Origin of the sequence: Klebsiella sp. CB_Kp196 (assembly GCF_040061575.1) — a bacterium.
Lineage (GTDB): Bacteria > Pseudomonadota > Gammaproteobacteria > Enterobacterales > Enterobacteriaceae > Klebsiella > Klebsiella michiganensis.
This window is the reverse complement of the sequence record NZ_JBEAFH010000062.1, coordinates 1-54,845: the sequence shown is the minus strand read 5'-3', so window position 1 is coordinate 54,845 and position 54,845 is coordinate 1. Positions and strand designations below refer to the sequence as shown.

General features: G+C 58.8%; 55 protein-coding genes, 1 tRNA gene and 1 pseudogene (1 of these 57 running past the window's edge). 27 read left to right on the top strand and 30 right to left on the bottom strand.

Going from position 1 to position 54,845, the window contains the following annotated elements; all coding sequences use genetic code 11:
- Both ABLU87_RS22970 and tisB read right to left on the bottom strand, forming a co-directional pair.
- A protein-coding gene (locus tag ABLU87_RS22970) for a GNAT family N-acetyltransferase (RefSeq protein WP_004855646.1) crosses the window boundary here: on the bottom strand, positions 1-315 show its 5' portion. It extends 132 nt beyond the left edge of the window; only the first 315 of its 447 coding nucleotides appear in the window; it begins with the start codon at positions 313-315; its stop codon lies off the left edge, out of view.
- A 71-nt stretch (positions 316-386) separates the two neighbouring features.
- Positions 387-476, bottom strand: a complete 90-nt coding sequence (tisB, locus tag ABLU87_RS22965; protein WP_004107126.1) for a type I toxin-antitoxin system toxin TisB — start codon at positions 474-476, stop codon at positions 387-389.
- Between the two features lie 582 nt (positions 477-1,058).
- Here tisB and ivbL point away from each other — a divergent pair.
- The 8 genes from ivbL (at position 1,059) to ABLU87_RS22925 (ending at position 9,010) form a co-directional block, all read left to right on the top strand.
- On the top strand, positions 1,059-1,154 hold the full coding sequence (gene ivbL / locus ABLU87_RS22960) for an ilvB operon leader peptide IvbL (protein ID WP_004107123.1): 96 nt from the start codon (positions 1,059-1,061) through the stop codon (positions 1,152-1,154).
- A gap of 102 nt (positions 1,155-1,256) precedes the next feature.
- Positions 1,257-2,945, top strand: a complete 1,689-nt coding sequence (gene ilvB, locus ABLU87_RS22955; protein ID WP_088168033.1) for an acetolactate synthase large subunit — start codon at positions 1,257-1,259, stop codon at positions 2,943-2,945.
- Between the two features lie 3 nt (positions 2,946-2,948).
- Positions 2,949-3,239, top strand: a complete 291-nt coding sequence (gene ilvN / locus ABLU87_RS22950; protein ID WP_004855635.1) for an acetolactate synthase small subunit — start codon at positions 2,949-2,951, stop codon at positions 3,237-3,239.
- A gap of 182 nt (positions 3,240-3,421) precedes the next feature.
- Positions 3,422-4,015: a transcriptional regulator UhpA gene (gene uhpA / locus ABLU87_RS22945; protein WP_004107112.1), complete on the top strand. Its 594-nt coding sequence runs from the start codon at positions 3,422-3,424 to the stop codon at positions 4,013-4,015.
- A gap of 17 nt (positions 4,016-4,032) precedes the next feature.
- A complete protein-coding gene (gene uhpB, locus ABLU87_RS22940) occupies positions 4,033-5,514 on the top strand; it encodes a signal transduction histidine-protein kinase/phosphatase UhpB (RefSeq protein WP_162557350.1) in 1,482 nt (493 codons plus the stop codon).
- 9 nt (positions 5,515-5,523) lie between these two features.
- Entirely contained in the window at positions 5,524-6,843 is a 1,320-nt protein-coding gene (locus tag ABLU87_RS22935; RefSeq protein WP_014227316.1) for an MFS transporter, read from the top strand.
- 145 nt (positions 6,844-6,988) lie between these two features.
- Positions 6,989-8,380 carry a hexose-6-phosphate:phosphate antiporter gene (gene uhpT, locus ABLU87_RS22930; protein WP_004126843.1) on the top strand — a complete coding sequence of 464 codons (1,392 nt, stop codon included), beginning with the start codon at positions 6,989-6,991 and terminating at the stop codon, positions 8,378-8,380.
- Positions 8,381-8,557: 177 nt separating this feature from the next.
- Positions 8,558-9,010: a DUF1198 domain-containing protein gene (locus tag ABLU87_RS22925; RefSeq protein ID WP_025107571.1), complete on the top strand. Its 453-nt coding sequence runs from the start codon at positions 8,558-8,560 to the stop codon at positions 9,008-9,010.
- A gap of 82 nt (positions 9,011-9,092) precedes the next feature.
- On the opposite strand, the gene ABLU87_RS22920 is transcribed toward ABLU87_RS22925, so the two are convergent.
- Positions 9,093-9,416 carry a DNA-binding transcriptional regulator gene (locus ABLU87_RS22920; protein WP_004126838.1) on the bottom strand — a complete coding sequence of 108 codons (324 nt, stop codon included), beginning with the start codon at positions 9,414-9,416 and terminating at the stop codon, positions 9,093-9,095.
- Entirely contained in the window at positions 9,400-9,759 is a 360-nt protein-coding gene (locus tag ABLU87_RS22915) for a type II toxin-antitoxin system RelE/ParE family toxin (RefSeq protein ID WP_025107572.1), read from the bottom strand. The genes ABLU87_RS22920 and ABLU87_RS22915 overlap by 17 nt, the downstream gene beginning before the upstream one ends.
- A 212-nt stretch (positions 9,760-9,971) precedes the next feature.
- Here ABLU87_RS22915 and nepI point away from each other — a divergent pair, with 212 nt between their 5' ends.
- Positions 9,972-11,153 carry a purine ribonucleoside efflux pump NepI gene (nepI, locus tag ABLU87_RS22910; RefSeq protein ID WP_122117435.1) on the top strand — a complete coding sequence of 394 codons (1,182 nt, stop codon included), beginning with the start codon at positions 9,972-9,974 and terminating at the stop codon, positions 11,151-11,153.
- A 32-nt stretch (positions 11,154-11,185) separates the two neighbouring features.
- On the opposite strand, the gene phnX is transcribed toward nepI, so the two are convergent.
- Both phnX and phnW read right to left on the bottom strand, forming a co-directional pair.
- Positions 11,186-11,995: a phosphonoacetaldehyde hydrolase gene (gene phnX / locus ABLU87_RS22905; RefSeq protein ID WP_064357593.1), complete on the bottom strand. Its 810-nt coding sequence runs from the start codon at positions 11,993-11,995 to the stop codon at positions 11,186-11,188.
- 9 nt (positions 11,996-12,004) lie between these two features.
- Positions 12,005-13,108, bottom strand: coding sequence for a 2-aminoethylphosphonate--pyruvate transaminase (gene phnW, locus ABLU87_RS22900; RefSeq protein WP_025107574.1), 1,104 nt, complete (start codon positions 13,106-13,108; stop codon positions 12,005-12,007).
- Positions 13,109-13,248: 140 nt separating this feature from the next.
- Between phnW and phnR the strand changes: the two genes are divergently transcribed.
- From phnR to phnV, 5 genes are all read left to right on the top strand, one after another.
- On the top strand, positions 13,249-13,968 hold the full coding sequence (gene phnR, locus ABLU87_RS22895) for a phosphonate utilization transcriptional regulator PhnR (protein WP_009653851.1): 720 nt from the start codon (positions 13,249-13,251) through the stop codon (positions 13,966-13,968).
- Between the two features lie 247 nt (positions 13,969-14,215).
- Positions 14,216-15,229: a 2-aminoethylphosphonate ABC transporter substrate-binding protein gene (gene phnS / locus ABLU87_RS22890; protein ID WP_122117436.1), complete on the top strand. Its 1,014-nt coding sequence runs from the start codon at positions 14,216-14,218 to the stop codon at positions 15,227-15,229.
- 5 nt (positions 15,230-15,234) lie between these two features.
- A complete protein-coding gene (phnT, locus tag ABLU87_RS22885; protein WP_032718744.1) occupies positions 15,235-16,347 on the top strand; it encodes a 2-aminoethylphosphonate ABC transport system ATP-binding subunit PhnT in 1,113 nt (370 codons plus the stop codon).
- Entirely contained in the window at positions 16,347-17,207 is an 861-nt protein-coding gene (phnU, locus tag ABLU87_RS22880; RefSeq protein ID WP_048262945.1) for a 2-aminoethylphosphonate ABC transporter permease subunit, read from the top strand. Before phnT ends, phnU begins: the two co-directional genes overlap by 1 nt.
- 2 nt (positions 17,208-17,209) lie before the next feature.
- Positions 17,210-18,007, top strand: a complete 798-nt coding sequence (phnV, locus tag ABLU87_RS22875; RefSeq protein WP_025107577.1) for a 2-aminoethylphosphonate ABC transport system, membrane component PhnV — start codon at positions 17,210-17,212, stop codon at positions 18,005-18,007.
- A gap of 197 nt (positions 18,008-18,204) precedes the next feature.
- Here phnV and ABLU87_RS22870 read toward each other — a convergent pair whose 3' ends face one another.
- The 4 genes from ABLU87_RS22870 to ABLU87_RS22855 form a co-directional block, all read right to left on the bottom strand.
- Positions 18,205-19,584 (bottom strand): carbohydrate porin, encoded by a 1,380-nt coding sequence (locus tag ABLU87_RS22870; protein WP_048262984.1) that lies wholly within the window; start codon positions 19,582-19,584, stop codon positions 18,205-18,207.
- Positions 19,585-19,811: 227 nt separating this feature from the next.
- The gene (locus tag ABLU87_RS22865) at positions 19,812-20,114 is read right to left on the bottom strand and encodes a PTS lactose/cellobiose transporter subunit IIA (protein ID WP_032751827.1); all 303 of its coding nucleotides are present in this window, start codon (positions 20,112-20,114) and stop codon (positions 19,812-19,814) included.
- A gap of 108 nt (positions 20,115-20,222) precedes the next feature.
- Positions 20,223-21,548, bottom strand: coding sequence for a PTS transporter subunit EIIC (locus ABLU87_RS22860; RefSeq protein WP_014227305.1), 1,326 nt, complete (start codon positions 21,546-21,548; stop codon positions 20,223-20,225).
- A gap of 11 nt (positions 21,549-21,559) precedes the next feature.
- Positions 21,560-21,871 (bottom strand): PTS sugar transporter subunit IIB, encoded by a 312-nt coding sequence (locus ABLU87_RS22855; RefSeq protein ID WP_014227304.1) that lies wholly within the window; start codon positions 21,869-21,871, stop codon positions 21,560-21,562.
- A gap of 294 nt (positions 21,872-22,165) precedes the next feature.
- Here ABLU87_RS22855 and ABLU87_RS22850 point away from each other — a divergent pair, with 294 nt between their 5' ends.
- On the top strand, positions 22,166-23,107 hold the full coding sequence (locus tag ABLU87_RS22850) for a LacI family DNA-binding transcriptional regulator (protein WP_122116988.1): 942 nt from the start codon (positions 22,166-22,168) through the stop codon (positions 23,105-23,107).
- Between the two features lie 23 nt (positions 23,108-23,130).
- Here ABLU87_RS22850 and ABLU87_RS22845 read toward each other — a convergent pair whose 3' ends face one another.
- A complete protein-coding gene (locus tag ABLU87_RS22845; RefSeq protein WP_014227302.1) occupies positions 23,131-23,424 on the bottom strand; it encodes a YicS family protein in 294 nt (97 codons plus the stop codon).
- A 209-nt stretch (positions 23,425-23,633) separates the two neighbouring features.
- Between ABLU87_RS22845 and ABLU87_RS22840 the strand changes: the two genes are divergently transcribed.
- Positions 23,634-24,587 carry an Rpn family recombination-promoting nuclease/putative transposase gene (locus ABLU87_RS22840; RefSeq protein WP_116280588.1) on the top strand — a complete coding sequence of 318 codons (954 nt, stop codon included), beginning with the start codon at positions 23,634-23,636 and terminating at the stop codon, positions 24,585-24,587.
- A 3-nt stretch (positions 24,588-24,590) separates the two neighbouring features.
- On the opposite strand, the gene ABLU87_RS22835 is transcribed toward ABLU87_RS22840, so the two are convergent.
- From ABLU87_RS22835 to ABLU87_RS22795, 9 genes are all read right to left on the bottom strand, one after another.
- A complete protein-coding gene (locus ABLU87_RS22835) occupies positions 24,591-25,493 on the bottom strand; it encodes an EamA family transporter (RefSeq protein WP_014227300.1) in 903 nt (300 codons plus the stop codon).
- A gap of 150 nt (positions 25,494-25,643) precedes the next feature.
- On the bottom strand, positions 25,644-25,952 hold the full coding sequence (locus ABLU87_RS22830) for a CcdB family protein (protein WP_122116989.1): 309 nt from the start codon (positions 25,950-25,952) through the stop codon (positions 25,644-25,646).
- 2 nt (positions 25,953-25,954) lie between these two features.
- A complete protein-coding gene (locus ABLU87_RS22825; protein WP_014227298.1) occupies positions 25,955-26,191 on the bottom strand; it encodes a type II toxin-antitoxin system CcdA family antitoxin in 237 nt (78 codons plus the stop codon).
- 105 nt (positions 26,192-26,296) lie between these two features.
- On the bottom strand, positions 26,297-27,730 hold the full coding sequence (murP, locus tag ABLU87_RS22820) for a PTS N-acetylmuramic acid transporter subunit IIBC (protein ID WP_116280586.1): 1,434 nt from the start codon (positions 27,728-27,730) through the stop codon (positions 26,297-26,299).
- 24 nt (positions 27,731-27,754) lie between these two features.
- Complete coding sequence (gene murQ, locus ABLU87_RS22815) at positions 27,755-28,657, bottom strand: N-acetylmuramic acid 6-phosphate etherase (protein WP_009654080.1); 903 nt, start codon at positions 28,655-28,657, stop codon at positions 27,755-27,757.
- 160 nt (positions 28,658-28,817) lie between these two features.
- Positions 28,818-29,984: a multidrug effflux MFS transporter gene (locus ABLU87_RS22810; protein ID WP_014227296.1), complete on the bottom strand. Its 1,167-nt coding sequence runs from the start codon at positions 29,982-29,984 to the stop codon at positions 28,818-28,820.
- A gap of 50 nt (positions 29,985-30,034) precedes the next feature.
- On the bottom strand, positions 30,035-31,399 hold the full coding sequence (locus tag ABLU87_RS22805) for an efflux transporter outer membrane subunit (RefSeq protein WP_122116990.1): 1,365 nt from the start codon (positions 31,397-31,399) through the stop codon (positions 30,035-30,037).
- Positions 31,400-31,402: 3 nt separating this feature from the next.
- Entirely contained in the window at positions 31,403-34,510 is a 3,108-nt protein-coding gene (eefB, locus tag ABLU87_RS22800) for a multidrug efflux RND transporter permease subunit EefB (RefSeq protein ID WP_032751836.1), read from the bottom strand.
- The gene (locus ABLU87_RS22795; protein ID WP_014227293.1) at positions 34,510-35,634 is read right to left on the bottom strand and encodes an efflux RND transporter periplasmic adaptor subunit; all 1,125 of its coding nucleotides are present in this window, start codon (positions 35,632-35,634) and stop codon (positions 34,510-34,512) included. Before ABLU87_RS22795 ends, eefB begins: the two co-directional genes overlap by 1 nt.
- Before the next feature lie 453 nt (positions 35,635-36,087).
- Here ABLU87_RS22795 and ABLU87_RS22790 point away from each other — a divergent pair, with 453 nt between their 5' ends.
- On the top strand, positions 36,088-36,504 hold the full coding sequence (locus ABLU87_RS22790; RefSeq protein WP_025107590.1) for a GNAT family N-acetyltransferase: 417 nt from the start codon (positions 36,088-36,090) through the stop codon (positions 36,502-36,504).
- Between the two features lie 215 nt (positions 36,505-36,719).
- Here ABLU87_RS22790 and ABLU87_RS22785 read toward each other — a convergent pair whose 3' ends face one another.
- Positions 36,720-37,367, bottom strand: coding sequence for a TetR/AcrR family transcriptional regulator (locus ABLU87_RS22785; protein WP_064357603.1), 648 nt, complete (start codon positions 37,365-37,367; stop codon positions 36,720-36,722).
- 80 nt (positions 37,368-37,447) lie between these two features.
- Here ABLU87_RS22785 and ABLU87_RS22780 point away from each other — a divergent pair, with 80 nt between their 5' ends.
- Positions 37,448-38,944 carry an MDR family MFS transporter gene (locus ABLU87_RS22780; protein WP_032695129.1) on the top strand — a complete coding sequence of 499 codons (1,497 nt, stop codon included), beginning with the start codon at positions 37,448-37,450 and terminating at the stop codon, positions 38,942-38,944.
- Here the strand turns inward: ABLU87_RS22780 and ABLU87_RS22775 are convergent.
- Positions 38,941-39,855: a LysR family transcriptional regulator gene (locus ABLU87_RS22775; RefSeq protein ID WP_014227289.1), complete on the bottom strand. Its 915-nt coding sequence runs from the start codon at positions 39,853-39,855 to the stop codon at positions 38,941-38,943. The genes ABLU87_RS22780 and ABLU87_RS22775 overlap by 4 nt on opposite strands.
- 102 nt (positions 39,856-39,957) lie before the next feature.
- On the opposite strand from ABLU87_RS22775, the gene ABLU87_RS22770 reads away from it, so the two are divergent.
- From ABLU87_RS22770 to ABLU87_RS22755, 4 genes are all read left to right on the top strand, one after another.
- Positions 39,958-40,578 carry a pyridoxamine 5'-phosphate oxidase family protein gene (locus ABLU87_RS22770; protein ID WP_025107593.1) on the top strand — a complete coding sequence of 207 codons (621 nt, stop codon included), beginning with the start codon at positions 39,958-39,960 and terminating at the stop codon, positions 40,576-40,578.
- A gap of 130 nt (positions 40,579-40,708) precedes the next feature.
- Entirely contained in the window at positions 40,709-41,179 is a 471-nt protein-coding gene (locus tag ABLU87_RS22765; protein WP_014227287.1) for a nuclear transport factor 2 family protein, read from the top strand.
- 260 nt (positions 41,180-41,439) lie between these two features.
- Complete coding sequence (gene nlpA / locus ABLU87_RS22760) at positions 41,440-42,249, top strand: lipoprotein NlpA (RefSeq protein WP_025107595.1); 810 nt, start codon at positions 41,440-41,442, stop codon at positions 42,247-42,249.
- A 24-nt stretch (positions 42,250-42,273) separates the two neighbouring features.
- Positions 42,274-43,134 (top strand): DMT family transporter, encoded by an 861-nt coding sequence (locus tag ABLU87_RS22755; RefSeq protein ID WP_025107596.1) that lies wholly within the window; start codon positions 42,274-42,276, stop codon positions 43,132-43,134.
- Here the strand turns inward: ABLU87_RS22755 and ABLU87_RS22750 are convergent.
- The gene (locus ABLU87_RS22750; RefSeq protein ID WP_025107597.1) at positions 43,126-43,680 is read right to left on the bottom strand and encodes an NUDIX hydrolase; all 555 of its coding nucleotides are present in this window, start codon (positions 43,678-43,680) and stop codon (positions 43,126-43,128) included. The genes ABLU87_RS22755 and ABLU87_RS22750 overlap by 9 nt on opposite strands.
- A gap of 169 nt (positions 43,681-43,849) precedes the next feature.
- On the opposite strand from ABLU87_RS22750, the gene ABLU87_RS22745 reads away from it, so the two are divergent.
- Both ABLU87_RS22745 and ABLU87_RS22740 read left to right on the top strand, forming a co-directional pair.
- The gene (locus ABLU87_RS22745) at positions 43,850-44,629 is read left to right on the top strand and encodes an MBL fold metallo-hydrolase (protein ID WP_064375678.1); all 780 of its coding nucleotides are present in this window, start codon (positions 43,850-43,852) and stop codon (positions 44,627-44,629) included.
- A gap of 14 nt (positions 44,630-44,643) precedes the next feature.
- The gene (locus ABLU87_RS22740) at positions 44,644-45,597 is read left to right on the top strand and encodes a helix-turn-helix domain-containing protein (RefSeq protein WP_032751845.1); all 954 of its coding nucleotides are present in this window, start codon (positions 44,644-44,646) and stop codon (positions 45,595-45,597) included.
- Here the strand turns inward: ABLU87_RS22740 and ABLU87_RS22735 are convergent.
- The 4 genes from ABLU87_RS22735 to ABLU87_RS22720 form a co-directional block, all read right to left on the bottom strand.
- Complete coding sequence (locus tag ABLU87_RS22735; protein WP_014227281.1) at positions 45,594-46,643, bottom strand: NAD(P)-dependent alcohol dehydrogenase; 1,050 nt, start codon at positions 46,641-46,643, stop codon at positions 45,594-45,596. The two genes, ABLU87_RS22740 and ABLU87_RS22735, sit on opposite strands and share 4 nt — an antisense overlap.
- Positions 46,644-46,802: 159 nt before the next feature.
- Entirely contained in the window at positions 46,803-47,105 is a 303-nt protein-coding gene (locus ABLU87_RS22730; RefSeq protein WP_122116991.1) for a putative quinol monooxygenase, read from the bottom strand.
- A 1-nt stretch (position 47,106) separates the two neighbouring features.
- Positions 47,107-48,114, bottom strand: a complete 1,008-nt coding sequence (locus ABLU87_RS22725; protein ID WP_025107602.1) for a zinc-binding alcohol dehydrogenase family protein — start codon at positions 48,112-48,114, stop codon at positions 47,107-47,109.
- A 112-nt stretch (positions 48,115-48,226) separates the two neighbouring features.
- Positions 48,227-48,694, bottom strand: a complete 468-nt coding sequence (locus ABLU87_RS22720; RefSeq protein WP_122116992.1) for a DUF3237 domain-containing protein — start codon at positions 48,692-48,694, stop codon at positions 48,227-48,229.
- 187 nt (positions 48,695-48,881) lie between these two features.
- Between ABLU87_RS22720 and ABLU87_RS22715 the strand changes: the two genes are divergently transcribed.
- On the top strand, positions 48,882-49,487 hold the full coding sequence (locus ABLU87_RS22715; RefSeq protein ID WP_122116993.1) for a shikimate kinase: 606 nt from the start codon (positions 48,882-48,884) through the stop codon (positions 49,485-49,487).
- Positions 49,488-49,595: 108 nt separating this feature from the next.
- On the opposite strand, the pseudogene rhuM reads toward ABLU87_RS22715, so the two are convergent.
- The 3 genes and pseudogenes from rhuM to ABLU87_RS22700 form a co-directional block, all read right to left on the bottom strand.
- A pseudogene (gene rhuM, locus ABLU87_RS22710) lies at positions 49,596-50,107 on the bottom strand (RhuM family protein); the annotation flags it as partial.
- A gap of 124 nt (positions 50,108-50,231) precedes the next feature.
- Positions 50,232-50,474, bottom strand: a complete 243-nt coding sequence (locus ABLU87_RS22705; protein ID WP_224237374.1) for a SymE family type I addiction module toxin — start codon at positions 50,472-50,474, stop codon at positions 50,232-50,234.
- A 49-nt stretch (positions 50,475-50,523) separates the two neighbouring features.
- Positions 50,524-50,618: transfer RNA gene (locus ABLU87_RS22700), tRNA-Sec, on the bottom strand.
- A 291-nt stretch (positions 50,619-50,909) separates the two neighbouring features.
- Between ABLU87_RS22700 and ABLU87_RS22695 the strand changes: the two genes are divergently transcribed.
- A complete protein-coding gene (locus ABLU87_RS22695; RefSeq protein WP_025107606.1) occupies positions 50,910-52,304 on the top strand; it encodes a glycoside-pentoside-hexuronide family transporter in 1,395 nt (464 codons plus the stop codon).
- Between the two features lie 13 nt (positions 52,305-52,317).
- On the top strand, positions 52,318-54,636 hold the full coding sequence (gene yicI / locus ABLU87_RS22690) for an alpha-xylosidase (RefSeq protein ID WP_122116994.1): 2,319 nt from the start codon (positions 52,318-52,320) through the stop codon (positions 54,634-54,636).
- Positions 54,637-54,845: the final 209 nt, after the last annotated feature.

Below are 54,845 nucleotides of genomic sequence, written 5' to 3'. Positions count from 1 at the left end.
GGTGATAACCGAGACCAGCAGCTGATGCCCGATCCCCTGCCGACGATGGCGCTCGGCGATATACAAATGGCGGATGCGACCGGCCCGCGGCTGCTGGCTAAAAGGGTCGATGTTAAGCCCGCACACGCCCACCAGCTGCCCGTGCGCAAAAGCCCCCAGCAGCTTTTCTCCCGGCGCGTTAAAACGGTTTTCCCCGTTCTGCCAGTTCTCCGCCAGGCGACGCAGCATGTTCAGGTTTTGCGCCAGGCTTTCGGCGCGGAGTGCCGAAAAACCAGGTTCGTCCGGGGTGATAGCGGCGATCAACAACGGTGCCATAATTTTTCTCCGTCAGGTTAGCCTGTAGAGGGGCGGTTTCCCGCCCCTCTCAGGTGCGACTTGAACCTGAATCAGCGGAACTGCTTCAGGACTGCATCAAGTAGTTGCAACACGGCAACCATGAGTTTCAGGATCAGAACAACGATATCCACTCCGCCCATACGCGTCTCCTCTGGTTCAGGAGCACAACCGGCTGGCGTACCTTACCGCCGCCTGTTGCCAGCCAGGGTATACCCGTCATATTCAGGCGCCACCTGCCGGTGGCGGACTCAATAATTCGGGGTATTTGTTGACGTAACACAGTGTGCTCTTCTGGGGTTAAGGCGCTGACGGCACCACCCGTTTCAGCCAGGACTTTTTTGCGCCGGTAAAAGTGCGGCCCCAGATTCCCCCTGCGTACCCCCTCAGTATAGAATGAACACTGTATATATGAACAGTATTTTTTGGGCAAATTTGTATACGCGATCCATACTCTAAATCAGCAAAAACCGTCGTGAAAATTGCGCCTTCTTCCCCGATCGCGTATACTTTTTTCGTTGACGTAATACAGTGTGCTTGCGGCTACCAACCGTAAAAACACCGAACAGAAAACCTCGCCGCGGCGGGGTTTTTTGTTTTTTATCCCGCCGCAAATTAATGTGATCTTCCGCGCAGTTTCTCTTGGTTGAAAATAAATCCATTGTGAAATGACAAAAGCTGTGTTTGTATAAATTCATTCCCTTTTTTGAGACAACAGGTCCCTCATGAACGCTACCACGCTGACTTCGACCCTACTACTAACCGCGCCTGCCGCGGTGGTCGTCGTGTCTGTGGTGGTCGTCGTCGGCAACGCGCCGTAGGGTCCGGAACAACACGAATTCCAAACCCCGCCGGCGCAAACCGAGCGGGGTTTTTCGTTTCATGCCCCCCGGTAAGTCGGCCCAGAATAAAAGGACTGGAGCATGGCAAGTTCGGGCACAACATCACAAAAAATGCGCTTCACTGGCGCACAGTTAGTCGTTCATTTACTGGAGCGTCAGGGGATCACCACGGTCAGCGGCATTCCGGGCGGCTCCATCCTTCCCATTTACGATGCGTTAAGCCAAAGCACGCAGATCCGCCATATTCTGGCGCGTCACGAGCAGGGCGCGGGGTTTATTGCCCAGGGCATGGCGCGCACCGAGGGCAAACCGGCGGTGTGTATGGCCTGTAGCGGCCCGGGAGCCACTAACCTGATCACCGCTATCGCCGACGCCCGTCTGGATTCGATTCCGCTGGTGTGCATTACCGGCCAGGTTCCGGCCTCAATGATCGGCACCGACGCTTTCCAGGAAGTCGACACCTACGGTATCTCTATCCCCATCACGAAACATAACTATCTGGTACGCAACATTGCTGAGCTGCCGCAGGTGATAAGCGACGCGTTTCGCATCGCGCAGTCCGGGCGACCAGGGCCGGTGTGGATAGATATTCCTAAGGATGTTCAGGCCGCGACCATTGAGCTTGACGCCCTGCCGGAACCCGGCGCCCGTACGGCGCCTCCGACGTTCGATAGCGCCAGCGTGCGTGAAGCGGCGGCGATGATTAACGCCGCGCAGCGTCCGGTGCTCTATCTGGGTGGTGGGGTCATCAACGCCCCTGAGCAGATTCGCCAGCTGGCGGAAAAAGCCAACCTGCCAACCACCCAGACCCTGATGGCGCTGGGCATGCTGCCGAAAGCGCATCCGCTGTCGCTGGGCATGCTGGGGATGCACGGCGCGCGCAGTACCAATTTTATTTTGCAAGAGGCTGATTTATTGGTTGTTTTAGGCGCCCGTTTTGATGACCGGGCGATTGGTAAAACCGAGCAGTTCTGCCCGAACGCGAAAATTATCCACGTTGATATCGACCGCTCTGAGCTGGGCAAAATCAAACAGCCGCACGTGGCGATTCAGGGCGATGTTGGCGAAGTGCTGGCGCAGCTGATCCCGCAGGTCGAGGCGCAGCCGCGCAGCGAATGGCTGCAGCTGGTGGCCGATCTGCAGCGGGAGTTCCCCTGCACCATTCCGCAGGAGCAAGACCCGCTTACCCACTATGGCCTGATTAACGCCGTTGCCGCCTGCGTTGACGATGAGGCAATCGTGACCACCGACGTCGGCCAGCACCAGATGTGGGTCGCGCAGGCGTATCCGCTCAACCGTCCGCGCCAGTGGCTGACCTCCGGCGGCCTCGGCACCATGGGTTTTGGTCTGCCTGCCGCGGTAGGCGCGGCGCTGGCTAACCCGCAGCGCAAGGTCATCTGCTTCTCCGGCGACGGCAGCCTGATGATGAACATTCAGGAAATGGCAACCGCGGCGGAAAATCAGCTGGACGTAAAAATCATCCTGATGAATAACGAAGCGCTGGGGCTGGTTCACCAGCAGCAGAGCCTGTTCTATAAGCAGGGCGTGTTCGCCGCGACCTATCCTGGCATGGTCAACTTTATGCAGATCGCCGCCGGTTTTGGTCTGCAAACCTGTGATTTAAATAACGAAGCCGATCCGCAGGCGGCGCTGCAGGCGATTATCGACCGCCCGGGTCCGGCGCTGATCCACGTGCGTATCGATGCCGAAGAAAAAGTGTATCCGATGGTACCGCCGGGTGCGGCCAATACTGAAATGGTGGGGGAATAAGCCATGCAACAAGCGACTCATGAAAACGTTATTCTACAGCTCACCGTGCGCAACCACCCTGGCGTGATGACCCACGTTTGCGGCCTGTTTGCCCGCCGCGCATTTAACGTGGAAGGCATTCTTTGTCTGCCGATCCCGGACAGCAACCAGAGCCGCATCTGGCTACTGGTCAACGACGATCAGCGCCTCGGGCAGATGATTAGCCAGATCGAAAAGCTGGAAGACGTTGAGAAGGTGGTGCGCAATCAGTCCGATCCCTCTATGTTCAGCAAAATCGCGGTGTTCTTCGAATAATCGCTCGCGGCTTGATCCGCTGCGCGCGATAAACAAAATCACTCAAGCCGCATCAGGGCGGCAACTCTGAGAATCCCCCGGGAGCTGAGTGAAGTCAGTGACTGGGGGGAACAGAGGCAGCTTGAAGGATGACGTTTATACCGTTAAGGTAAGCGCGTTTTTTATCCTCCCCAGGAATCACCATGACCACAATCGCCCTTATTGACGATCATCTTATCGTCCGCTCCGGCTTTGCCCAGCTGCTGGGGCTGGAAGCCGATTTTCAGGTCGTCGCCGAATTCGGTTCCGGGCGCGAAGCGCTGGCGGGGCTGCCCGGCCGCGGCGTGCAGGTCTGTATCTGCGATATCTCGATGCCGGATATCTCCGGGCTTGAGCTGTTAAGCCAGCTACCGAAAGGGATGGCGATCGTGATGCTGTCGGTGCACGACAGCCCGGCGCTGGTGGAGCAGGCGCTGAACGCCGGCGCGCGCGGCTTTCTCTCCAAGCGCTGCAGCCCGGATGAGCTGATCGCCGCCGTCCGCACCGTGGCGGCCGGCGGCTGCTACCTGACGCCGGATATCGCCATGAAGCTGGCGGCCGGGCGACGGGATCCGCTCACCAAACGCGAACGCGAGGTGGCGGAAAAGCTGGCGCAGGGGATGGCGGTAAAAGAGATTGCCGCCGAGCTGGGCCTGTCGCCAAAAACCGTGCACGTTCATCGCGCTAATCTGCTGGAAAAGCTGGGCGTCAGCAACGACGTCGAGCTGGCGCGCCGCATGTTCGATAGCTGGCAATGAACGCCTTTCTCTCCCGGCTGCTCTCGGTTATCGGCTGTTGCTTTATCTTTTCCGCCGCGTGGTTTTGCCTGTGGAGCATCAGCCTGCACCTGGTGGAGCGTGCCGATCTTGCGGTGCTGCTTTTCCCCTTTGGCCTGCGTCTTGGCCTGATGCTGCAGTGTCCGCGCGGCTACTGGCCGGTTCTGCTGGGCGCTGAGTGGCTGCTGATCTTCTGGCTGACGCAGGAAGTGGCGCTGGCGCACCCGATAATATTGATGACCGGAAGTCTGTTGACCCTGCTGCCGGTGGCGCTGATCTCACGCTATCGCCAGCAGCGCGACTGGCTCACCCTGCTGCGCCAGGGAGGGGCGCTGATCGCCGCTGCGCTGCTCCAGTCGCTGCCGTGGCTGCCGGAAGGCAAGGAGGGGCTGAACGCGCTGCTGCTGACCCTGACCGGCGGCCTGACGCTGGCGCCTACCTGCCTGGTTATCTGGCACTACCTTACCAGTACCGTCTGGCGGCCGCTGGGGCCATCGCTGGTCTCGCAGCCGGTAAACTGGCGCGGGCGGCATCTTATCTGGTATCTGCTGCTGTTCAGCGTCAGCCTCTGGCTCCAGCTGGGGCTGCCCGCCGAGCTCTCGCGATTTACGCCCTTCTGCCTGGCGCTGCCGATTATCGCCCTGGCCTGGCACTACGGCTGGCAGGGCGCGCTGATCGCGACCCTGATGAACGCCATCGCGCTGATTGCCAGCCAGAGCTGGCACGATCATCCGGTGGATTTGCTGCTTTCGCTGCTGGCGCAAAGCCTGACGGGCCTGCTGCTGGGCGCTGGCATTCAGCGGCTGCGCGAGCTGAATCAGTCGCTGCAAAACGAGCTGGTGCGCAACCAGCGGCTGGCGGAACGCCTGCTGGAAACCGAAGAGAGCGTGCGCCGCGAGGTGGCCCGCGAGCTGCACGATGATATCGGCCAGACCATCACCGCCATCCGTACTCAGGCGGGGATCGTCCAGCGTCTGGCGCCCAACAGCGCCAGCGTCAGGCAGAGCGGCCAGCTGATTGAGCAGCTTTCGCTCGGCGTCTATGATTCGGTGCGCCGCCTGCTGGGCCGCCTGCGCCCGCGCCAGCTGGACGACCTGACGCTTGAACAGGCGGTGCGTTCGCTGATGCGCGAAATGGAGCTGGAGGACCGCGGTATGGTCAGCCATCTGGCGTGGCGTATTGATGAGTCGCTGCTGAGCGAAAACCAGCGCGTCACCCTGTTCCGCGTCTGCCAGGAAGGGCTGAATAATATCGTCAAACACGCCAGCGCCAGCGCCGTCACGCTGCAGGGCTGGCAGCAGGAGCAGCGGCTGATGCTGGTGCTGGAGGACGACGGCTGCGGCCTGCCGCCGGGCTCCGGTCAGCAGGGCTTCGGCCTGACCGGCATGCGCGAGCGCGTCAGCGCGCTGGGCGGCACCTTAACCATCTCCTGCACCCACGGCACCCGCGTTTGCGTCAGCCTGCCGCTGCGCTACGCCTGAGGAGCGACGATGTTTGCCTTTTTGAAATCCCCGCCCGCGGCTCCGCCGATTACCGACAAACCGGCGCTGGACGCGCGCTACCGCTACTGGCGTCGGCATATTCTGCTGACCATCTGGCTGGGCTATGCGCTGTTTTATTTTACGCGTAAAAGCTTTAACGCCGCCGTGCCGGAAATCCTCGCCAGCAACGTGCTGACGCGCAGCGATATCGGCCTGCTGGCAACGCTGTTCTACATCACCTACGGGCTGTCGAAATTTTTCTCCGGTATCGTCAGCGACCGTTCTAACGCCCGCTATTTTATGGGCATTGGTCTGGTCGCTACCGGCGTGGTGAATATTCTGTTTGGCTTTTCCACTTCGCTGTGGGCCTTCGCGCTGTTGTGGGCGCTGAACGCCTTCTTCCAGGGCTGGGGCTCGCCGGTGTGCGCCCGTCTGCTGACGACCTGGTATTCGCGCACCGAACGCGGCGGCTGGTGGGCGCTGTGGAATACGGCGCATAACGTCGGCGGGGCGCTGATCCCGATGGTGGTTGGCGCGGCGGCGCTGCACTACGGCTGGCGAACGGGGATGATGATTGCCGGCATGCTGGCGATCCTCGCCGGGCTGTTTCTCTGCTGGCGGCTGCGCGACCGGCCGCAGGCGGTAGGACTGCCCGCCGTGGGCGACTGGCGGCACGATGAACTGGAGATTGCCCAGCAGCAGGAAGGGGCTGGCCTGACCCGTAAAGAGATCCTCACCAAATACGTGCTGCTGAATCCCTATATCTGGCTGCTCTCGCTGTGCTACGTGCTGGTGTACGTGGTGCGCGCGGCGATTAACGACTGGGGCAACCTGTATATGTCGGAAACGCTCGGCGTCGATCTGGTCACGGCGAATTCGGCGGTCACCATGTTCGAGGTGGGCGGCTTTATCGGCGCGCTGGTGGCTGGCTGGGGCTCGGATAAACTGTTTAACGGCAACCGCGGGCCGATGAACCTGATTTTCGCCGCCGGTATTTTGCTGTCGGTGGGCGGCCTCTGGCTGATGCCGTTCGCCAGCTACGTGATGCAGGCGGCCTGCTTCTTCACGACCGGCTTTTTCGTTTTTGGCCCACAGATGCTGATCGGCATGGCGGCGGCGGAGTGCTCGCACAAAGAGGCGGCGGGGGCGGCAACCGGCTTTGTTGGCCTGTTTGCCTATCTTGGCGCATCGCTCTCCGGCTGGCCGCTGGCGCAGGTGATGGAAATCTGGCACTGGAGCGGTTTTTTCGTGGTTATCGCCATTGCCGCCGGCATTTCCGCCCTGCTGCTGCTGCCGTTTTTAAACGCCCAGGCGCCGCGAGAAGCGTGACCCACTTCACCTTTCTTCGCCGAATGGCGTAAAACTAAGAAATTTTCCCGGTTTCGCCTGGACGCTGTCTCAGGCGAGTCTCCCGGCTGATTTTTACAATGCCTGCCATTCGCAGGTACTAAATCAGCTCAGGAGTCACCCAATCATGCTGGCCTTCTTAAACCAGGTGCGTAAGCCAACCCTGGACCTGCCGCTCGAAGCGCGGCGCAAAATGTGGTTCAAACCGTTCATGCAGTCGTATCTGGTGGTTTTCATCGGCTATCTGACCATGTACCTGATCCGCAAAAACTTTAACATCGCGCAGAACGACATGATCTCCACCTACGGGTTGAGCATGACGCAGCTGGGGATGATCGGTCTCGGATTCTCAATCACCTACGGCGTGGGTAAAACGCTGGTTTCTTACTACGCAGACGGTAAGAACACCAAGCAGTTTCTACCGTTTATGCTGATCCTTTCGGCCATCTGTATGCTTGGCTTCAGCGCCAGCATGGGTGCAGGGTCGACCAGTCTGTTCCTGATGATCGCCTTCTACGCTCTGAGCGGCTTTTTCCAGAGCACCGGCGGCTCATGCAGCTATTCGACTATTACCAAGTGGACGCCTCGCCGTAAGCGCGGCACCTTCCTCGGCTTCTGGAATATTTCTCACAACCTCGGCGGCGCCGGCGCGGCGGGCGTAGCGCTGTTTGGCGCCAACTACCTGTTCGACGGCCACGTGATCGGGATGTTTATCTTCCCGTCGATTATCGCGCTGATCGTCGGTTTTATCGGCCTGCGCTTCGGCAGCGACTCCCCGGAATCCTACGGTCTCGGTAACGCCGAAGAGCTGTTTGGCGAAGAGATCAGCGAAGAGGATAAAGAGACGGAAGAGAACGCCATGACCAAATGGCAGATCTTCGTCGAGTACGTACTGAAGAACAAAGTCATCTGGCTGCTGTGCTTCTCCAATATCTTCCTGTACGTGGTGCGCATCGGTATCGACCAGTGGTCCACCGTTTACGCTTTCCAGGAGCTGAAGCTCTCCAAAGAGGTGGCGATTCAGGGCTTTACCCTGTTTGAAGTGGGCGCGCTGGTCGGCACGCTGCTGTGGGGCTGGCTGTCGGATCTGGCAAACGGTCGTCGCGCGCTGGTGGCCTGCGTTGCGCTGGCGTTGATTATCGCCACCCTGGGGGTTTATCAGCACGCCAGTAACCAATACGTTTATCTCGCCTCGCTGTTTGCGCTGGGCTTCCTGGTGTTTGGCCCCCAGCTGCTGATCGGCGTTGCCGCGGTAGGTTTCGTGCCGAAAAAGGCGATTGGCGCTGCCGACGGGATCAAGGGCACCTTCGCCTATCTGATCGGCGACAGCTTCGCCAAGCTGGGCCTCGGGATGATTGCCGACGGTACGCCTATTTTCGGCCTCACCGGCTGGGCGGGCACCTTTGCGGCGCTGGATGCGGCGGCGATTGGCTGCATCTGCCTGATGGCCATCGTCGCGGTGTTTGAGGAACGTAAAATCCGCCGTCAGAAAAAGACGCAAACGTTGCAGACTGCCTGAGTCATTGGGTGTGAGTCACGTTGCCCGGCCCCTGCGCCGGGCTTTTTTATGCCTCTTGCCGGGCGGTTTGATGATAGCGATACGGGGCCGCGATAAGTCACATTATGGTACTTCCGGCAGTCGACAGCGGGCAATTTCCCATTATGATAGTGGGGCTGCGATTGAATGAGAGGATGCATGATCTGGTTAGGACTGGCCACGCTGATAGTGGTATTTGTTGTGGGATTTCGGGTGCTTACCTCTGATTCACGCCGTGCGATTCGCCGTCTGAGCGAACGATTAGGCATTACGCCGGTACCGCTGGAATCGATGATCGATCAGCTGGGAAAAACCGCCGGCAACGAGTATCTGCGCTACCTGGAGCGGCCGAATGAAGCACATTTGCAAAATGCCGCGCAGGTGCTGCTGGTCTGGCAGGTCGCTATCGTCGACGGCAGCGAGCAGAACCTGCACTACTGGTATCGGTTGATGAAAAAGTCCCGCCTCGCGGCGCCGATTACCGAAGCGCAAATCCGCCTGGCACAAGGTTTTCTTCGCGAGCTGGAGCCGGAAGTGAGCGACCTGCACGCTTTGCAGGAGCGCTATAACGCGCTTTTTTTGCCGGAGGATGGCGTCCACTGGCTGCACTGATATCACTTTCCGGTGCACTGTTGGCTTCGTTAAACGTCACGCCGACGAGGCCACCGGTGCATAAGTCATCGCAACAAAGCCATCATGCCAGTACCTCTAACCCATGTTTTTGCACGATGGTGAGTAATTTCAGTGCCAGCCCACCGGGGCGTTTTGCCCCGCTTTCCCATTTTTGGACCGTGGAAACGCTGGTGTTCAGATAGCGGGCAAAAACCGGCTGACTGACGTTGAGTTGGTCACGTAGAGCCTTAATTTCACCAGGTTGGAAATCGCTTACGCGGCTGATGCATGTTTCATCAAAGCTGCGCATTGTCTCCTGCGCGATCGCATCAACACTGTATAAACCTGCTGCAGCGCTATGGATAGCTTCAAAGGCGGGGCTTTTGAATTTAGTTTTTGCAGTCATGACAAATCTCCACCAATTCTTTTCTCTTAACCAATGCCGCCATTTTCTCCTCGCTGAGAAGGGAATAATGCCTGGCTAACTCACGGAACGCCGCGAGTTCTCGGTTATCGATATTGGCGATATCCTGTTTGGCGTATAAAAATGTGTAAAACCAATGCTCAGCGCCCTTTGCCAGAATAATTGCGCGATCGCGATTTTTATTGAGGCGTTTTTTGTAAACGCCGCCACCAAGGTTATCTGCTTTTCCCTGGAGAGTGGCTTCAATCGCTTTGCAGAGTTCGCCATCATCAATCGCATGGGCCCGGGCTTCCCTGGTAAACCATTTCGTTTTAAAAACACGCATTGGCTGACATCCTGTAACCATAAATATAGCACCAAGTGCTATGTTATTTCTTCCTCTTACTGTTCTGAAATACCTAAGAACGTGATTTTCCGGTTATGCGAGCAGCTACGCAGGAGCTTTGCAAGGCCTGAAAAGTTGTCAAAACGTTAAATTCGTCACATTTAAAATGTTACACTGCGCGGCTTCCCCGTGTTCAACCATGCAGGTAACTTATGACTCCTTCGAATGCCTCTACGCCACAGGCTCATCAGTCGGCGCGACCCAACTGGTCGGCGGTTTTTGCGGTGGCCTTCTGCGTGGCCTGCCTGATTACCGTTGAGTTCCTGCCGGTAAGCCTGCTCACGCCGATGGCGCAGGATTTAGGCATCTCCGAAGGGGTTGCCGGACAGTCGGTCACCATCACGGCGTTCGTGGCGATGTTCGCCAGCCTGTTTATCACCTCGATTATCCGCAGTACCGATCGCCGCTACGTGGTGATTCTGTTTTCGGTTCTGCTGACCCTTTCCTGCCTGCTGGTCTCTTTTGCTAACAGCTTTGCGTTATTGCTGCTCGGCCGCGCCTGCCTCGGGCTGGCGCTGGGCGGCTTTTGGGCGATGTCGGCGTCGCTCACCATGCGGCTGGTGCCGATGCGCGTGGTGCCCAAAGCCCTGTCGGTCATTTTTGGCGCGGTATCGATAGCGCTGGTGATCGCCGCGCCGCTGGGCAGCTTTCTCGGTGGGATTATCGGCTGGCGTAACGTCTTTAACGGCGCCGCGGTGATGGGGGTGGTCTGTACGATTTGGGTGCTGAAGGCGCTGCCGTCTCTGCCGGGCGAGTCGACCTCGGCGCAGCAAAATATGTTCGGCCTGCTAAAGCGCCCCGGCGTGATGGCCGGGATGTGCGCCATTTTTATGGCCTTCGCCGGCCAGTTCGCCTTCTTTACCTATATTCGCCCGGTGTATATGACGCTGGCGGGCTTTGACGTTGACGGCCTGACGCTGGTGCTGTTGAGCTTCGGCATCGCCAGCTTCGTCGGCACCTCGCTCTCTTCGATGCTGCTCAAAAGATCGGTGAAAGCGGCGCTGGCGGTTGCCCCGGTGGTGCTGGCCATCAGCGCGGCGGTGCTGGTACTGTGGGGGGAGAGTAAAATCGTGGCGTCGACGGTTGCCGTTATCTGGGGCTTTGCCTTCGCGTTGATACCGGTTGGCTGGTCAACGTGGATCACCCGCTCCCTGTCCGATCAGGCGGAGAAAGCCGGGTCGATTCAGGTGGCGGTGATCCAGCTGGCCAACACCTGCGGCGCCGCGGTTGGCGGCGTGGCGCTGGATCACCTTGGTCTGCTCTCGCCGCTGGTCCTCTCCGGTACGTTGATGCTGCTGACCGGCCTGCTGGTGGCGACGAAAGTACGAGTGTAATGGGGCCGCAGTCAGGCGAATCGTCAATAAAACTACGGGCGTTCGCCCTGCGCCAGACGACGGTTGATGTCGGCAATCACGCCCGGCAAATCCGCCAGCGTATCTACCACATAGTGCGCCCCGGCGGCGTACAGCTTCCCGGCGGCGTGCTCGCGGCGGGCGGCGATCTCTTCGGCGCTCATCTGCTGATATTCCTCCCAGCTGGCGCCGAATTCGTTACCGGAAACCGCCAGACCCACGCTCCACATTCCGGCGTTTAATCCTTCGGTAATGCCGGGAGCGGAATCATCAACCTTGACGCAGTGGGCTACCGAGTCGATGCCGAGGACAATGACGTTCTGTAACGCCATCCACGGGCCTGGCCGCCCCCCGACGGCGAGGTCGTCCGTCGCCACCCAGTGGTCAGGCGCATAGCCCTGCGCGGCGGCGGCCGGCGCCAGCTTTTCCATCACCAGACGCGGATAGCCGGAACAGGAGCCAATTTTTATGCCTTCGGCGCGCAGCGCGGCAATGGTGTCGACAACCCCGGCGATCGGCGCAGAAAAATCGACAACTTTGGCAATCTGCAGCGGCATAAAAGCAGCATAGATCGCGTCGATATCGGCAGCGTTCATCGCCCGGCCAAACTTCGCTTGCCAGCGGGCGTCCACGGCGGGCAGTTTCCCCAGCGCTTCAATATGCTGCCATTTGCCGAGACCCATCGGCACCCTGGCTTCTTCGAGCGTAATCTCCACGGCAAAAGCCTGACGGAAGGCCTCAACGAAAATCTGCGTCGGCGCGAAGGAGCCAAAGTCGACGGTGGTGCCTGCCCAATCAAGAATAACGGCGTTAATACGGTTCATGACGGTTCCTTAGCATTGCCAGTACATGGCGTTTTTGATGGCCGCCAGCAGGGCGGTGATGTCGGCGTCGTACACTTCGCCGATGTTGCCGATACGGAAGCAGTCGCTTTGCGACACCTTGCCCGGATAGATCACGAAACCCTGCACTTTAAGCCGCTGGTAGAAATCCTTAAAGCGATACTGCGGCGCATCCGGGGAGTAAAACGCGGTGATGATCGGCGAGTGCAGGCTATCGTCGAGCAGCGGCTGAAAGCCTAGCGTACGCATTCCCGCCACCAGACGCCGCTGGTTCGTGCTGTAACGCTGATGACGTGCGCGCACGCCGCCTTCCTCCGCCAGCTCCTTCAGCGCCTGGGCAAAGGCCAGCACGGTATGGGTCGGTGAGGTGAAGCGCCACTTGCCGTGGTTATCCTCCATGCAGCGCCACTGGGCGTACAGATCCAGCGACAGCGAGCGCGAGCGGCCCTGGCAGTTTGCCAGTTCCGCCTCCCGGGCAATGACGAAGGCAAAGCCCGGCACACCCTGAATGCATTTGTTGGCGGAGCTGATCAGATAATCGATATTCAGGGCGGCGACGTCCATGGGAATGCCGCCGAAGCTGCTCATGGCATCGACGATGTAGCGTTTGTCGTAACGTTTCGCCAGCGCGGCGACCTCTTCGATCGGGTTGAGCATGCCGGTCGTGGTTTCGCTATGCACCATGGCGATATGGGTGATCGCCGGGTCGGTTTGCAGGATCCGTTCGATCGCCGCCGCGTCCGGCCGCGCCACTTCGCCGCAGTCGTAGGGATGGTGCGCAATGCACATCAGTTTCGCCATCTCGATCATGCGCGCGCCGTAGGCGCCGTTGCTGATAATCAGCACTTTTCCCTGCGCGCCGATCGCGCTACCGAGCACCGCTTCAACCGCGTAGCTGCCGCTGCCTTGCAGCAGCACTGAGGTGTAGCCGTTAGCGGGCGTCGCCAGTTCCACCAACCGTTGGCGAATGACCTGAACGACGCCGAGATTGTAGTCGTCGTCCCAGGTACAGCTATCGAACAGCATCGCCTCTTTTACCGTACGGGAAGTGGTTAGCGGTCCGGGCGTCAGCAGCAGATAATTACGCGAAGTCATTGTTTTCACCATTTGGTCTATACCAGATGTTTTTTATAATGACGATCGTGCCCCGAAAAGGTCAAAGGGAAAGTAGCGCTGCAACAAAAAATTCATCTGGTTATGTATAATGAGCGCATCAAATTTGGCCGCGAGCGAACATGAAATCACCCTCTGGCGAGACGCCACAGTATCTGCTGATCAAGGCGCAGCTTCAGGCGCGTATTCAAAACGGCGCGTTGAAGAGCGGCGATAAGCTGCCGTCCGAGCGCGAGCTGTGCGCGCTGTTCAACACCACGCGTATTACGGTGCGTGAGAGCCTGGCGCAGCTTGAGTCCAGCGGCGTGATTTATCGCGCCGACCGCCGCGGCTGGTTTGTTACGCCGGAGCGCTTGTGGTTGGATCCGACGCAGAATACCAACTTCCACAAGCTGTGCCTGGAACAGGGGCGGGAGCCGAAAACGGTGCTGCTCGACGGTCGTCTGGCCGCCGTTCCGCTGGACGTTATGGCGCCGTTGGCGCTGCAGCCGTTCGACCAGATCTACCTGCTCACCCGACTGCGCCATGCTGACGGGCGGGCAATCTGCTACTGTGAAAATCACTGCCTGCCGGCCAGGGTTCCGGAGCTGCTGCGCCATGATTTAAACGGCAGCCTGACCGAAATTTATCAGACCCACTATGACCTGATATATACCAGTATGCATCTGTCGTTCTGGCCCACCTCAATGCCGCCCCAGGCCGCGGAAGCCCTGGGGGTGATGGAAGGGCGGCCGGCGCTGCTCTTGCGCCGCCTCAACTACGATCAGCACGGGCGAATTCTCGATTACGATATCGAGTACTGGCGCCACGACAGCCTGCGTATTGAAGTCGATACCCATTGATTTTATTGGTCCTGCCCGAGCGTTTTCCCGGGTTGCGGCTGGCGCCTTACCCGGGCTACGGGTTCACCGCCTTCTGCGGACGGGTAGCCCGGACAGGCGCGTCAAGCGCCGCCTCCGGGAGGGGGTCTTCTGCGCCGGCGTCATCCTTTCGCCACACTTCATTCATCGTTTTGTCATAAACCCCGGGTAGCGTGAAAAACAATCTGGTCTACACCAGAATGGCTAACTACCCGATGAGGCATATACGATGAAACTCTCCCGACTTGCCCTGCTGTCCCTGTTCGCGCTGACCAGCTCTCCGGTCTGGGCAGATGGCATCGTCACGGTTTACTCCGCTGACGGCCTGCACGATGGTGATAACAGCTGGTACCAGCACCAGTTCGCCGCTTTCACCAAAGCAACGGGCATCAAGGTGCAGTACGTGGAAGGCGGTTCCGGGGCGATTGTTGAACGCCTGGCAAAAGAGCGCACCAACCCTCAGGCCGATGTGCTGGTGACGGTGCCGCCGTTTATCCAGCGTGCCGCGAAAGAACAGCTGTTGGCCGAATTTCAGCCGCAGGACAGCGCCCGGATCCCGGGCGTACACGACCGCTACTCGCCGCTGGTGAATAACTATCTGACCTTTATCTATAACAGTAAGCTGCTGAAAACCGCGCCGGCCAGCTGGCAGGAGTTGCTCGATAGCCGCTTCAGGAACAAACTGCAGTACTCGACGCCGGGGCAGGCGGGTGACGGTACGGCGGTCATGCTACAGGCGTTTCACAGCATGGGGAGCAAAGAGGCGGGGTTCGATTATCTCGGTAAGCTCCAGGCCAATAACGTTGGTCCGTCTGCTTCCACCGGTAAGTTGACCGCGCTGGTCAATAAAGGCGAGCTGTACATCGCTAACGGCGATCTGCAAATGAACCTGTCGCAGATGGCGCGTAATCCGAATGTGCAAATCTTCTGGCCAGCGGACGCGCAAGGCGAACGCAGCGCGCTGGCGCTGCCCTATACCATCGGCCTGGTGCAGAACGGTCCGAACGGCGAAAACGGTAAAAAGCTGATTAACTTCCTGCTCGATAAATCCGCTCAGTCCAGCGTCAGCGCGCTCTCCTGGGGTCTGCCGGTGCGCAGCGACGTGACGCCGGAAGACGCTAACTTTAAAGCGGCGAAAGCGGCGCTTAACGGTGTGAAAAGCTGGGAACCCAACTGGGACGACGTTGCGGTTTCGCTGTCGGCGGATATTGCCCACTGGCATAAAGTGACGGACAGCGAGTAAGCGTGATGTTAATGAAAACGACCGCTGCCCCCACCCCGTCGCTGGCGGGGACGTCCGGAATTACTCTCGACGCGCTGCGCGTTTCTTATCACGGCAACGTGGTGCTGAAGCCGCTGACATTAACCATTGAACCCGGTGAGGTGCTGGCGCTGATCGGCCCTTCGGGCTCCGGGAAAACCACGGTGCTGCGGGCGATAGCCGGTTTTGTGCAGCCTGCCGGTGGTCGAATTTTGCTTGGCGACACGGATATCACCCACCTGCCGCCGTATCAACGCGGCCTTGGTATGGTGGTTCAAAACTACGCCCTGTTTCCGCACATGAAGGTAGAAGATAACGTCGCCTTCGGCCTGCGGGCGCAGAAGCAGCCCAAAGCGCAGATCGCTGAACGGGTTCAGGAAGCCCTGAAAATCGTCGGCATGGCGGATTACGCCAGCCGCTATCCGCACCAGCTTTCCGGCGGCCAGCAGCAGCGCGTCGCAATTGCTCGCGCCATCGCCGTGCGTCCGCGGGTATTGCTGCTTGATGAGCCGCTCTCGGCGCTGGATGCGCAAATCCGTCACAACATGGTCGAGGAAATTGCCCGTCTGCACCGCGAACTGCCGGAGCTGACCATTCTCTACGTCACCCACGATCAGACCGAAGCCCTGACCCTGGCGGACAAGATTGGCATCATGAAAGACGGCTCGCTCATTGCCCACGGCGAAACCCATCAGCTTTACCACTATCCGCCTAATCGTTTTAGCGCTGAGTTTCTCGGACGTGCCAATATCCTGCAGGCGACGGCGCTGACAGATACCGCGGGACCTGGCCTGGTCAGCGTCAGCTGCGGCGGCGGATTGATCGCCGCGTTCAGCCGCGGCGGCCAGCATGGCAACAATAAGCTGCTCTGTATTCGCCCGCAGCATATGAGTCTCGCGCCGCGATCGGCCACCAGCAACCGGCTGAACGCCATCCTGACCTCCGTGCACTGGCAGGGCGATTTGACCCATCTGCTATGCGACGTGGCGGGGGAGGCGGTGCGTATCGTGATGACCCACGTGAATCCGCTGCCGCGTGCGGGCGACAGGCTGGCGCTCTATTTTGAACCCAACGATGCGGTCCTGATTGAGGTGTCATAATGTCGCAGATCTTAACGCTCCCGCGTCGCTCTGTTCATCTGCGGCCCTTACTGTGGCTGCTGCCGCCGCTGCTGGTGCTGGCGACCCTGTTTTTCTACCCGCTGCTGCTCATCGGCGAACAGGCGCTGCGCGATACCGAGGGCCACCTGGGCCTCGAAACCTTCTGGCAGGTGGTGGAGTCCCGGCGCTTTCTCAGCGCATTGCTCAATACCTTGCAAATCGCGGTTATCGCGACATCAGGCTGCCTGCTGCTCGGCAGCGTACTGGCGCTGATTCTGGTGTTTATCCCGTTTCCCGGTAGCCAGCTGATTAGCCGGATAATTGATACCTTTATTGCGCTGCCGACCTTTCTCATCACCCTGGCTTTCACCTTTATTTACGGCTCCGCTGGTCTGCTGAACGGGACGCTGATGTCGCTGTTTGCTTTTGAACTGCCGCCGGTGGATTTTCTCTATTCGATTCAGGGGGTCATACTGGCGGAAATGACCGTCTTCACCCCTCTGGTGATGCGTCCGCTGATGGCCGGGCTGCGGCAGATTGATAAAAGCCAGCTTGAAGCGGCGAGCATCCTCGGCGCGCATCCGCTGCGGGTTATCGGCCAGGTGATTTTTCCGGCGGTGCTGCCGGCGCTAATGGCGGGCGGCAGCCTGTGTCTGCTGTTGACCACCAACGAGTTCGGCATCGTGCTGTTTATCGGCGCCAAAGGGGTAAATACTCTACCGATGATGGTCTACAGCAAGGCTATTCTCGAGTCGGACTACAGCGTCGCCTGCATGATTGCGCTGATTAATATTCTGCTGTCGCTGGGGCTGTTTATGCTCTATCGGCTGGCCGCCGCGCGTACCGGCGTGAGGAGATAACGATGTTGATTTGGTCGCGTAAAGGCCGTACGGCGGCGGGAGCGCTGGCGGTGACGCTGTTTGCCGGGTTTTTCTTCCTGCCGCTGGCGGTGATTTTGATGTCCAGCCTGAGCCAGCAGTGGAACGGCCTGCTGCCGTCCGGCTTTACCCTCGGACACTTTGTTAACGCGTTTCGCGGCGCCGCGTGGGATGCGCTCTTTTCCAGTCTGATGGTCGGGTTTTGCGCCAGCCTGTTCGCTCTGCTGTGCGGCATGTGGGCTGCGCTGTCCCTGCGGCAGTACGGTGCGAAGCTGCAAAAATACCTTGGGCTGATGTTCTATCTGCCAAGCGCCATCCCATCCGTTTCTGTGGGTCTTGGCATTCTGGTGGCCTTCAGCCAGGGACCTCTGCAGATGAACGGCACCTTTTGGATCGTTCTGGCGGCGCACTTCGTGCTGATTTCCGCGTTTACCTTCAGCAACGTTTCCACCGGTCTGGCGCGGATTTCCGCCGATATTGAAAACGTCGCCTCCAGCCTCGGGGCATCGCCGTGGTATCGTCTGCGCCACGTCACGCTGCCGCTGATGACGCCATGGATGATTTCGGCACTGGCGTTAAGCCTGTCGCTATCGATGGGGGAGCTGGGCGCGACGGTGATGATCTACCCGCCGGGCTGGACAACGCTGCCGGTGACGATTTTTAGCCTGACCGATCGCGGCAATATTGCCGATGGTTCGGCGCTGACCATCGTGCTGGTGGGCGTCACGCTGCTGCTGATGATTAAGCTTGAACGCATCGCCCGCCGGATGAGCCAGAGGTAATCTCCGGCTCCTTTTGCAAACCGCCTAAGCCAGTGGTAGCCGGGGTAAGGCGTTACGCCGCAACCCGGGGAATGCGCCGGGATGAATATATCGATGCGGCTTCTTCCCGGCTCGCGCTGCGCTTAGCCGGGCTACAGGTTACGATCTGATAGCCCGGATCGGGCTCTGACGCCGCGACCCGGGATGGTTTCACTCTCTTAGAACCACGCCTCAAACATGCCGCCGACGTTCAGCGAATCCAGCTGTTCGTCTTTGGTGCCGTTGACCTTCGCGGTGCGTTTGTTATCCACCTGGCCGCCGGTCACGTAGAAGCGCAGCATCGGGCGGAACTCCGGCCCCATACCGATGGCGATATTCTGCGACAGCGTCAGCTTCCAGCCGTGGTTATCGCCGCCCTGGTCGTAATCGACGCGCTGGTAGCCCGCTTCCAGCCAGGTGGAGTGCACATCGTTCCAGAAGTACATCGGACGGACAATGGCGCCGTAGTTTTTACGGTTATCGGTGTTGTCCTTGCCGTTGTCATAGTCGTGGAAGGCCAGCAGATATTCGAGCTGCGCCTGCTGGGTGAATTTATGCAGCCCTTCAAAGCTGGCGTAAATCGCGGTCAGGTCATCGGTTTTGTTGTAGACGCTGTTATCCGAGTTATCGGAGTAGCGCAGGATCACTTTATTGACGCCGCTGTCGTTGGTGTGGCTGAGCACCAGCCCGCCCTGCCAGGCGTCGAGACGTTCGTCGCTGTCCACCGCTTTCGAATCGAAACCGTAGTTGGCGTAAACCTCAACGTCGATCGGCCCGGCCTTGATGTTGTGGGTTTTGGTGGTCAGGGCGTAGTGGCCGTTATCGCCGGTACCGGAGCCGCCGGTACAGGTGATGCGCGACGGGTTGGCCTCGTCGGCCATCACTTCCGGGCTACAGGACTCCACCTGCGACACTCCCGCCACGTCAAACTGCACGCCGCCGATATCAAAGTTCTTCACCCCGGCGCCCTGGCCGTCGTGGTTCATCCAGAAGTAGTCGTTGATCCCCTGTTGCGGGCGCTGATGGAAGTCGCGGCCGGCCCAGATATAGGCGTTGGGGTTAGACTCCAGCACGTTGGTGACGCCGACGTAGGCTTTTTTCAGGTTAACTTCATCGCTCCAGTGGTCAAACATGACGTTGATATCCCAGATCGCGCCTTTACTGCTCTTGAAGGCTTTGGTTATCTGGAATTCGCCGCCGTTGCCTTCGTTGCCTAAACGGCCGATCGCCGAAGCGCCGTTATAGGAGCCATCCACGCCGACAAACTTCTGATCGCCGGTCTGGAACTGCGCGCCGTAGCGGGCGTAGCCGCTGAACTTCAGGCCGAAGGGGATCGCCATATCCGGCGTGGCCGCGGTGGTCTGCGGGTTGGTGATAACATCCACTTTTTTATCAGCCGCGGCGTCGATTTTCGCCTGGCGTTCGGCCAGGGCTTTATCGACGGCTTTCGCCACAATGGCGTCTATCTGTTCTTGAGTAAATTCTTGCGCGAATACGGAAATTGGGCACAGCGCGGCGACGACCGCCATGGTTAATGGCAGCATTTTTACAGTTTTCATCATTATCTCGCTTTTAATAATTTATATATATCCTAAATAGTTCGAGTTGCAGGAAGGCGGCAAGGGAGTGAATCCCGATGAGCTTACTTTGGTAAGTGATTCGGGTAAGCGAGCGCAGCCAACGTACATGCAGCTTGAAATATGACGGATATATTTAGATAATAGCTATCCCGCCAGGATAAGCTGGTATATTTAGTTCGGGTACAGTTGCTAAATATTGATATAAATTAACGCTGGTATAAATGAATTAACTCTTCCGAAAATTCACGGGCGAGCAGTGAATTCATTAAGTGATCCTGAGCATGGACCATAATTAACGTCATCTGCTGGCGCGCTTCGCCAGCGTCCTGCTCGATAAGCCGGGTCTGCATCTGGTGCGCCCGGCGGGCGTAGCCATCGGCTTCATTCAGAAGCAAGCGCGCTTCATCTATATTACCGTTGCGGGCGCAATGGAGCGCTTCAAAACATAATGAGCGTGACTGGCCCGCATTAACGATAATTTCCATTACCGCATCTTCTAATTCAATCATGATAGATCCTGAGGTCATTAACTTTATTCTTTAAATAATGCAGTGAAAGTCCCTTTTCCACATTATTTATGCCGTCATTTTAAATATAATATTAAATATAGAGATTAATTATTGGCTGACCGTTTCGGCAACCGGCACTGCCGCTTTTGCTTTTTCAACTTCAGTTTTCATTAACGAGCGTTCATAGGCGCGCAGGAAGGGTAGGTAGATTACCGCCGACATCACCATGCAAATTAAACACATCACCACCGGGCTTAGCGTCCAGTTTGCAGCCCATGATGCGCCGATAGGCGCCGGCGTCGTCCACGGCGTCAGCGAAACGACCTGGCTGAGCCAGCCGAGGCGCGTCGCCCCGTAAGCCAGAACGGCGTTAATCATCGGCACAAAGACGAACGGGATAAACATCATCGGGTTCATGATAATCGGCGCGCCGAACAGAATCGGTTCATTGATATTAAAGAAGCTCGGTACGATACCCATTTTGCCAATGGTGCGCAGGTGGGTGACGCGGCTACGCAGCAGCAGGAACGCCAGCGGAAGCGTGGAGCCGACGCCGCCAATCAGCAGGTAGTGGTCCCAGAAACCCTGCAGATAGACATGCGGCAGAGCCGCACCGGCCGCCAGCGCTGCCTGGTTCGCCGACAGGTTGGCCATCCAGAAGGGGTTCATAATGCCGGTCACGATCAGCGAGCCGTGGATCCCGGCGAACCAGAAGATCTGGCACATCAGGACGGAAAGCAGGATCGCCGGCAGGGAGTCAGAGGCGGAAACCAGAGGCTCCAGCAGATGCATAATCGCCTGCGGCAGGATCATACCGGTCTGCGCTTCGATAAACAGATTCAGCGGATGCAGGGTCGCGATCACCACCAGCACCGGGATAAGGATTTCAAACGAACGCGCAACGCCGGTCGGCACTTCTTTCGGCAGGCGAATCGTAATGTTGTTCTGCTTTAGCCAGGCGTAAACGCGAGTGGAATAGATGGCGGTGATCAAGGCGGTAAAAATACCCTGACCAGAGAGGTACTGGGTGGAGATTTTGCCATCGGCGTACGGCGCGGCAACCAGTAAGAAAGCCATAAACGCCAGCAGACCGGACATCACCGGGTCGAGCTGGAACTGGCGTCCCAGGCTGGCGCCGATCCCCACCGAAATAAAGAACGTCATCACGCCCATGCTGAGGTTAAACGGCAGCATCAGCTGTTCGCGATACTGCTGGGAGAAATCCAGCCAGCCGCGGGCGAAACCGTTAGTGGTATCCGGGGAAAAAGGCGGAAAGATAAATACCAGCATGAATGAGCCGATGATCATAAACGGCAATGCGGCAGTGAAACCATCGCGAATCGCGATAACGTATTTCTGCTGCCCAAGGCGTCCTGCCAGCGGGGTAATTGATTGCTCGATCGCGGCAATCATGGACTGATACAGAGAACTCATTTGCACACCTCTTAATGCGCTTCAATCAGCGACAGGGCATAATCCAGGACGTTGTCTCCCCGCTGCATTCCGTAATCCATGGCGTTAATCGGCTGGACCGGAATATTCAGGGGAGCGGCTTTCTCAGCTAAGTTTTTCAGCATGTATTTCACCTGTGGTCCAAGAAGCACCACCTGGTATTGCGGAAACTGCATGTCAAATTCGGAAACTCCGTAGGCGTCAATCTGCACCGGCAGGTTACGTTCCTTCGCGGCGTCAACCATCTTTCTGACCAACAGGCTGGTGGACATTCCGGCAGAGCAGCACAGCATAATCTTGTACATCGACGATCGTCCTCAAAATGTAAAAAGTTATTGCGTGGATGATTTGATATCAGACGGAAACCGGTTTCCATTTATAAAAAACAGAACTGTGATAACCGTCAAGATCTGTCAGTCAAAGGGCGTGTTAATTAGATTTGGCTCACAAATTTTCCTGGTTTTTGCTACGATTTTCCATGAAACGGAAAATCGGTTTCCAAATAAAAAGGGAAACGGATATACTGCCGCTGGTTATTATTGAAGCGATTCAGGTTTAAGGATTTACAGGGATCGGATTGGCCCTGTCAGGGGAAAATAATGTCTACAATCAACGATGTATCACGGTTAGCTGGGGTGTCTAAAGCCACAGTCTCTCGGGTGTTGAGTGGTTCGCGCGGCGTAAAGGAAGCCAGCCGACAGGCGGTATTGCAGGCGGCGGAAGCGCTTAACTACCGGCCGAATATGATCGCGCAATCTTTGCTGAGTCAGACCACCGGCTGCATCGGCGTCATTTGCGCCCAGGACAACATTAATCAAACCACCAGCTATCTCTACGCGCTGGAAAAACAGCTCAGCCAGCACCAGATGCACCTGCTGCTGCGTTTTGCCAACAGCCGCGGCAGAGTGCTCCATTCGCTGGAAGAGTTGACCTGCGGCCTCTGCGATAATGTGTTAATCATCGGCGCGCGGTTTCCGCTCAATATCGACCGGCGCGACGTAGTGCTGATTGACTGCCTGGAAAGTGACGCAACGAATAGCATTCAGTTTGACCACGCCTTTGCGGCGGAAACGGCCTGCAACTATCTGATAAGCCAGGGGCGGCGGCAGATTGCGCTGATTCATCCTCAGGCTAACGGCTTTGCTGACCAGGTTCTGCTGGGCTACAAGCACGCGCTGGAAAAGAATTTTCTGCCGTTCAATCGCAACCTGGTTTTTCTTGACAGCCATTCGCCGTCCGTGGCGGTTCAGGAGCTGGTGAACAACGCAACCACCCTGAATTTTAATGCGTTATTGGTTGCCAACGAGCAGCAGGCGCAGCTGGTGGTGCCGCAGCTCCAGGCGTTTAATCGCGCGGTACCGGAAAAAGTCATGGTGTTCAGCCTGGCGGGCTCGTTACAGCTGCCCGGTATTCCGACGATTCCAGCGATTGAATATTCCATGGACGCGATGGCCAGCCAGATAGTCAACTGGCTGACCGAGAAGACGCAAATGCTCGCTAGCAGCCCGCTGCGTGGAGATTTGATCATTCCGAACCGCTAATGGCGACGCCTCCGCGCCCGGTACTAGGGCGTTGGGCACTGAATGCCGCTAATGGCCTTCTGATAAGCGGCGCTGTTGTTTTTATCCAGCGCCCGCGTCGCGCTTTGTACGGCGGTCTTATTTTCCGCTGATTCCAGCACGCGGTTAGCAAACTGCGTATCATCCAGCGCGCTGCTGGCAGGGCAATTTTTCCTCACATCCTTCACTATCTGCTGCTTTTGCTGTTCAAACTTCAGCCCGGAGAGCGGTGCGGCTGTCGCCACGCTGGAGAACATCAGGCTGGCTGCCAGCGAAAGAGCAAAACTCATTCTCTTCATCACGGATATCCTTATTTTTATTAAAGGGTTCCTCTAACTATAGACGCATTCCTGAACCAACATTTTGCGCGCTGGTTTCCATAAGAATGAGTCTGTTTCAGCCGCTGAAATTTATCTTTCGTACCGGCAAGCAAAGCCGTTGATGCGCAGGTGTTTGCGCTTTTTGGGCCGGATATATTCCAGCCATTACGTTTCAGGGATGGCGGACCATGACGCAAAAAGGAACCCCCTCGACGCCGCACGATGCGGTTTTTAAACAGTTTTTATCGCATCCCGAGTGCGCCAGGGATTTTATCGACATTCATCTGCCCGCTTCGCTGCGCCAGCTGTGTAATCTGCAAACGCTCAAGCTGGAGTCCGGCAGCTTTATTGAGGCCGATTTGCGCGCCAGCTACTCCGACGTGCTGTGGTCGCTGAAAACCCGCGACGGTGACGGCTATATCTATGTGGTGATTGAACATCAGAGCACGCCGGATGCGCATATGGCATTCAGGCTGATGCGCTACGCGCTGGCGGCGATGCAGCGTCATCTGGATGCCGGGCATAAAACGTTGCCGCTGGTGGTGCCGATGCTGTTTTATCACGGCGCGAAAAGTCCCTATCCCTTCTCGCTTTGCTGGCTGGATGAGTTTACTGATACGCAGACGGCGCGACGACTTTATGCCGCCGCTTTCCCGCTGGTGGATATTACGGTGGTGCCGGATGACGACATTATGCAGCACCGGCGCGTGGCGTTGCTGGAGCTGATTCAAAAGCATATTCGCCAGCGCGATTTACTTGGCCTGGTGGAGCGATTAGCCGAGCTGTTGGTTAAAGGTTGCGCTAATGACAGCCAGCTGAAAGCGCTGTTTAATTACATGCTGCAGTGCGGCGATGCGCCTCATTTTGGTGAATTTCTTCACGAGGTCGAGCGGCGCGTTCCTCAACATAAGGAGGTACTCATGACGATTGCGGAAAGGCTACGGCAGGAAGGGAGACAAGAAGGCAAGTTGGAGGGCAAGTTAGAAGGTAAACAAGAGGGTAGACTAGAAGAAGCGTTGCGTATTGCCCGTTCACTTCTGGAGCAGGGGTTTGAGCGCGAGCTGGTGCAGGTGGCTTGCGAGCTGACGGATGACGACCTGAAGAGGCTGCAAACGCCGGTCGCAGCCTCTCCTGGCCGATAATCGTCAGGCCGTTTTAACCCGCCGCCGCGAATCCATGGCGATCAGCACCACCGACGAGAGAATCAGCAGCGTGCCTAGCCAGTCCGGGAGAGTAAAAGTGATGCCGAGCAGCAGCAGGGAGAGCAGGGCGCTACTCAGCGGCTCCGCGCAGCTGAGGATCCCCGCCTTCGCGCCGCCAATCTTCTGCGCGCCGTTCAGATAGAGGCTGAAGGTCAGCGAGGTGCCGATTACCACCAGGTAGAAAAAGGCCAGCAGCAGGCCGCCGGTCACCACAAAATGGTTGCCCTGTCCGGCGTAGAACGGCAGCAGCATGGCGCCGCCGAGCAGCATGCTCCAGCCGACAATCGGCAGCGTGCCGTAGCGGGCAATCAGCGTCGAAGGATAAGTCGTATAAAAAGCGGCGGCAAACGCCGAAGCAATCCCCCAGAACAGCGCCGTGGGGGAAATCGACAGCGTCGTCGGGTTGCCGTGGGTCACCAGCAGGAAAGTGCCCGCCAGCGAGGTGGCGATGGCCGCGAGCACCAGCGGGCTGGGGCGCGTTTTGCGGGCGATGGCAAACCAGGCGACGATAATCGTCGGCGACAGAAACTGCAGCACCGTCGCGGTGGCGGCGTTGGATTGCTCGATAGTCATCAGAAAGGTGTACTGCACGGTAAGCGCGCCGAACAGCGAAAAGATCAGCAGGCTGGCGGCGTCTTTGCGGTTTTGCAGGACGCGGAAAATCTTATCGCCGTGGAAGAACGAGAGCATCAGAAGGATCAGGCCGGCGAACAGCAGGCGCGTCATGGTCAGAAACGGCGATGACATCTGGCTTTGCTGCATAATATATTGCGCGCAGACGCCCGAGCTGCCCCACAGCACGGCGGCGATCAGTACGTTCAGCATCCCTTTTTTGCTGGAGCCCATCTTTCCCTCAGGTGAAAATAGCGCGAAAGCAGTATCATAGCATGAGTACGCGCGGGAAGCGGGGCAGGAAAGGGGAGTCGGAGTATTTGCGTGCCCCTTGCGGCGGAAGATCGTTGGGTTTGGCGATCTGACGCGTAAGCTTGTAGCGAGTTAGATCCCGTCGAAAAGAAAATCCATTGAAGCTTTAACGACTTCGCGCTGGTGATTCAGATTACAAACTTCTTCACCCAGAACATGATGTGGGATGCTGGCGAGTTCGTGAGTCATCACGACGTATTCTTCCCCTTCTACGGTGACAAGCGGTGTTAAACGATCGGCGCGTGGACCTTTATAGTTTTTCAGTGGAAACAGTGGAATCACGACCCGAGTATTGCGCTTGCCGATAATGTCACTCTGTACATCAAGGAGGTAAGGATACGCAGCAATTCGACCTGTATTCTTATAAACGTAATACTGCATATTTAGAACGTCCTGTATTCATCAGAGAGAAGTCCATTTTCCTCAGTTAAATTATTGAGGTAGTCGATTGCCTGGGCATTTTCTTTTTGCCAGCGGGCTATTTCGAGGCTGTGGATTTCGCTTTTTAGAGCGTTAGTCAACGTTAGAGACAGATTGATGCCGACCTCACGAGCCTGTTTAACCAGGCCTGGGTCCAGTGTCACGCTGACGTTCTGCTTATTGCGTTTTGCGGCTGGCATAGGGAATCTCCTGTGTAATCTACACGTGTAGATTACACAGAAATAAATAAACCCGCCATTCGGCGGGTTAAAAAAGATTCAATTTTTATGCGCCGGACGCGCCTCTTAGCTCAAATCAACGTTTTTACTGCCGAACAGCCAGGTCAGGGCGAAGCCGCACAGGTAAGAGACCGCCAGCCCGGCGGCATACACCGCCATTCCGGCGTAGATGCCGCTGCCGGAGGTCATCAGCGGCAGCGCCACCAGCCCCGACGGGCCAAACACCGTATTCAGGCCGACCGGTAGCCCCAGCCAGGCGATGAGCCCGAGGAAGAAACCGCCGCAGGCGCCGCCGAGACAGGCGGTGATAAAGGGCTTCATGCGCGGTAGCGTCACACCGTAAATCAGCGGTTCACCGATGCCGAGAAAGCCGGGAATAATCGCCCCTTTAATCTGCGTGCGCAGCAGAGAACCGTGCTTCGCCCGCCAGAACAGCGCCAGCGCCGCACCAACCTGTCCGGCACCGGCCATGGCCAGGATCGGAAACAGCGAGTTAAACCCCTGCGCATCCACCAGCGCGAAATAGACCGGCACGAAGCCCTGATGGACGCCGAACATCACCGCCAGCAGGAACAGGCCGGCCAGTACGGCAGAGCCGAACGGGTTACCGTTAAGGTGCAGAAACAGCCATGACATCCCGGTGAACAGCCAGCCGCCGATAGGCATAATGACGGTAAAGGTGATCGCGCCCATGATTAGCAGCGTCACCGCCGAGGTGAGGATCATATCGAGGTTGGCAGGCATGATGCGGCGTACCTGTCGTTCCACCCACGCGCCGATAATCGCGGCGATAAGCACGCCGATAATATTGCCGCGCGGGTCAATACCGTGGCCGAAGAAGGTGGAAATCCCGGAATAGAAGCCGCTGGTGGCTTCCGGGTTATAGCCGAGAACAAACAGCGCAGCGATGATGGCCCCGTTGACCCCGGAGCCGCCGAAGGCTTTCTGGGCGTTATAGCCGATCAGGATGCTCAGGAAGGTAAACATCCCTTTGCTGAACACCTTCATGTAGCCGATCAGCGCCATCAATGTCGCGTTCGGATGCGCGTTTTCGAGGACAAATATCTGCTCCGCCAGGGTCGCGAACCCCAACAGCAGGCCGACGGCGATAAAGCCGGGAATGAGCGGGGTGAAGATGGTGGCGAATTTCGCGAGGAATTTTTGAATACCGCTGGTTTGCTTGCTCTTCAGCGCCTGTTTCTTTTCGGCGGCGACATCGGCCAGCGATGGCGCATCCGCCGGGGCCTCTTCCAGTAACGCATTCATCATTTCCGCCGCGCTTTGCGCCTTGCCGGGCCCAAGGACGACCTGGAACTGTTCATCGCTAACGATCACCCCCATTACGTCGTCAATCTGGCGGATGGCGGCGCTATCGGCCCGTGATTCATCGCGCAGGGTCAGGCGCAGCCGGGTCATACAGTTGCCCGCCTGCGCGACGTTCCCGGCTCCGCCAACGTGCTGCAGGATCCGCGCTATCATCTCTTTATTTATTTTTGCCATTGCAGATTACCCGTGAGTCAGCGGTCAGGAGTGGCTCAGCGCCTTGCGGATATAGCCGTTATTTTTTGCCAGCAGCGCCTGGGCATCCGCGGCGCTTAAATCAGCCAGCACCATCACAATCGCCGTTTTGCAGTGGCGATCGCAGGCTTCCAGCGCGCTCTGGGCGGTTGCGCGATCGCATTCGGTCGCTTCCATGACGATGGACACCTGGCGCTCGATAAGCTTGGCGTTGGTCGCTTCCACGTCCACCATCAGATTGCTGTAGACCTTGCCGATGCGGATCATCGCCCCGGTAGAAATCATATTCAGCACCAGCTTCTGCGCTGTGCCCGCCTTCAGGCGCGTTGAGCCGGTCACCACTTCCGGACCCACGACCGGCGTAATGGCGACGTCCGCCAGCTGGGCCATTTCGCCGTGCGGGTTACAGCTGACGATGGCGACAAAAGCGTTCTGGCTGTGGGCATACTCCATCGCGCCGATGACGTACGGCGTGCGTCCGCTGGCGGCCAGGCCGACTAGCACGTCGCGGCTGCTAAAGTTCAGGTTCTGCAGGTCCATCGCCCCTTGCGCTTTGTTGTCTTCGACGTTCTCTACGGCGCTCAGTATGGCTTTATGGCCGCCCGCGATAATGCCCACCACTTGCTCCGGGCGGGTGCCGAAGGTCGGCGGACACTCGCTGGCATCAAGGATCCCCAGACGCCCGGAAGTGCCCGCGCCAATGTAAATCAGTCGACCACCCGCCTGCAGCGCCGCCGCGACCTTATCCACCACCTGGGCAATTTGCGGCAGATAGGGGGTGATGGCGTGAGCCACCTGCTGGTCTTCCTGGTTAATCACCGTCAGCATCTCTTCGGTGGTGAGGATATCAATGTTGGCGCTATTGGCGTTGCGGCGCTCGGTCAGCAGTTTGCTCAGGTCGATACTCATAGGAACCTCTTTATTCACGGTGGCGGGCAGTATAAGGAATTAATTATTCCTTTCCTGTGAAGGTTATCACGATTGGTGTTGAAGGAATAATAGGAGATTACAGTACTGACGGGAAAAAGAGGGGTAATATAATTGGAATATTTTATTACCCCGGAGGAGGTTATGCGATGGGGCGCGGCTTTTTCAGGCCAATCAGCAGCGCGGCCAGATAGCAAAGGGTCATCGCGAAGCTCATTTTGAGCATCGTTTCGCCGCCGAGACCGGCCAGCGGCGCGGCAATACCGCCGAACACAAACATCAGCGTGCCCATCAGGGCGGAAGCGGTGCCGGACTGGCGGGCGTGAATGGCGTTCATCGCTTCCGAGCCGGCAACGGTACTGATGCCGCTCATCATGGAAACGGTAAAAAACAGGCCGACCAGCGCCAGCGTCGGCTGCGGTAGCCAGGCGAAGAGCAGGGTGATGGCGGCAAACGCCACCGCCAGCAGCTGGCCGCCGCGCAGCAGGGCTTCGGCGCTGAAGCGGCGCGCCAGGCGGGAAAAGATCAGCGCCGCGATAATCAGCCCGATACCGTTAAGGCCGAACAGCAGGCTGAACTGCATCGCGCTCATGGCATATTCGCTCTGGATAACGAACGAAGACGAGCCGATATACGAAAACAGCCCGGCCATCATAAAGGCCTGAATCAGGCAGTAGCGCATAAAGCGGCGGTTTTTCAGCACCGGCGCATCAGCCTGCTGCCGCGTAGCCGAGGCGGCGCTTTTGGCCGGCAGCGTTTCGTGCAGCACCGTCAGGCTGAGCAGCAGCAAGACAACGCCGATCGCCGCCATTGCCCAGAACAGGATACGCCAGTCGAAGGCGGTGATAATCCAGCCGCCGAGTACCGGTGAAAGCACCGGCGCAATGCCGTTAACGGTCATCAGCAGGGCGAAAAACTGGGTCAGCAGCGTACCCTGATATCTGTCGCGGGCGATGGAGCGCGACAGCACCGAGCCGCCCGCGCCGGCGAAGCCCTGCAGAAAGCGCCAGGCGATCAGCATATGGATATCGTAGGTTATCGCGCACATCGCCGAGGAGAAGATAAACAGCAGCAGGGAGAGCGCCAGCGGCTTTTTACGGCCAATGCGGTCGCTCAGCGGGCCAAAAAACAGCTGTCCAAGGCCGAGGCCAATCAGCGCCGCGGTCAGCGAAAGCTGGGTCTGCGTGCCGGTGGCGCTGAGCTGCTGGGTGATTTCCGGCAGCGCGGGCAGATAGAAATCGGTACACAGCGGCCCAATGGCGCTGAGCAAACCGAGAACCACGACCCAGGAGAGGGAAATTCGGGACATATCAACGGGCTCCTTGTCATCAAACCGGGCGTTGCCGCCCGGCAAAAACGTTAGCTGGCGCCGCCTCCCAGCGACTGCCAGAGGGTAATGCGGTTTTCCAGATCCGTTTGCTGGAGGGAGATAAGCGTGGCCTGCGCCGACCACAGCGTTCGCTGGGCGGTCAGCACCGACAGATAATCTCCGACCCCGGCCTGATAGCTCTTCATCGCGATATTCAACGATTTCTGCTCCGCCGCGACGTATTTATTCTGCGCGTCCAGCTGTTCGCTGAGCGTTTCCCGGCGCGCCAGCGCGTCGGCGACATCCTTAAAGGCGCTCTGAATCGTCTTCTCATAGGTGGCGATCAGCCCCTTTTTCTCCGCTTCAGCATAGCGCAGCTGCGCCAGGTTGCTGCCGCCGGTAAACAGCGGCAGGCTGATGGACGGCGCGAATGACCACACCTGCATGCCGTGGCTGAACAGCGACGAGAGCGAGTCGCTGCCGACCCCGGCGCTGGCGGTCAGCGAGATGGACGGGAAGAAATTGGCCCGCGCCGCGCCGATATCGGCGTTAGTGCTCTTCAGATTATGCTCCGCTTCCTGGATATCCGGGCGGCGCAGTAGTACCGATGAAGAGACGCCCGCCGGCACCAGGGTGATACTCCGATCGCCAAGGCTTTCCAGCGTGCCGGGCAGCAGGCTATCCGGCACGGTTTCTCCGGCCAGCAGGTTGAGCGCGTTTTTATCCTGGGCCACCAGCGTGCGGTAGCTGGCGACGCTGGCGCGCGCCTGCTGATAAACGCTTTCGGCATCGCTCAGGTCTCCTGCCGAGGCGGTGCCGACTTCCATCTGGCGGGTGACGATGCGGCGCGAATTCTCCGCGCTGGCCATGGTGTCCTGCGCCAGCACCAGATTGCTGTTGTCCGCGGCGAGCGTTATCCACGCGGTGGTCAGATCGGCGATCATCGTCAGACGCGTATTCTGGGCGGTGAATTCGCTGGCAAGCCAGGTTTCCCGCGCCGCGCGCGTCAGGCTTTGGTTCTTGCCAAACAGATCCAGCTCGAAGCTGGAAACCGCGCCGTCGGCTTCCGCTGACGAGGTGAGGCCGCTGGCCACCGTTTTACTGCGGGTATGGCTCAGCTCGGCGTCGAGGGTCGGAAACAGCGAGGCGCGGGTTTCGCCAAACTGGGCGCGCGCGGCTTCGATATCGGCCAGCGCTTTCTGCACGTCGCGGTTGCTGGTCAAGGCGATGTTCACCACTTTTTTGAGGCGAGCGTCATTCACTACCTGCTGCCAGTCGCTGACTACCGCGGTTGCCTCGCCGTGGCTACCCGGCAGGGTCGCCGGGACAGGCGCGGCCGGACGTTCATAGTGCGGGTCGAGAGAGACGCAGCCCGCCGTCAGGAGCGCAACAAAAACTAAGGTAAAACGAAACATAACTTACTCCTGAGAAGAACGATGGCGGGTGAAGAAACGTTTCACCAGCACAAAGAACAGCGGCACGAAGAACACCGCCAGCAGCGTCGCGGTCAGGGTGCCGCCGATAATTCCGGTACCGATCGCCACGCGGCTGTTGGCCCCGGCTCCGGTGGCGATCGCCAGCGGCAGCACCCCGGCAATAAACGCCAGCGAGGTCATCACAATAGGGCGTAGACGGGTCTGCGCGGCGCGCATGGCGGCACGCGACAGGGAGTAGCCCTCTTCCACCGCCGATTCAGCGAATTCGACGATCAGAATGGCGTTCTTCGACGACAGGCCGATGGTGGTTAATAGCGCCACCTGGAAGTAAACGTCATTGCTCAGACCGCGCATCCACGCCGCCAGCGCCGCGCCGAGCAGCCCAAGCGGGATCACCATGATCACCGAGAACGGTACCGACCAGCTCTCATACAGCGCCGCGAGGCACAGGAAGACCACCAGAATCGAGATAGCGTAGAGGCTCATCGCCTGGCCGCTGGCGAGTTTTTCCTGCAGCGACATGCCGCTCCACGCCCAGGTGGTACCGGCGGGCAGGTTATTGGCTAAGGCCTCCATCTTGTCCATTGCCGCGCCGGAGCTGAAGCCGCTGGCGTTCTCACCCTGGATTTCAAAGGCGGCGGAACCGTTGTAGCGCACCAGGCTTTCCGGACCGTATTGCCAGCGGGTGGTGGCGAAGGCGGAGAACGGCGTCATGCTGTCGTCGCTGCCGCGCACAAACCATTTACCGAGGTCGGACGGCACGGCGCGGGCGTCGCTTTCGCCCTGGATATAGACCTTCTTCACGCGACCGCGATCGATAAAGTCGTTAACGTAGGTCCCCCCCCAGGCGCTGGAAAGGGTATCGGTGACATCGCTTAACGACAGCCCGAGCGACACGGCTTTGTTATTATCGATATCCACCTGCAGCTGCGGCATTTGCGGCAGATCGTTGGCGCGTACCGACTGCAGCTCGGTACTTTGATTCGCCGCGGCCAGCAGCTGGCTGCGCATTTTCATCAGGCTATCGCGATCGGTACCGCCGCTGGCCATCAGTTCGAAGGTGAAGCCGTTGCTTTGCCCCAGGCCATCTACCGACGGCGGGGTCATGGCGAACAGGGTGGCGTCGCGAATGCTGCCGAGCTCTTTGGTGGCGCGCAGGGCGATGGCCTGAGCGGTATTTTCTTCGCCTTTACGTTCGGACCAGTTTTTCAGCGACACGAAGGCCATCCCGGCGTTTTGTCCGCTGCCGCTAAAGCTAAAGCCGTCGACGGTAAAGATCACGTCGGTATTGGCTTTCTCTTTCGTCAGGAACCAGTCGGTGACCTGGCGGCGAACCTCGGCGGTACGTACCGCCGTCGCCCCGGCGGGCAGCGTGTACTGGACCATGATTTCGCCCTGATCCTCCGTCGGCAGGAAGCTGCCCGGCAGTTTCCACATCGCCAGCGCCATGCCGCCGCAAATCAGGACAAAAGCGCCCATCATCATCGCCGAGCGGCGCAGGCCGCCAACAACACGATGCTGATAGCCCTGCTCGGTGCGTCCCCACAGGCGGTTAAAGGCGCCAAAGAAGCCTTTGGTATGCGGTTTAGAATGGCTCAGCAGCGCGCCGCACAGCGCCGGGGTTAAGGTTAAGGCGACCACCACGGAGAGCATCATCGCCGAGATAATGGTCACCGAGAACTGGCGATAAATCACCCCGGTTGAGCCGCCGAAGAAGGCCATCGGCAGGAACACTGCCGAGAGCACCAGGGCAATGGCGATCAGCGCGCCGGAGATTTCGCCCATTGATTTTTCGGTGGCTTCGCGGGCGGGCAGCCCCTCGTCGCGCATGATACGCTCGACGTTTTCCACCACCACGATGGCGTCATCCACCAGCAGGCCTATCGCCAGCACCATCGCAAACAGCGTCAGGGTGTTGATGGAGTAGCCGAACAGCGCCAGCACGCCGAAGGTGCCCAGCAGCACGACCGGAACCGCCACCGCCGGGATCAGCGTGGCGCGGAAGTTTTGCAGGAACAGATACATCACGCAGACTACGAGGATAATCGCCTCGAACAGCGTCTGAATCACATCCTCCACCGAGATTTTGATGAACTCGGTGCTGTCTTTCGGGTAGGCGATATCGTAACCCTGCGGCATCTGACGCTGGAACTCGGCAATCTTGTTTTTCACCAGCGTCGCGGTATTCAGGGCGTTAGCGCCCGGCGCCATCATCACCGCGATCCCGGCAGCCGGATGGCCGTTGAGATTGGCGGAGGCGGTGTAATCTTCGCTGCCCATCTCAACGCGGGCGACGTCGCTCAGGCGCACCACCGAACCGTCGCTCTTGCTCTTGACGATAATCTCTTTGAACTGGGCGACGGTTTGCAGCCGCGACTGGGCACGCACGGTGGCGGTCAGCTGCTGCGCGTTGGAGGCGGGTAGCGCGCCGATTTTACCGGCGGACACCTGCACGTTCTGCGCCTCAATGGCCGATTGCACATCGGATGGCATCAGCGAATATGAGGCCAGTTTGGTCGGGTCCATCCAGATGCGCATGGCGTATTCCGCGCCGAACACCTGCAGGCTGCCGACGCCTTCAATACGCGCCATCGGATCCTGCATGTTGCTGACCAGCCAGTCGGAGATGTCGGAGCTGGTGGCTTTGTTGTTTTTGTCATACACCGCGAGGATCAGCAGGAAGCTGCTCTGCGATTTCTCCACCGTTACGCCGGACTGCTGAACTTCGCTCGGCAGACGGGATTCCGCCTGCTGCACTTTGTTCTGCACCTGAACCTGGGCGGTATCCGGATCGGTACCCTGCTCAAAGGTGACGGTAATGCTGACCGAGCCGTCGGAGCTGCTGGTGGATGTAAAGTAGAGCAGGTTGTCCAGTCCGGTGAGCTGCTGCTCAATAACCTGGGTGACGCTGTTTTCCAGGGTTTCCGCAGAGGCCCCGGTGTAGGTGGCGGAGATTTTTATCGCCGGCGGGGCGACGTCAGGATACTGGGCGACCGGCAGGGTGCGGATAGCCAGAATCCCGGCGAGCATAATCAGAATGGCGATAACCCAGGCGAAGACCGGGCGTCGCACGAAGAAACGGGAGAACATCAGGCGTTGCCTCCGTCATTTTTGACTTCGGCGGCTTTGACCTGCTGGCCCGGCGCCACTTTGCCGGTTCCTTCGACAATCAACCTGTCGCCGCTCTTCAGGCCGTTGACGATAAGCCATTTGTCGCCGTAGGTTTCGCCGGTTTCCACGCTGCGCTGTTCAACCTTGTTATTAGCGTCAACCACCAGCGCGGTGGCATCGCCTTTGGCATCGCGGGTGATGCCCTGCTGCGGGGCGAGGATCGCATCGTTCATGATGCCTTCGTCTATGCGGGCGCGAACGAACATCCCCGGCAGCAGCACGTGCTGCGGATTGGGAAAGACCGCGCGCAGCGTGACCGAGCCGGTCGATTCATCCACCGCCACTTCGGTCAGCGCCAGGCGACCTTTTTCGCTGTAGGTGCTGCCATCTTCAAGAGTCAGGGTGACGTTAAGGGTATCGCTGTTGCTTGCCAGGCTTTGCTTACGCAGGCGCAGCAGATCGACGCTGGATCGGGTGAGATCGACGTACATCGTATCCAGGCCGCGGATCGTCGCCAGCGCGGTATCCTGATCGGCGGACACCAGCGCGCCCGGCGTGACGGAAGAGATCCCGATGCGCCCGGCAATCGGTGCGGTCACGGTGGTCCAGTTCAGGTTAATGCGCGCGCTTTCCAGCGCCGCTTTTTTCGACTCGACGCTGGCCTTATCCTGGTTACAGGTCGCTATCGCGTCATCGGCGTCCTGACGGGAGACGCCGTTATCTTTGACCAGCACCGCGTAGCGCTGGGCTTTTTGGCAATCGGCGATGACCAGCGCCTGGGCCTGTTTTAGCGATGCGGCGGCTTCGTTAAACGTCGCGCGATAGCTTGACGGGTCGATTTGGTACAGCGCCTGTCCGGCTTTGACCATATCGCCCTCGGTAAACAGGCGTTTTTGCACGATCCCGCCGACCTGCGGGCGCACTTCGGCGCTAAGCGAGGCGGTGGTGCGTCCGGTCAGGCTGCTCACCACAGGGACAGGCTGGCCGTGCAGGGTAACGACACCCACTTCCTGCGTCATCTGCTGCGGGGAAGCGTTTTGCGCATTATCGCACCCGCTAAGGAGAAATAATGCTGCTGCGATGGGGGCTAAAGTATATTTCATTATATTTTCTCAGGATGAACGACGTCCGCCCCGCAAATTCACTGGCGGGGTGATGGGCCGGGCGATGATGCATCTCCGGGCAAGCACAAATAACCCAATGGGAAATAAATATTCCTGTTTGCAGTAAATAACTCGGTGAATACCGCTATTGATTAAGCGGTTTTTCCGAGATTTTCCCGTGCGGCGAATACGGCATCAGACGGCGGTTACAGGCTCTGAACCGAGCGATAACGCCTGCTACAGGGCATTACTTGTGGGGTTCTCCATGGTTTTTGGTTTTGAGAATGATCGTTCTCATTTTTCCCCATTATACGTCTGTACCGAATGATGGGAAGGTTTTTTACACAAAATTTAGTGCAGGGAATTTAGTCAGGAAATAATGGAGAAAAAAAGGATATTTTGTGAAAGTAGGGTGGTGAATGGTCTGTGAAAAATAAAAGATGGAGATAATCAATGACATTAATAATAACAGAGAACATTAATCCCGCCGATCAAGAAGAGCTGCTGGCGGGGCTACGAGAATACAATCTGCGCTTTCTGGACCCGGCTCAGTTCGGCGAGCTGGGCGTTTATTCACGCGATGACGCTGGCGCGATGCGCGGCGGGTTGATCGGCAAACGCAAGGGCAGCTGGCTGTGTATTGACTATCTGTGGGTCAGCGAAGCCTCGCGCGGCAGCGGCCTTGGCAGCGAGCTGATGCATGAAGCGGAAAACCAGGCGCGGGCGCGCGGCTGCAGCCACGTGCTGGTGGATACGTTCAGCTTTCAGGCGCTGCCGTTTTATCAGAAGCTGGGCTATCAGCTGCAGATGTCGCTGCCGGATTTTCCGCACGTGGGCATGCAGCGCCACTATTTGTCGAAAGTATTGTAAGCCGGGCCTCAGGAGACCCTCCCGGAGGCGGCGCTGTGCGCCTGTCCGGGCTACCCGAACGCAGGCGGCTGTGAAGCGGATTGAATCCCCCGGATGGCGGCTGTCGCCTTATCCGGGCTACCCGATCGCAGGCGGTTGTGAACCGGATTGTATTCCCAGGATTGCAGACGGCTGTGAACCTGTAGCCCGGCTAAGCGCAGCGCGAGCCGGGGGAATTAGCCGCCGATCCCCCGGCCTATCAGGGCCAGGGCGTGGCTGACAATCATCTTCCGGTCTACCGATTGCAACCGCGAATCGGTGTGGGTGCGGGAAAACGGCACCAGCACCAGGCTTATCAGGGTGGTAAACAGCAGCTCCGGGGAGAGCGCCGGATTAAGCTTACCCTCCCGCTGCCAGCGGCGCACCGTCTCCAGCATCTTGTGGTACTTCTCATCGCCAAAACGCGCGTGCATATGCTGGCGCAGCACCGGCATCTCGCCGATGATCTCCTGCATCCACAGCGGCGCGAACCACGCGTTTTTCTCCGCCATGGCCGCCAGGGTTTCAATAAGCAGCGTAAAAGCGGTGACCGGATCGTCGCCGTGCGCGACAAAAATTTGTCCGATCTCGCTGCGTAGCGGCATAAAGCGCTCTTCGACCAGCTTTTCCACCAGCGCTTCGCGCGAGCTGAAATAGTAGTGCAGCATCGCGGGCGTTACCCCCGCCTCTTTGGCGATGGCGTTCAGCGAAATGCGGGCGATCCCGTGGCGCGCAAACAGCGCCAGGGCAATATCCATCAGCTGTTCGCGGTTGGCGGAGCCGGATTTCTGCCCGCGCGGGCGACCGGGACGACGCGGGGCTTCGTTGTCTTTTTGTGCTGACATCCTGTGGCGATCCCTTGACCAGATTCATCATTTCCCTAAATATTAATTATGCATTTAATTAATTTCAAGCGAGTGATGCTATGACATCTGAAATCGCCAGCCAACCGGCGGTGCCCTCGATCCGCCTGCTCTTCAGCGCCCTGCTGCTGGTGATGCTGCTCTCGGCGCTGGATCAGACTATCGTTTCCACCGCGCTGCCGACCATCGTCGGCGAGCTCGGCGGGCTGGATAAGCTCTCCTGGGTGGTCACCGCCTACATCCTGAGTTCGACCATCGCGGTGCCGCTGTACGGCAAATTCGGCGATCTGTTCGGGCGCAAAATCGTTCTGCAGGTGGCGATTGTGCTGTTTCTTGCCGGTTCCGCCCTCTGCGGGCTGGCGCAAAATATGACCCAGCTGGTGCTGATGCGCGGCCTGCAGGGGCTGGGCGGCGGCGGCCTGATGGTGATCAGCATGGCGGCGGTGGCTGACGTCATCCCGCCGGCGAATCGCGGCCGCTATCAGGGTCTGTTCGGCGGCGTCTTTGGCCTGGCGACGGTAATCGGGCCGTTAATCGGCGGCTTCCTGGTGCAGCACGCCTCCTGGCGCTGGATTTTTTACATCAACCTGCCGCTGGGGTTGTTTGCGCTGCTGGTGATCGGTGCGGTTTTTCACAGCAGCAACAAGCGCAGCCAGCACCAGATCGACTGGCTGGGGGCGATTTACCTCAGCATGGCGCTGCTGTGCATCATCCTGTTTACCTCCGAGGGCGGCAGCGTCCGCGCGTGGAGCGACCCGCAGCTCTGGTGCATCCTGGCGTTTGGCCTGGTCGGGATCGTCGGCTTTATTCATGAAGAGCGGCTGGCCAGCGAGCCGATTATTCCGCTCTCCTTGTTTCGCAACCGCAGCTTTTTGCTGTGCAGCCTGATTGGCTTTGTTATCGGCATGGCGCTGTTCGGCTCGGTGACCTTCCTGCCGCTCTATTTGCAGGTGGTCAAAGAGGCGACGCCGACCGAGGCGGGCCTGCAGCTGATCCCGCTGATGGGCGGCCTGCTGCTGACCTCGATCGTCAGCGGGCGCATTATCAGCCGCACCGGCAAGTATCGCGTATTTCCGATTATCGGCACCCTGCTGGGGGTCGTCGGCATGGTGCTGCTGACGCGCATCACCATCCACTCCGCGATGTGGCAGCTGTACCTGTTTACCGGCGTGCTGGGGGCGGGCCTGGGGCTGGTGATGCAGGTGCTGGTGCTGGCGGTACAGAACGCGATGCCCGCGCAGATGTACGGCGTGGCGACCTCCGGGGTCACGCTGTTTCGATCGATTGGCGGTTCCATCGGCGTGGCGCTGTTTGGGGCGGTGTTTACTCACGTGCTGCAAAGCAATCTCCAGCGCCTGCTGCCGGAAGGCGCGCAGCTGCCGAGGGCGCTGAACCCGGCGGCAGTGCAGAACCTGCCGGCGGAGATCCGCCTCGATTATCTGGATGCCTTCGGGTCCGCTATCCATGCGGCGTTTCTGATGGCGGCCTGCATTATGGCGGTGGCGTTTGCCCTCTCCTGGCTACTGAAAGAAGCGCCGCTGAAAACCGGCACACGCTAGACGGCGGCGGCAATACGCAGCAGCGCCCGACGCAGAGCCGGCGCGGCGAAATCGATAAATTTACGCAGCTTAAGCGGAGCCAGATCCCGCGAGGTGTACAGCAGGTGCACCGGTGCAGGCTCTGGTTCCATCGCCTGCAGGAGCAGCTTCAGCTCGCCGCGGGCCAGGCCGTCAATCGCCTGGTAATGCAGCAGGCGCGCCACGCCGGCCCCCAGGCGGGCGGCGTCGGCGGCGCTCTCCGGCGTGGTCAGCGACAGCACCGGCTGCAGCGCCACCAGCCGGTCCTCCGCCTCTTCGGCGTTAAAGCGCCAGCCGCGATAAGGCATCGGCGATTCAATACGAATGATCGGTAGCGCGGCCAGCTCGCGCGGGCGTTCGGGTATGCCGTGTTTTTCCAGCAAAGCCGGGTGCGCGCAGGTCACAATGCGCATCTCGCCCAGCCGGGTGGCCACCATCCCGCTGTCCGGCAGCGTGCCGATACGCACCGCTAAATCAATATGATCGCCCACCAGATCGGCGTTGCGGTCGCTAAGCAGTAAACGGACGCGAATCTGCGGGTAGCGGGCGAGAAAATCCGTCACCACCGGCAAAACATGCTGACGACCGAACATGGTTGGGGCTGAGAGAACCAGTTCGCCTTTTGGCTCCTGATATTCGCCCGCCGCCTGGCGCTCGGCGTTCTCCACCTCTTCGAGAATGCGCCGCGCGGCGGCGACATAATCGACGCCGGCATCGGTCAGCGTCAGCTTGCGGGTGGTGCGGATCATCAGGCGCACGCCGAGGGTATTTTCCAGTTCGCCAATCTGGCGGCTAACGGTGGTCAGGGGCATATTCAGCGCCCGCGCCGCCGCCGACATACTGCCGAGTTCGGCCACTTTCACCAGCAGCGCCATCGCGCTGAGTCGGTCCATAATTATCCCGTTTTATGGAAAGATGATTGTCATATTGGCACTATTATCTTTTCTGTCAGCACAGTCCATGATGAGTTACGCCGCAACGCATCGGGAGGACCTATGCCAGCAGAATTTCTTGATATCGCCATGACGCCGGACGTGATGGATGTCCAGCATGAAATGGGCAGCGATGAGCTGTGGCAGTCGCCGCATCGCCAGCGCCGGGGTGAGCGCTTCGGCGCCAGCGAGGAGGCGATGATTGCCACCCGCGACAGCTTCTATCTGGCCACCCTTTCGCAAACCGGCTGGCCCTATATTCAGCATCGCGGCGGCCCGGTGGGCTTTCTGCATCTGCTGGATGAAACCACCCTGGCGATGGCGGATTTTTCCGGTAATCGCCAGTACATCACCACCGGTAACCTGCGCGGCAGCGATCGGGCCTGTCTGTTTTTGATGGATTACCCGCGCCGTGCCAGGCTGAAAATCTACGCCACCGTAGAGGTTGTGGCGGTGGATGCCGACCCGCAGCTGCTGGCGCAGGTCGCGCCGGAGAACTATCGGGCCCGGATTGAGCGCATCTACCGTTTCCACTTACAGGCTTTTGACTGGAACTGCCCGCAGCATATTACCCCCCGCTACACCGCCCGGCAGGTGGCGGAGTATAGCCAGACGCTGCAACAGCGTATTGACGAACTGGAGCGGGAAAATCAGCGCCTGCAGCAGCTTATATACCCAAAATAATTCGAGTTGCTTAAAGGCGGCAAGGGAGTGAGTCCCCAGGAGCATAGATAACTATGTGACTGGGGTGAACGAGTGTAGCCAACACATAAGCAACTTGAAGTATGAAGGGTATTCATACAGGAGATTCATGATGACCGAACAACGTCCGCCTCTGCCGCCGTTCACCCGCGAGAGCGCCGCACAAAAAGTCCGTGCCGCTGAAGATGGCTGGAACAGCCGCGATGCCGCTAAGGTCGCGCTGGCCTATACCGTCGAGAGCGAATGGCGTAACCGCAGCGAATTTGTTCACGGCAGAACGCAGATTATCGACTTCCTGCAGCGCAAATGGCGTAAAGAGCAGGAGTACCGGCTGATTAAGGAACTGTGGGCGTGGAGCGATAACCGTATTGCGGTACGCTTTGCCTATGAGTGGCACGACGACAGCGGCAACTGGTTTCGCTCCTACGGCAACGAGAACTGGGAATTCGACGAGCACGGACTGATGCAGACGCGCTACGCCTGCATCAACGATCTGCCCATCACCGAGAGCGAGCGTCTGTTTCACTGGCCCCAGGGCCGTCGCCCGGACGATCACCCGGGATTGAGCGAACTGGGGCTGTAAGGCGCGTCCCCGTTCTGCGGAACGAGCCTCATTGTTGAGGAGATCTCCGGAGGCGGCGCTGCGCACCTGTCCGGGCTACTCGATTGCAGCCGACGGTGAACCCGTAGCCCGGGCAGGCGCATCGCGCCGCCCCCGGGAGAAAGGGGGAAGATGATTTTATTTCCGGTTGCGGTTTTTGCGTTTAAAACCCCAGCACAAAGTCGTTATAGTTTCAGACGAAAAAATAATAACGATTTCTATGGACTGACGGGGTGATAACAATGAAATTGCGTTTACGGACAGCCGCCGCCGTGGTGCTGGCGGGCCTGCTGCTGGCGGGCTGCGACCAGAAGGGCAGCGATGCGAAACACATTAAAGTCGGCGTGATTAACGGCGCGGAACAGGATGTGGCGGAAGTGGCGAAGAAAGTGGCTAAAGAGAAATATGGCCTCGACGTGGAGCTGGTGGGCTTTAGCGGCTCGCTGCTGCCGAATGAGTCCACCAACGCCGGCGATCTGGACGCCAACGTCTTTCAGCATCGCCCGTTCCTCGAACAGGATAATAAAGCCCACAACTATCGCCTGGTGGCGGTAGGCAACACTTTCGTCTTCCCGATGGCGGGCTACTCGCGCAAAATAAAATCCGTCGCCGAGCTGAAAGACGGCGCGACCATCGCCATTCCGAACGACCCGACCAACCTGGGCCGCGCGCTGCTTCTGCTCCAGCAGGAAAAGCTGATTACCCTCAAAGCGGGCACCGGCCTGCTGCCGACGGCGGTTGATATCATTGACAACCCGCATCACCTGAAAATTATGGAGCTGGAAGGAGCACAGCTGCCGCGCGTCATCGACGACCCGAAGGTCGACGTGGCGATCATCAGCACTACCTACCTGCAGCAGACCGGCCTCTCCCCGGTACGCGACGGCATCTTTATTGAAGATAAAAACTCGCCCTATGTGAACATCATCGTGACCCGCGAAGACAACAAAGACGCGGAAAACGTCAAAGCGTTTATCCAGTCCTACCAGTCGCCGGAGGTGGCGAAGGCGGCGGAGACGATCTTCAACGGCGGCGCGGTGCCCGGCTGGTAATCACTCACACAAGGAGACGTGGCGATGACCCGGCAACGCCAGGCTGATTTGCTGCTCATAGCCGCGACGGTTATCGCCGCCTGCGGATGGATTTTTTCCCGGGAAGCGATTGCCGGCATGCCGGTTTTCGCTTTCCTCGGCCTGCGCTTTTTCTTCGCTGCGCTGCTGCTGCTGCCTTTCTGCCGCGGCCTTCGCGTCGAGAGGCAGCAGTGGCCGCGCATGATTATCAGCGGCCTGTGGTTTGCGCTAAACCTGTGCCTGTGGATCTACTCGGTATCAACGACCCCATCGCTGGGCGAAGGGGCGTTTATCATGAGCCTGTCGATGCTGTTCGTGCCGCTTACCGCATGGGTGATGATGAAGGCGCGGCCGGCGCGGGCCTACTGGGAGTGCCTGCCGATCGCCATTGTCGGCCTCGGATTGCTCAGCCTGCATATGCCGATTGCGTTTCACCCCAGCCAGGGCTGGTTCCTGTTGACCGCGCTGGTGCAATCGATCTGGTTTTGCTACACCAGCAAAAGCGCCCGCGAGGTGCCGCTGATCCCGCTGACCACCGTGCAGCTCGGCATTACCGGCATTGTCGGACTGGGGATCTCCGCCGCCGTTGAAAGCTGGACTCAGCCGTTTACCCTGCCGACCTTCGGCTGGCTGCTCGCCAGCATCGTTATCGCCACCAGCCTGCGCTTCGGCCTGCAAATGAAGGGGCAGAAGTACGCGGCGGTCGCCAGCGCGGCGATTATTATGGTGCTGGAACCGCTGCTCACGGTGATTGCCGCCGCGCTGTGGTACGGCGAACAGCTACCGCTGCAGAAAATTATCGGCGGCCTGCTGATCCTCGTCGCTCAGCTGTGGTTCCGCTGGCGGATGCTGAAGCCGCTACGCTAAACCGGTGCGCCGCTGCGCCATCAGATGCAGCAGCGGCACCAGCGATAGCCCGTCCGGCATCTCGCCGCGGGCGATCAGCTGGCCTATCTCTTCGAGGGTAAACCAGCCCGTTTCCATCACTTCATCCTGATCTTCATCCATTCCCACCCAGGTCAAATCGTGGGCCAGCCAGGTAATAAATAGCTGGTCGCTGCTGCCGTAGGAGGGGTTATAGCGGATAATTTCGTCGGCGCGCTGCGCCTGCCAGCCGGTCTCTTCCCGCAGCTCGCGCAGGGCCGCCGCGCGCGGGTCTTCGCCTTCATCGACGCCGCCGGAAGGAATCGCCCACACCACCCGATCGATCAGGTAACGGTAGTGGCGAATCAGCAGCACTTTGTCATCCTGCATCGCCACAATCCCCACCGCCGGGCGAGGATAGTGAATGGAGTAAAAATCCCGCCGATCGCCGGGGGCCATATCAATTCCGACCTTGCGCATGCTGAACCATGGGGTGTCTGCCAGAACCTCGACATCGTGCATATCGGCGGAGGTGAGTTTCTTTTTCATCGTAGCCACTGTTCCTCAAAGTTGAGCGTTCAGCACACCATAGCCGGGAGCCGATGGCAACCGTCGCAGATTGGCCCGATTTCATCGTTCATTGCCCAAACGCCCATATTGCGCCAGGCTTGTGGGACGTACGATGTTCAGCAGATGACCGCAAAGAGGAATGAACATCATGAAAATCACCCATGTGCGTAATGCCACCCAGCTTATTGATTATGCGGGTAAAAAGTTTCTGATTGACCCGATGCTTTCTGCCAAAGGCGCCTGGGCGGGCTTTGCCGGTACCGCGCGCAGCGAGTTGCGTAACCCGCTGGTGGAACTGCCTTTTTCCATCGAAACGATCGTTGACGTGGATGCGGTTATCGTCACCCACACTCATCAGGATCACTGGGACGAGGCGGCGATCGCCGCGATCCCCAAAACCCTGCCGGTTTATGTCCAGCATGATGCCGACGGACAGCTGCTGCGCGGCCAGGGCTTTTGCGATATTCGTCTGCTCTCTGAGGACAGCGCGTTTGCTGACGTTGCGCTGGTGAAAACCACCTCGGGCCAGCACGGCAGCGACCGCACTTATGCGGTGCCGGCAATGGCCGAGCGCCTGGGCGAAGCCTGCGGCGTGGTGCTGCGCCATCCGCAGGAGAAAACCCTATGGCTGGTGGGGGACACCATCTGGCGCGATGCAGTGGAAGCCGACATGCTCAGGCTGCGCCCTGACGTGGTGGTGCTGAATGCCGGGTATGCGCACGTCATCGGTTTTGGGCCGATCATCATGGGCAAAGAGGATGTGCTGAAGGCGCACTTCGTCCTGCCGGAAGCCAAAATCGTCGCCAGCCATATGGATGCGGTGAACCACTGTCTGCTGAGCCGCGATGAGCTGCGCCAGTACGTGGCTGACAATCAGATTGCCGAAGCGGTCAGCATCCCGCAGGATGGGGAAAGTATGGTCTTTTAGAAGCGGAGCAGGCGATGAAACTCACGGAAGTGGCGATTGTGGCGGTGGACGGGTTTAGCCCGTTTCACTACTCGGTGCCCTGTATGCTGTTTGGCGATACGGTCTCGGAAACCAAACGCTTTAACCTGCATATTTGCGCCGAACGGCCGGGGCTGCTCAGCGCCCGCGACGGCTTCGCGCTGAACGCCAGCGGCGATTTTTCCCTCCTGGCGCAGGCGGATATCGTGGTGGTGCCTTACTGGGGGGCGGTGAATCAGCGCCCACCGCAGCCGCTGCTTGACGGCCTGGTTCGCGCGCGCAATAACGGCGCGCAGATCGTCGGCCTGTGCCTCGGGGCGTTTGTACTCGGCTACGCCGGGCTGCTGGACGACAGGCGCGCGGCGACCCACTGGGAGTTCGAGCAGGATTTTCAGCGCCTGTTTCCACAGGTGCGGCTGGATATCAACGCGCTGTACGTTGACGATGAGGGGATTATCACCTCGGCGGGCACCGCGGCGGCGCTCGACTGCTGCCTGTATCTCATTCGCCAGCGTTTTGGCAGCCTTGTCGCCAATCAGATCGCCCGGCGGATGATCGTCCCGCCGCACCGTGAGGGCGGCCAGGCGCAGTTTATCGCCCAGCCGGTACCCAAAAACACCCGCGACGCGCGGATAAACGGCCTGCTTGAGTATCTCCAGCAGCACATCCGCGAACCGCATAATCTCGACTCGTTGGCGCAGGTGGCGGCGATGAGCCGCCGGACCCTGACCCGCCATTTCGCCAAAGCGACCGGCATGGGCATCGCCGACTGGCTGGCCGCCGAGCGCCTGCGGCGCAGCCAGATCCTGCTGGAGGCCGGGGATTTACCGGTCGGGCAGGTGGCGGAGGAAGTGGGCTATCGCTCCGCCGTAACCTGGCGCCAGCAGTTTAAAGCGCGCTTTGGCGTCAGCCCGGCGGAGTGGCGGCGCACCTTTCGTCGCGGGGCTTAGCCGCCGAGCGTGGCGCTGTCGATGACGAAGCGGTATTTCACGTCGCCTTTAATCATCCGCTCCCAGGCCTCGTTAATCTGGTCGCCGCGAATCAGCTCTATATCGGCGACGATACCGTGCTCGGCGCAGAAATCGAGCATCTCCTGGGTTTCCGGAATGCCGCCGATCATCGACCCGGCAATTGACCGGCGGCGGAAGATTAGATTAAACACTTCCGGCGAGGGATGCGGCGTGGCGGGCGCGCCCACCAGCGTCATGGTGCCGTCGCGCTTGAGCAGGGTGGTGAAGGCATCGAGGTTATGCGGCGCCGCCACGGTGTTGAGTATGAAGTCGAAGCTCTTCAGGTGGGCGGCCATTTCGTTTTCGTTGCGCGAGACCACCACTTCGTCCGCGCCCAGCTCCCGCGCCGCGTCACGCTTGGATTCCGAGGTGGTAAAGGCCACCACGTGGGCGCCCATGGCGTGGGCCAACTTGATGCCCATATGCCCCAGCCCGCCAATGCCCACGATGCCGACTTTTTTGCCCGGCCCGACGTTCCAGTGGCGTAGCGGCGAGTAAGTCGTGATGCCCGCGCACAGCAGCGGCGCGACGGCGGCCAGCTGCTCTTTGGGATGGCGGACGCGCAGCACGTAGCGCTGATGCACAACGATCTGCTGGGAGTAACCGCCGAGCGTGTGGCCGGGCGCGTCCTGCGTCGGGCCGTTATAGGTGAGCACCATACGATCGCAATAGTTTTCCAGCCCGTCCCGGCACTCCTCGCACTCTTTACAGCTGTCGACCATACAGCCGACGCCCACCAGATCGCCAACGGCGTGGCCGGAGACCCGGCTGCCTACGGCGGTCACCCGGCCGACGATTTCATGGCCCGGCACGCAGGGATAGAGTGTCCCTGCCCACTCGGAGCGGGCCTGGTGTACATCCGAGTGGCAGACGCCGCAATAATCAATGGCGATCTGCACATCGTCCGGCCCCGGTTCGCGGCGGGTGATGGCCATAGACCCCAACGGCTGGCTGGCCGAGTTCGTTCCAATAGCGTTGATCTGCATAGCAAAACCTCTTCTACATAACGGCGTTGAATAAAACGGAGGGGGGAGAGCGTTTTTTGAGCGGCAGGATCAAGCGTAGCCTGGTTGAGGCGCGATGGGTGGGGGAGAGCTCAAAGGGTTAAAGATGGGCTCACCCCCGCAAACGGAGTACAGAAAATATCAGGGCGCGACGGGCGTCAGATAATCCAGCCGCAGCGGCCCGGCAAGCAGGCTATCCATCTGCGCAATAAAATCCTGGAAGTGCGGCAGGGTGATATGCGCGTCCAGCGCTTCCTGATTGCGCCAGGATTCGCGCATATAGAACGTATCCGGCGCATCGCGCAGCTGAAACAGGGCGTAATCGAGGTTGCCTGGCTCCTGACGCGTCGGCAGCAGCAGCGCCCGCAGGGCCTGGCGTAGCGCGTCGCTGTGGCCCGGTTTCGCCGTCAGCACCGCGAGAAGTGAAATCGCCTCGCCGCTCATCTTAAAAGCCCTCCAGCACGATTTTGCCCACCGAACGCCCGGTTTCCAGCTGCGCGTGCGCTTTTTGCAGGTTGGCGGCGGTGATGGCGCCGTAGTGCTCGCCGAGGGTGGTCTTAATGGTGTTGTCGTCAATCAGCGCCGCCACGCGGGTCAGCAGCTGATGCTGGGCGATCATGTCCGGCGTGTCGAACATCGAGCGGGTAAACATAAATTCCCAGTGCAGGGAGATGCTTTTCGCCTTCAGCGGCACCACGTCGAGGGTTTGCGGATCGTCGATGAGCGCCAGCTTGCCCTGCGGTGCGAGAGCGGCGATCAGCTGCGGATAGTGCTGGTCGGTATTGGTCAGGCTGGCGACGTGGGTTACCGCTTTGACGCCAATCCGCGCCAGCTCTTCGGCGAGCGGTTTGCTGTGATCGATAACATGATGCGCGCCCGCTTCCCGTACCCATTTCTGGCTTTCCGGGCGCGAGGCGGTGCCAATGACCGTCATACCGGTGAGCTTGCTGGCGAGCTGGGTCAGTATCGAACCGACGCCGCCCGCCGCGCCGACGATCAGCAGCGTGTCGCCCGCGTTGCCGCCTTCCTCTACGCCAAGACGGTGGAACAGCAGCTCCCAGGCGGTAATGGCGGTGAGCGGCAGCGCGGCGGCGGCGGCATTATCCAGAGAACGCGGTTTGCGGGCGACGATGCGCTCATCCACTAACTGAAACTCGCTGTTGCTGCCAGGACGGCCCAGCGCGCCGGCGTACCACACTTCATCTCCCGCGGCGAACAGCGTCACCGCGCTGCCGACGGCTTTCACCACGCCCACCGCGTCCCAGCCCAGCACGCGCGGGGTGTCGGCGTTAAATCCGGCGCGGACTTTGGTATCCACCGGGTTGACGGAAATAGCCTTCACTTCAACCAGCAGGTCATGTCCCTCGGCAACCGGCTGCGGCAGCTCGATGTCGGTTAAAAAAGGAATATTGCTGCCTTCTGCCGCCGCGCGGGTAATGGCGATCGCTTTCATACACTCTCCGGTTTTGAATAAGGTTCATCGTTTGAATGTATTGAGGATAGACCGCGGCACGCGGGGGAAAAATGGCCCGACGGCGATAACAGTTATATTGAAAAAGTGAAAATCAGCGGACGCGATAAAAATCGAGCATCACGCCGTCCTGCGTGCGGCCGCCGGAACAGATAAACAGCGAGGTGGTGAGCCAGCGCAGCGCAGGCGCATCCACTTCAAAAGTCGGTACGGTACGAAAATAGATAGCTTCCGGCGGAATATCGCTAAAAAATCGCATATCGTCGCCGAAAAGACGTTCTTTGTACTCTTCGGGTAGGCGGCGAATACCGTTGTTTTCGAAGTATACCGTGCCTTCTTCCACGTGTAATGCATAGCGGGCAGAGAGGCGGCAGGTGCCGTCAGGCTCGACGATCTGGCTGTCGACGCCGCCGGGTAAGACGTGGCCGTTAAGCTCACCGCGTACGGTTCCGCTGAGGATTGGGATCAGCTGACGTTTCCCGCTCTGCGGGCTGCGGGAGACGATGACCGGTTTGTCTACCTGAATGGTGATAGAGAAGCTGTGTTCGAGTTCGGGTGTCATCATTGGTCTCCTTTCTAAGCCACGTTATCCCGTTAGTGTAAGGATTTAAAGGTGAAGGGAATAACGCAAACATTGGATGGAAATGATTGGCTGGGGAGATGGAAGTGAACAAAAAACCGCCGCGATCGCGGCATTATTTGGCGTATTCTGCTGACATAATGCTTTCACACGGACGCGAGGAATAAAGATGAATACGCTATTTCTGATTGGCCCTGGCGGGGTGGGGAAAAGCACGGTTGGAGCGCTGCTGGCGCAGGCGATGAGCTACCGGCTTATCGATCTCGATAGCGAATTTTGCGAGCAGATTTTAAATATTCGCCAATATATTCAGCGCAATGGATATGAGCGCTATGTGCGTGAGAACGCCGCGCTATGCTCTCGCCTGCTGGCGGAGAATCCGCATGAAAAACGAGTGGTGGTGCTCTCCTCGGGATTTCTTGCCACCGATGTCTGCCCGGAGATTGTCGCCGGGAATCGACAGCTTGTGCGGCAGTCCGGGTACTCCATCCTGCTACTGCCTTCAGAGGATATTAATATCGCTACGCGCATAGTGGTCGCGCGCCAGCTGACACGCGGCTTAGGTCTGGTCAGAGAAAAAGAAGAGATGAAGTTCCGCCAGCGCTTTAGGGAATATTGTGCATTAGACGATTGCCGGGTGGTTTCGTCTGAGGAGCCGGAGAGGGTGGCGGAGCGGGTGCGGGAGAAGCTTGCTGCGGAACAGCGGAAACAAAAAAGCCTGGCGGCGATGCGTGAGCTGAGCGAGCTGTCACAGAAGCTGGGATTGTATAACTAAACGCCATGCAGCGCGGCTCGGTGGGAATTACACAGGCCCAAAGATAATCTCGCATCGCGTAGGCCGGGCAAGGCGCCGCCCGGCAGAAAGGCGCGAACAACAGGCAATTATCTCTCGCACGCGCAAATAAACCCGGCGTTCGCTGGCGCGAATATCGCGGATGCGCTCCAGCATCTCATCGAAATAGTCGGGTACAGCCGATGAACCAACAGGCGGATTTTTTAACCGCTCATCATCCATCACAAACCTTTGATCAGGTATTCCTGGAGCGTCTGGGTTGCCCACTGGCGGAACTGAGTGCCGCGAGGGGAGCGAACGCGATAGCCAACGGCAAGTATCAGAGGCAAACTAAAGTGTTGAACCTGATAATTTTTTCCATCACTGGCAGTTGTTCGGTAAAACCGAACAACTGAATTTTCCTCAAGTTCGCCTTCTTCAAATATATGCTTTATATGCTCGCTGATGGTGGCTTTCGCTTTACCATAGAGTTTGCAGATCATTGCCTGCGAGAGCCAAAGCGTATCGCTTTCAAAGCGGCATTCAACACGTACTTTCCCATCACCGCTGGCAAACATAACGAACTCGCCTATGGGGGACGACGTTAAGTGTTCATTTGCCATATAGCCTCCGGGTTAACCTGCTTTGGTTCGCATAGTATGTCAGAAGAGCATAAATTTCATTAGACGGACGATTAACCCGGCGTCATTTGGGAGCGGCTATCCAGAAGGCGAACATGTCCGGGCGTCAGACGAGATGAAGCGTATTGTTGACGCTTTTAAAGGATTGCTGAATTTGCAGTAGCTCCGCTTTAAGCATTTCTTCCTTATCGCTCTGCGGCAGCAGAACAATACAGCCATCCATTACCTTAACCGTGAAGCGCTTTCCGGTATCGAACCCCGCTGCGCGTAACCACTTGCCGGAAAGGGTGAGACTTACGAGCTGGTTTAAAGAGCTGGCGAGAAGCGCTAAAAGCGAAGGGTATTGAATCGAAAGGCTGATTTTCTGGATAAGTTCACATGGATAAAAATGATTGAACTGGCGGAAGATCACAGGAGTTGAACCTGCCCGGGACCGCTGGCGGCCCCAACTGGATTTGAAGTCCAGCCACCTCACCGGAGATGACGATCTTCCGCGCCTCGATTGCTACATGGAGGCGGGGCGCATTATAGCTACTTTCCTGCATTAACCACATACCCAAACGCACTTTTTTACTGTTAAAACTGGACTTTACAGAACCTTCTTAAACAATTCCTTGCAAAATCCGTGGCTTACACTTTTATACACTCTTTCAGGCTACCGGGATCACATAAAACAAGAAACGTAATTTGATTATGAGATATCGCAATTCATCTTACTGCGCGGATGGGTTACAAAGCATGTAACCGGTACCAACCCGCGGCAGCGCTGAGAGAAGAGTGTGCGATGAAAGATCATATTTTGTCCGTCAAAGAGAAGATTGGCTACGGCATGGGCGATGCCGCAAGCCATATCATTTTTGATAACGTCATGTTGTATATGATGTTTTTCTATACCGATATCTTTGGTATTCCTGCAGGCTATGTCGGTACCATGTTCCTGCTGGCCCGCGCGCTGGATGCGATATCCGACCCCTGCATGGGGCTGCTGGCCGACCGTACCCGCAGCCGCTGGGGAAAATTCCGCCCGTGGATCCTGTTCGGCGCGATTCCGTTCGGCCTCGTCTGCGTGCTGGCCTACAGCTCGCCGGACCTGAGTCATAACGGCAAGCTGATATACGCCGCGGTCACCTACACGCTGCTGACCCTGCTCTACACCGTGGTCAACATCCCGTACTGCGCGCTGGGCGGGGTTATCACCGACAACCCAACGCAGCGCATCTCCCTGCAATCCTGGCGCTTTGTGCTGGCGACGGCGGGCGGCATGCTCTCCACCGTACTGATGATGCCGCTGGTGAACTTTATCGGCGGCGAAGACAAAGCCTTTGGCTTTCAGGGCGGCATCGCGGTGCTGTCGGCGATCGCTTTCCTGATGCTGGCGTTTTGCTTCTTCACCACCAAAGAGCGCGTCGAAGCGCCGCCGAGCTCTACCTCAATGCGGGAAGACCTGCGCGATATCTGGCGCAACGATCAGTGGCGTGTCGTTGGTCTGCTGACCATCCTCAACATCCTCGCGGTCTGCGTTCGCGGCGGCGCGATGATGTATTACACCACATGGATCATGGGGTCCGCGGGTCTGTTCACCGCCTTCCTCACCACCTACTGCGTCGGCAACCTGATTGGCTCGGCGCTGGCGAAGCCGCTCACCGACTGGAAATGCAAAGTCAGCGTCTTCTGGTGGACTAACGCTCTGCTGGCGGCGCTGAGCGTGGTGATGTTCTTCGTGCCGATGGACGCCGAAATCACCATGTTCGCCTTTATCTTCGTGATTGGCGTGCTGCACCAGCTGGTGACGCCGATTCAGTGGGTGATGATGTCCGACACCGTCGACTACGGCGAATGGTGTAACGGCAAACGCCTGACCGGTATCAGCTTTGCGGGCACCCTGTTCGTGCTCAAGCTGGGCCTGGCGCTGGGCGGCGCGCTGATTGGCTGGATGCTGGCGGGCGGCGGTTACGATGCCGCGGCCAAAACCCAGAACAGCGCCACTATCACCATCATCATCTCATTGTTCACCCTCGCTCCGGCGGTCTGTTATCTGCTAAGCGCGGTTATCGCGAAACGCTACTACACCCTGAAAACCCCGTTCCTGAAAAAGATGATGGCGGAGCTGGCTCAGGGCGCGCGCCGCAACGAACACGACTTCACTTCAGCGCCGACAGGCAAAGAATTGCAAAACTAAGAGGAAGCTATTCATGAAAATCAGTGATGGAAACTGGCTTATTCAACCAGGGCTCAATCTGATCCAACCCGTGCAGGTCTATGAGGTTGAGCAACAGGGCAACGACATGGTGGTCTACGTCGCGTCGCGCGAAGTGCGCGAGCGTGCCGCCCAGCTGGACGTTCCGCTCTTTACCGTGCGCTTCTTCTCTCCGCAGGAAGGGGTGATCGGCGTCCGCATGGAGCACTTCCAGGGCGCGCTGAACAACGGCCCACACTATCCGCTGAACGTGCTGAAAGACGTCAAGGTGGAGATTAACAACGGCGCTGAGTATGCCGAGCTGAAGAGCGGCAATTTGACCGCGCGCGTCACGAAAGGCGATTTCTGGTCGCTGGATTTCCTGCGCGACGGCGTGCGGATTACCGGTAGCCAGCTGAAAAATGACGGCTACGTGCAGGATACCAAAACGCATCGTAACTATATGTTTGAGCGCCTGGATCTCGGCGTCGGCGACACCGTTTACGGCCTCGGCGAGCGCTTTACCGCGCTGGTGCGCAACGGCCAGACGGTCGACACCTGGAACGAAGACGGCGGCACCAGCACCGAACAGTCGTACAAAAATATCCCGTTCTATCTGACCAACCGCGGCTACGGCGTGCTGGTGAATCATCCTGAGCGCGTCTCTTTCGAAATCGGCTCCGAAAAAGTCTCTAAGGTGCAGTTCAGCGTCGAAGGTGAATACCTGGAGTACTTCGTTATCGACGGCCCGACCCCGAAAGAGGTGCTGAACCGCTATACCCGGTTTACCGGGCGTCCGGCGCTGCCGCCGGCCTGGTCTTTCGGCCTGTGGCTGACCACCTCGTTCACTACCAACTACGATGAAGCGACGGTTAACAGCTTTATCGACGGCATGGCGGAGCGCAACCTGCCGCTGCACGTGTTCCACTTTGACTGCTTCTGGATGAAGGCCTTCCAGTGGTGCGATTTTGAATGGGATCCGGTGACCTTCCCTGACCCGGAAGGCATGATTAAGCGTCTGAAAGAGAAAGGGCTGAAGGTCTGCGTGTGGATTAACCCCTATATCGGCCAGCGTTCGCCGGTGTTTAAAGAGCTGCAGGAGAAAGGCTATCTGCTGAAACGCCCGGACGGTTCGCTGTGGCAGTGGGATAAATGGCAGCCGGGCCTGGCGATTTATGACTTCACTAATCCGCAAGCCTGCCAGTGGTATGCCGACAAACTGAAAGGCCTGGTGGCGATGGGCGTTGACTGCTTCAAGACCGACTTCGGCGAGCGTATCCCGACCGACGTGCAGTGGTTTGATGGTTCCGATCTGCAGAAAATGCACAACCACTACGCCTTCATCTATAACGAGCTGGTGTGGAACGTACTGAAAGAGACCGTCGGCGAGAAAGAAGCGGTGCTGTTCGCGCGCTCCGCCTCGGTGGGCGCGCAGCAGTTCCCGGTGCACTGGGGCGGCGACTGCTACGCCAACTATGAATCGATGGCGGAAAGCCTGCGCGGCGGCCTGTCGATCGGCATGTCCGGCTTTGGGTTCTGGAGCCACGATATCGGCGGCTTCGAAAACACCGCGCCCGCTCACGTCTACAAGCGCTGGTGCGCCTTCGGCCTGCTGTCGAGCCACAGCCGTCTGCACGGCAGCAAATCCTATCGCGTGCCGTGGGCCTACGATGACGAGTCCTGCGACGTGGTGCGCCACTTCACGCAGCTGAAATGCCGCATGATGCCGTATCTGTACCGTCAGGCGGCGCTGGCCAATGAGTTCGGTACGCCGATGCTGCGTTCGATGATGCTGGAGTTCCCGCACGACCCGGCCTGCGACTATCTGGATCGGCAGTACATGCTGGGGGATTCCGTGCTGGTGGCGCCGGTGTTTAGCGAAGCGGGAGACGTCCAGTTCTGGCTGCCGGAAGGCCGCTGGACCCATCTGTGGCACAACGATGAAGCGCAGGGTAGCCGCTGGCATAAGCAGAATCACGATGTGCTGAGCCTGCCGGTGTACGTGCGTGACAACACTCTGCTGGCGCTGGGAAACAATGACCAGAAGCCGGACTACGCGTGGAACGAAGGTACCGCCTTCCAGCTGTTTAGCCTCGACGATGGTCGCGAAGCCGTCTGTCAGGTGCCGACCGCGGACGGGTCGGTGGTCTTTACCCTGACGGCGAAACGCCAGGGCAACGTCATCACCGTCAGCGGTGACGGTGAGGCCAGCGGCTGGACGCTGTGCCTGCGCAACATCCAGCAGGTGGCGGGCGTGCAGGGCGGGACTCAGGCGGGTAGCGAGCTGGGCGTGGTGGTGACCGCGCAGGGCAATGCGTTGACGATTACGCTGTAAGCGCTTTGGAGCCGGACAGGCGCATCAGGCGCCGCCTCCGGGGAAGGTGCCAAACCTGATGCATCAGCGCTGCTGCTTCCCGGCTCGCGCTGCGCTTAGTCGGGCTACAGGTTTCCAGCCGTCTGCACGCCGTAGCCCGGACAAGGCGCGTCAAGCGCCGCCTCCGGGGAAGGTGCCAAACCTGATGCATCAGCGCAGCTGCTTCCCGG

What these genes read in the sequence shown, in the direction of transcription:
- tisB (WP_004107126.1), bottom strand. Translation starts at nt 476, where the DNA reads ATGGGCGGAGTGGATATCGTTGTTCTGATCCTGAAACTCATGGTTGCC.
- ivbL (WP_004107123.1), top strand. Translation starts at nt 1,059, where the DNA reads ATGAACGCTACCACGCTGACTTCGACCCTACTACTAACCGCGCCTGCC.
- ilvB (WP_088168033.1), top strand. Translation starts at nt 1,257, where the DNA reads ATGGCAAGTTCGGGCACAACATCACAAAAAATGCGCTTCACTGGCGCA.
- ilvN (WP_004855635.1), top strand. Translation starts at nt 2,949, where the DNA reads ATGCAACAAGCGACTCATGAAAACGTTATTCTACAGCTCACCGTGCGC.
- uhpA (WP_004107112.1), top strand. Translation starts at nt 3,422, where the DNA reads ATGACCACAATCGCCCTTATTGACGATCATCTTATCGTCCGCTCCGGC.
- ABLU87_RS22935 (WP_014227316.1), top strand. Translation starts at nt 5,524, where the DNA reads ATGTTTGCCTTTTTGAAATCCCCGCCCGCGGCTCCGCCGATTACCGAC.
- uhpT (WP_004126843.1), top strand. Translation starts at nt 6,989, where the DNA reads ATGCTGGCCTTCTTAAACCAGGTGCGTAAGCCAACCCTGGACCTGCCG.
- ABLU87_RS22925 (WP_025107571.1), top strand. Translation starts at nt 8,558, where the DNA reads ATGATCTGGTTAGGACTGGCCACGCTGATAGTGGTATTTGTTGTGGGA.
- ABLU87_RS22920 (WP_004126838.1), bottom strand. Translation starts at nt 9,416, where the DNA reads ATGACTGCAAAAACTAAATTCAAAAGCCCCGCCTTTGAAGCTATCCAT.
- ABLU87_RS22915 (WP_025107572.1), bottom strand. Translation starts at nt 9,759, where the DNA reads ATGCGTGTTTTTAAAACGAAATGGTTTACCAGGGAAGCCCGGGCCCAT.
- nepI (WP_122117435.1), top strand. Translation starts at nt 9,972, where the DNA reads ATGACTCCTTCGAATGCCTCTACGCCACAGGCTCATCAGTCGGCGCGA.
- phnX (WP_064357593.1), bottom strand. Translation starts at nt 11,995, where the DNA reads ATGAACCGTATTAACGCCGTTATTCTTGATTGGGCAGGCACCACCGTC.
- phnW (WP_025107574.1), bottom strand. Translation starts at nt 13,108, where the DNA reads ATGACTTCGCGTAATTATCTGCTGCTGACGCCCGGACCGCTAACCACT.
- phnR (WP_009653851.1), top strand. Translation starts at nt 13,249, where the DNA reads ATGAAATCACCCTCTGGCGAGACGCCACAGTATCTGCTGATCAAGGCG.
- phnS (WP_122117436.1), top strand. Translation starts at nt 14,216, where the DNA reads ATGAAACTCTCCCGACTTGCCCTGCTGTCCCTGTTCGCGCTGACCAGC.
- phnT (WP_032718744.1), top strand. Translation starts at nt 15,235, where the DNA reads ATGTTAATGAAAACGACCGCTGCCCCCACCCCGTCGCTGGCGGGGACG.
- phnU (WP_048262945.1), top strand. Translation starts at nt 16,347, where the DNA reads ATGTCGCAGATCTTAACGCTCCCGCGTCGCTCTGTTCATCTGCGGCCC.
- phnV (WP_025107577.1), top strand. Translation starts at nt 17,210, where the DNA reads ATGTTGATTTGGTCGCGTAAAGGCCGTACGGCGGCGGGAGCGCTGGCG.
- ABLU87_RS22870 (WP_048262984.1), bottom strand. Translation starts at nt 19,584, where the DNA reads ATGAAAACTGTAAAAATGCTGCCATTAACCATGGCGGTCGTCGCCGCG.
- ABLU87_RS22865 (WP_032751827.1), bottom strand. Translation starts at nt 20,114, where the DNA reads ATGATTGAATTAGAAGATGCGGTAATGGAAATTATCGTTAATGCGGGC.
- ABLU87_RS22860 (WP_014227305.1), bottom strand. Translation starts at nt 21,548, where the DNA reads ATGAGTTCTCTGTATCAGTCCATGATTGCCGCGATCGAGCAATCAATT.
- ABLU87_RS22855 (WP_014227304.1), bottom strand. Translation starts at nt 21,871, where the DNA reads ATGTACAAGATTATGCTGTGCTGCTCTGCCGGAATGTCCACCAGCCTG.
- ABLU87_RS22850 (WP_122116988.1), top strand. Translation starts at nt 22,166, where the DNA reads ATGTCTACAATCAACGATGTATCACGGTTAGCTGGGGTGTCTAAAGCC.
- ABLU87_RS22845 (WP_014227302.1), bottom strand. Translation starts at nt 23,424, where the DNA reads ATGAAGAGAATGAGTTTTGCTCTTTCGCTGGCAGCCAGCCTGATGTTC.
- ABLU87_RS22840 (WP_116280588.1), top strand. Translation starts at nt 23,634, where the DNA reads ATGACGCAAAAAGGAACCCCCTCGACGCCGCACGATGCGGTTTTTAAA.
- ABLU87_RS22835 (WP_014227300.1), bottom strand. Translation starts at nt 25,493, where the DNA reads ATGGGCTCCAGCAAAAAAGGGATGCTGAACGTACTGATCGCCGCCGTG.
- ABLU87_RS22830 (WP_122116989.1), bottom strand. Translation starts at nt 25,952, where the DNA reads ATGCAGTATTACGTTTATAAGAATACAGGTCGAATTGCTGCGTATCCT.
- ABLU87_RS22825 (WP_014227298.1), bottom strand. Translation starts at nt 26,191, where the DNA reads ATGCCAGCCGCAAAACGCAATAAGCAGAACGTCAGCGTGACACTGGAC.
- murP (WP_116280586.1), bottom strand. Translation starts at nt 27,730, where the DNA reads ATGGCAAAAATAAATAAAGAGATGATAGCGCGGATCCTGCAGCACGTT.
- murQ (WP_009654080.1), bottom strand. Translation starts at nt 28,657, where the DNA reads ATGAGTATCGACCTGAGCAAACTGCTGACCGAGCGCCGCAACGCCAAT.
- ABLU87_RS22810 (WP_014227296.1), bottom strand. Translation starts at nt 29,984, where the DNA reads ATGTCCCGAATTTCCCTCTCCTGGGTCGTGGTTCTCGGTTTGCTCAGC.
- ABLU87_RS22805 (WP_122116990.1), bottom strand. Translation starts at nt 31,399, where the DNA reads ATGTTTCGTTTTACCTTAGTTTTTGTTGCGCTCCTGACGGCGGGCTGC.
- eefB (WP_032751836.1), bottom strand. Translation starts at nt 34,510, where the DNA reads ATGTTCTCCCGTTTCTTCGTGCGACGCCCGGTCTTCGCCTGGGTTATC.
- ABLU87_RS22795 (WP_014227293.1), bottom strand. Translation starts at nt 35,634, where the DNA reads ATGAAATATACTTTAGCCCCCATCGCAGCAGCATTATTTCTCCTTAGC.
- ABLU87_RS22790 (WP_025107590.1), top strand. Translation starts at nt 36,088, where the DNA reads ATGACATTAATAATAACAGAGAACATTAATCCCGCCGATCAAGAAGAG.
- ABLU87_RS22785 (WP_064357603.1), bottom strand. Translation starts at nt 37,367, where the DNA reads ATGTCAGCACAAAAAGACAACGAAGCCCCGCGTCGTCCCGGTCGCCCG.
- ABLU87_RS22780 (WP_032695129.1), top strand. Translation starts at nt 37,448, where the DNA reads ATGACATCTGAAATCGCCAGCCAACCGGCGGTGCCCTCGATCCGCCTG.
- ABLU87_RS22775 (WP_014227289.1), bottom strand. Translation starts at nt 39,855, where the DNA reads ATGGACCGACTCAGCGCGATGGCGCTGCTGGTGAAAGTGGCCGAACTC.
- ABLU87_RS22770 (WP_025107593.1), top strand. Translation starts at nt 39,958, where the DNA reads ATGCCAGCAGAATTTCTTGATATCGCCATGACGCCGGACGTGATGGAT.
- ABLU87_RS22765 (WP_014227287.1), top strand. Translation starts at nt 40,709, where the DNA reads ATGACCGAACAACGTCCGCCTCTGCCGCCGTTCACCCGCGAGAGCGCC.
- nlpA (WP_025107595.1), top strand. Translation starts at nt 41,440, where the DNA reads ATGAAATTGCGTTTACGGACAGCCGCCGCCGTGGTGCTGGCGGGCCTG.
- ABLU87_RS22755 (WP_025107596.1), top strand. Translation starts at nt 42,274, where the DNA reads ATGACCCGGCAACGCCAGGCTGATTTGCTGCTCATAGCCGCGACGGTT.
- ABLU87_RS22750 (WP_025107597.1), bottom strand. Translation starts at nt 43,680, where the DNA reads ATGAAAAAGAAACTCACCTCCGCCGATATGCACGATGTCGAGGTTCTG.
- ABLU87_RS22745 (WP_064375678.1), top strand. Translation starts at nt 43,850, where the DNA reads ATGAAAATCACCCATGTGCGTAATGCCACCCAGCTTATTGATTATGCG.
- ABLU87_RS22740 (WP_032751845.1), top strand. Translation starts at nt 44,644, where the DNA reads ATGAAACTCACGGAAGTGGCGATTGTGGCGGTGGACGGGTTTAGCCCG.
- ABLU87_RS22735 (WP_014227281.1), bottom strand. Translation starts at nt 46,643, where the DNA reads ATGCAGATCAACGCTATTGGAACGAACTCGGCCAGCCAGCCGTTGGGG.
- ABLU87_RS22730 (WP_122116991.1), bottom strand. Translation starts at nt 47,105, where the DNA reads ATGAGCGGCGAGGCGATTTCACTTCTCGCGGTGCTGACGGCGAAACCG.
- ABLU87_RS22725 (WP_025107602.1), bottom strand. Translation starts at nt 48,114, where the DNA reads ATGAAAGCGATCGCCATTACCCGCGCGGCGGCAGAAGGCAGCAATATT.
- ABLU87_RS22720 (WP_122116992.1), bottom strand. Translation starts at nt 48,694, where the DNA reads ATGACACCCGAACTCGAACACAGCTTCTCTATCACCATTCAGGTAGAC.
- ABLU87_RS22715 (WP_122116993.1), top strand. Translation starts at nt 48,882, where the DNA reads ATGAATACGCTATTTCTGATTGGCCCTGGCGGGGTGGGGAAAAGCACG.
- ABLU87_RS22695 (WP_025107606.1), top strand. Translation starts at nt 50,910, where the DNA reads ATGAAAGATCATATTTTGTCCGTCAAAGAGAAGATTGGCTACGGCATG.
- yicI (WP_122116994.1), top strand. Translation starts at nt 52,318, where the DNA reads ATGAAAATCAGTGATGGAAACTGGCTTATTCAACCAGGGCTCAATCTG.